Origin of the sequence: Streptomyces sp. NPDC050658 (assembly GCF_044457025.1) — a bacterium.
In the GTDB taxonomy this organism is placed as follows: Bacteria; Actinomycetota; Actinomycetes; order Streptomycetales; family Streptomycetaceae; genus Streptomyces.
In genome coordinates, this window is record NZ_JBITGM010000022.1 from 1 (window position 1) to 42,231 (window position 42,231).

36 protein-coding genes are annotated in these 42,231 nt (G+C 71.5%); 17 read left to right on the plus strand and 19 right to left on the minus strand.

What is annotated here, in order from left to right; all coding sequences use genetic code 11:
* The first annotated feature begins 533 nt into the window (after positions 1 to 533).
* Positions 534 to 1,544 carry a tryptophan--tRNA ligase gene (gene trpS, locus ACIBKX_RS40080; RefSeq protein ID WP_363277446.1) on the plus strand — a complete coding sequence of 337 codons (1,011 nt, stop codon included), beginning with the start codon at positions 534 to 536 and terminating at the stop codon, positions 1,542 to 1,544.
* 78 nt (positions 1,545 to 1,622) lie between these two features.
* Here the strand turns inward: trpS and proC are convergent, their stop codons facing one another.
* The 3 genes from proC to ACIBKX_RS40095 all read right to left on the minus strand — a co-directional run bounded on the left by proC (position 1,623) and on the right by ACIBKX_RS40095 (position 4,110).
* Complete coding sequence (gene proC, locus ACIBKX_RS40085; RefSeq protein ID WP_363277447.1) at positions 1,623 to 2,435, minus strand: pyrroline-5-carboxylate reductase; 813 nt, start codon at positions 2,433 to 2,435, stop codon at positions 1,623 to 1,625.
* Between the two features lie 104 nt (positions 2,436 to 2,539).
* Entirely contained in the window at positions 2,540 to 3,277 is a 738-nt protein-coding gene (locus ACIBKX_RS40090; protein ID WP_363277448.1) for an ABC transporter permease, read from the minus strand.
* Positions 3,274 to 4,110, minus strand: a complete 837-nt coding sequence (locus ACIBKX_RS40095) for an ABC transporter ATP-binding protein (RefSeq protein WP_363277450.1) — start codon at positions 4,108 to 4,110, stop codon at positions 3,274 to 3,276. The genes ACIBKX_RS40090 and ACIBKX_RS40095 overlap by 4 nt, the downstream gene beginning before the upstream one ends.
* Before the next feature lie 356 nt (positions 4,111 to 4,466).
* Here ACIBKX_RS40095 and ACIBKX_RS40100 point away from each other — a divergent pair, with 356 nt between their 5' ends.
* Complete coding sequence (locus ACIBKX_RS40100; RefSeq protein ID WP_363277451.1) at positions 4,467 to 6,068, plus strand: SulP family inorganic anion transporter; 1,602 nt, start codon at positions 4,467 to 4,469, stop codon at positions 6,066 to 6,068.
* Here the strand turns inward: ACIBKX_RS40100 and ACIBKX_RS40105 are convergent.
* Together ACIBKX_RS40105 and ACIBKX_RS40110 are read right to left on the minus strand one after the other, a co-directional pair.
* Positions 6,026 to 6,793, minus strand: coding sequence for a class I SAM-dependent methyltransferase (locus ACIBKX_RS40105; RefSeq protein ID WP_363277452.1), 768 nt, complete (start codon positions 6,791 to 6,793; stop codon positions 6,026 to 6,028). The two genes, ACIBKX_RS40100 and ACIBKX_RS40105, sit on opposite strands and share 43 nt — an antisense overlap.
* 34 nt (positions 6,794 to 6,827) lie before the next feature.
* The gene (locus ACIBKX_RS40110; RefSeq protein ID WP_363277453.1) at positions 6,828 to 7,343 is read right to left on the minus strand and encodes an EamA/RhaT family transporter; all 516 of its coding nucleotides are present in this window, start codon (positions 7,341 to 7,343) and stop codon (positions 6,828 to 6,830) included.
* A 155-nt stretch (positions 7,344 to 7,498) separates the two neighbouring features.
* On the opposite strand from ACIBKX_RS40110, the gene ACIBKX_RS40115 reads away from it, so the two are divergent.
* Positions 7,499 to 9,736 carry a serine/threonine-protein kinase gene (locus ACIBKX_RS40115; protein ID WP_363277454.1) on the plus strand — a complete coding sequence of 746 codons (2,238 nt, stop codon included), beginning with the start codon at positions 7,499 to 7,501 and terminating at the stop codon, positions 9,734 to 9,736.
* A 38-nt stretch (positions 9,737 to 9,774) separates the two neighbouring features.
* Here the strand turns inward: ACIBKX_RS40115 and ACIBKX_RS40120 are convergent, their stop codons facing one another.
* The 5 genes from ACIBKX_RS40120 to ACIBKX_RS40140 all read right to left on the minus strand — a co-directional run bounded on the left by ACIBKX_RS40120 (position 9,775) and on the right by ACIBKX_RS40140 (position 14,698).
* Positions 9,775 to 10,062 (minus strand): SH3 domain-containing protein, encoded by a 288-nt coding sequence (locus tag ACIBKX_RS40120; RefSeq protein ID WP_363277455.1) that lies wholly within the window; start codon positions 10,060 to 10,062, stop codon positions 9,775 to 9,777.
* Between the two features lie 123 nt (positions 10,063 to 10,185).
* Positions 10,186 to 12,039 (minus strand): dihydroxy-acid dehydratase, encoded by a 1,854-nt coding sequence (gene ilvD, locus ACIBKX_RS40125; RefSeq protein WP_363277456.1) that lies wholly within the window; start codon positions 12,037 to 12,039, stop codon positions 10,186 to 10,188.
* Positions 12,040 to 12,230: 191 nt separating this feature from the next.
* Positions 12,231 to 12,857, minus strand: coding sequence for a TetR family transcriptional regulator (locus ACIBKX_RS40130; RefSeq protein WP_363277457.1), 627 nt, complete (start codon positions 12,855 to 12,857; stop codon positions 12,231 to 12,233).
* Entirely contained in the window at positions 12,854 to 13,678 is an 825-nt protein-coding gene (locus tag ACIBKX_RS40135; RefSeq protein ID WP_363277459.1) for a sugar phosphate isomerase/epimerase, read from the minus strand. The genes ACIBKX_RS40130 and ACIBKX_RS40135 overlap by 4 nt, the downstream gene beginning before the upstream one ends.
* 69 nt (positions 13,679 to 13,747) lie before the next feature.
* Positions 13,748 to 14,698: a Ppx/GppA phosphatase family protein gene (locus ACIBKX_RS40140; RefSeq protein WP_363277460.1), complete on the minus strand. Its 951-nt coding sequence runs from the start codon at positions 14,696 to 14,698 to the stop codon at positions 13,748 to 13,750.
* Between the two features lie 71 nt (positions 14,699 to 14,769).
* On the opposite strand from ACIBKX_RS40140, the gene ACIBKX_RS40145 reads away from it, so the two are divergent.
* Entirely contained in the window at positions 14,770 to 15,603 is an 834-nt protein-coding gene (locus tag ACIBKX_RS40145; protein WP_363277461.1) for a hypothetical protein, read from the plus strand.
* A 15-nt stretch (positions 15,604 to 15,618) separates the two neighbouring features.
* Here the strand turns inward: ACIBKX_RS40145 and ACIBKX_RS40150 are convergent, their stop codons facing one another.
* The 3 genes from ACIBKX_RS40150 to ACIBKX_RS40160 form a co-directional block, all read right to left on the minus strand.
* Positions 15,619 to 17,322: a hypothetical protein gene (locus tag ACIBKX_RS40150; RefSeq protein ID WP_363277462.1), complete on the minus strand. Its 1,704-nt coding sequence runs from the start codon at positions 17,320 to 17,322 to the stop codon at positions 15,619 to 15,621.
* Between the two features lie 62 nt (positions 17,323 to 17,384).
* Positions 17,385 to 19,139 (minus strand): ABC transporter ATP-binding protein, encoded by a 1,755-nt coding sequence (locus ACIBKX_RS40155; RefSeq protein ID WP_363277463.1) that lies wholly within the window; start codon positions 19,137 to 19,139, stop codon positions 17,385 to 17,387.
* Positions 19,136 to 21,022, minus strand: coding sequence for an ABC transporter ATP-binding protein (locus ACIBKX_RS40160; protein WP_399377309.1), 1,887 nt, complete (start codon positions 21,020 to 21,022; stop codon positions 19,136 to 19,138). The genes ACIBKX_RS40155 and ACIBKX_RS40160 overlap by 4 nt, the downstream gene beginning before the upstream one ends.
* A gap of 21 nt (positions 21,023 to 21,043) precedes the next feature.
* Here ACIBKX_RS40160 and ACIBKX_RS40165 point away from each other — a divergent pair, with 21 nt between their 5' ends.
* The 3 genes from ACIBKX_RS40165 (at position 21,044) to disA (ending at position 24,415) form a co-directional block, all read left to right on the plus strand.
* A complete protein-coding gene (locus tag ACIBKX_RS40165; RefSeq protein WP_363277465.1) occupies positions 21,044 to 21,715 on the plus strand; it encodes a TetR/AcrR family transcriptional regulator in 672 nt (223 codons plus the stop codon).
* An 85-nt stretch (positions 21,716 to 21,800) separates the two neighbouring features.
* Positions 21,801 to 23,210 carry a DNA repair protein RadA gene (gene radA / locus ACIBKX_RS40170; protein ID WP_363277467.1) on the plus strand — a complete coding sequence of 470 codons (1,410 nt, stop codon included), beginning with the start codon at positions 21,801 to 21,803 and terminating at the stop codon, positions 23,208 to 23,210.
* Between the two features lie 80 nt (positions 23,211 to 23,290).
* Positions 23,291 to 24,415: a DNA integrity scanning diadenylate cyclase DisA gene (disA, locus tag ACIBKX_RS40175; protein WP_363277468.1), complete on the plus strand. Its 1,125-nt coding sequence runs from the start codon at positions 23,291 to 23,293 to the stop codon at positions 24,413 to 24,415.
* Positions 24,416 to 24,495: 80 nt separating this feature from the next.
* On the opposite strand, the gene ACIBKX_RS40180 is transcribed toward disA, so the two are convergent.
* Positions 24,496 to 25,305, minus strand: coding sequence for a hypothetical protein (locus ACIBKX_RS40180; RefSeq protein ID WP_363277470.1), 810 nt, complete (start codon positions 25,303 to 25,305; stop codon positions 24,496 to 24,498).
* 207 nt (positions 25,306 to 25,512) lie between these two features.
* Here ACIBKX_RS40180 and ACIBKX_RS40185 point away from each other — a divergent pair, with 207 nt between their 5' ends.
* The gene (locus tag ACIBKX_RS40185) at positions 25,513 to 26,160 is read left to right on the plus strand and encodes a phosphatase PAP2 family protein (RefSeq protein WP_363277471.1); all 648 of its coding nucleotides are present in this window, start codon (positions 25,513 to 25,515) and stop codon (positions 26,158 to 26,160) included.
* Between the two features lie 26 nt (positions 26,161 to 26,186).
* Here the strand turns inward: ACIBKX_RS40185 and ACIBKX_RS40190 are convergent, their stop codons facing one another.
* Both ACIBKX_RS40190 and ACIBKX_RS40195 read right to left on the minus strand, forming a co-directional pair.
* The gene (locus ACIBKX_RS40190) at positions 26,187 to 26,840 is read right to left on the minus strand and encodes a response regulator transcription factor (protein ID WP_363277489.1); all 654 of its coding nucleotides are present in this window, start codon (positions 26,838 to 26,840) and stop codon (positions 26,187 to 26,189) included.
* On the minus strand, positions 26,837 to 28,426 hold the full coding sequence (locus ACIBKX_RS40195) for a histidine kinase (protein ID WP_363277473.1): 1,590 nt from the start codon (positions 28,424 to 28,426) through the stop codon (positions 26,837 to 26,839). The genes ACIBKX_RS40190 and ACIBKX_RS40195 overlap by 4 nt, the downstream gene beginning before the upstream one ends.
* A 235-nt stretch (positions 28,427 to 28,661) precedes the next feature.
* On the opposite strand from ACIBKX_RS40195, the gene ACIBKX_RS40200 reads away from it, so the two are divergent.
* The 5 genes from ACIBKX_RS40200 to cseC all read left to right on the plus strand — a co-directional run bounded on the left by ACIBKX_RS40200 (position 28,662) and on the right by cseC (position 33,148).
* Positions 28,662 to 29,585 carry an A/G-specific adenine glycosylase gene (locus tag ACIBKX_RS40200; RefSeq protein ID WP_363277474.1) on the plus strand — a complete coding sequence of 308 codons (924 nt, stop codon included), beginning with the start codon at positions 28,662 to 28,664 and terminating at the stop codon, positions 29,583 to 29,585.
* Positions 29,586 to 29,763: 178 nt separating this feature from the next.
* Entirely contained in the window at positions 29,764 to 30,312 is a 549-nt protein-coding gene (locus ACIBKX_RS40205; protein WP_363277475.1) for a SigE family RNA polymerase sigma factor, read from the plus strand.
* A 20-nt stretch (positions 30,313 to 30,332) separates the two neighbouring features.
* Complete coding sequence (locus ACIBKX_RS40210; RefSeq protein WP_363277476.1) at positions 30,333 to 30,953, plus strand: hypothetical protein; 621 nt, start codon at positions 30,333 to 30,335, stop codon at positions 30,951 to 30,953.
* A gap of 9 nt (positions 30,954 to 30,962) precedes the next feature.
* Positions 30,963 to 31,676 carry a two-component system response regulator CseB gene (cseB, locus tag ACIBKX_RS40215; protein ID WP_363277477.1) on the plus strand — a complete coding sequence of 238 codons (714 nt, stop codon included), beginning with the start codon at positions 30,963 to 30,965 and terminating at the stop codon, positions 31,674 to 31,676.
* Between the two features lie 110 nt (positions 31,677 to 31,786).
* Positions 31,787 to 33,148, plus strand: a complete 1,362-nt coding sequence (cseC, locus tag ACIBKX_RS40220; RefSeq protein WP_363277479.1) for a two-component system sensor histidine kinase CseC — start codon at positions 31,787 to 31,789, stop codon at positions 33,146 to 33,148.
* Positions 33,149 to 33,293: 145 nt separating this feature from the next.
* On the opposite strand, the gene ACIBKX_RS40225 is transcribed toward cseC, so the two are convergent.
* Positions 33,294 to 34,889, minus strand: coding sequence for an MDR family MFS transporter (locus ACIBKX_RS40225; protein WP_363277480.1), 1,596 nt, complete (start codon positions 34,887 to 34,889; stop codon positions 33,294 to 33,296).
* 202 nt (positions 34,890 to 35,091) lie between these two features.
* Here ACIBKX_RS40225 and ACIBKX_RS40230 point away from each other — a divergent pair, with 202 nt between their 5' ends.
* Positions 35,092 to 35,673: a helix-turn-helix domain-containing protein gene (locus ACIBKX_RS40230; RefSeq protein WP_363277481.1), complete on the plus strand. Its 582-nt coding sequence runs from the start codon at positions 35,092 to 35,094 to the stop codon at positions 35,671 to 35,673.
* A gap of 22 nt (positions 35,674 to 35,695) precedes the next feature.
* On the opposite strand, the gene ACIBKX_RS40235 is transcribed toward ACIBKX_RS40230, so the two are convergent.
* The gene (locus tag ACIBKX_RS40235; protein WP_363277482.1) at positions 35,696 to 36,385 is read right to left on the minus strand and encodes a M23 family metallopeptidase; all 690 of its coding nucleotides are present in this window, start codon (positions 36,383 to 36,385) and stop codon (positions 35,696 to 35,698) included.
* Positions 36,386 to 36,929: 544 nt separating this feature from the next.
* Between ACIBKX_RS40235 and ACIBKX_RS40240 the strand changes: the two genes are divergently transcribed.
* The gene (locus ACIBKX_RS40240) at positions 36,930 to 40,001 is read left to right on the plus strand and encodes an NACHT domain-containing protein (RefSeq protein ID WP_363277483.1); all 3,072 of its coding nucleotides are present in this window, start codon (positions 36,930 to 36,932) and stop codon (positions 39,999 to 40,001) included.
* On the opposite strand, the gene ACIBKX_RS40245 is transcribed toward ACIBKX_RS40240, so the two are convergent.
* Positions 39,991 to 40,407, minus strand: coding sequence for an ATP-binding protein (locus ACIBKX_RS40245; RefSeq protein WP_363277484.1), 417 nt, complete (start codon positions 40,405 to 40,407; stop codon positions 39,991 to 39,993). The two genes, ACIBKX_RS40240 and ACIBKX_RS40245, sit on opposite strands and share 11 nt — an antisense overlap.
* A 327-nt stretch (positions 40,408 to 40,734) precedes the next feature.
* Between ACIBKX_RS40245 and ACIBKX_RS40250 the strand changes: the two genes are divergently transcribed.
* On the plus strand, positions 40,735 to 41,631 hold the full coding sequence (locus tag ACIBKX_RS40250; RefSeq protein ID WP_363277486.1) for a helix-turn-helix transcriptional regulator: 897 nt from the start codon (positions 40,735 to 40,737) through the stop codon (positions 41,629 to 41,631).
* Positions 41,624 to 41,818: a DUF397 domain-containing protein gene (locus ACIBKX_RS40255; RefSeq protein WP_363277488.1), complete on the plus strand. Its 195-nt coding sequence runs from the start codon at positions 41,624 to 41,626 to the stop codon at positions 41,816 to 41,818. The genes ACIBKX_RS40250 and ACIBKX_RS40255 overlap by 8 nt, the downstream gene beginning before the upstream one ends.
* The last annotated feature ends 413 nt before the right edge of the window (positions 41,819 to 42,231 follow it).

Sequence of the window (42,231 nt, forward strand, 5' to 3'; positions counted from 1 at the left end):
TTTCCCTTTCCGGCGGTTCCGACTCTATCAGATCCTTTCGGGCCTGATTCCCAGTCAGAGTGGGTTGTCCTCGCGGCTGTTGGGCCGTTCCGACGAGTGAGACTTTAGCGGATTCCTGGCTCCCGAGCTAATCGGGGGCGTCCTTTCGAACGCGGATTCCTCATTTCGCAAACACACATGAAAACGAACAGCAGACGGCTCACTGAAGAGACACGACGTCGATCGCTTGAATGGTTCTTGCGGAATGGCTGCCCGGGGACCGACCAAGTGGTCGACGCTCACGTCGGGCAACTCGGAGAACACTACGTATCGGCTCTGGGCGTGTCAACCCTGGGCCGCGACCCCACCCAGGGGCTACGGTAGGAGGCGTGACTACACATGCGTACACCCAGCTGTGGTGGGCCGCCTGAGGGCGGCCGTACATACGCATGTACTTCAACGGCCGCCGCCTCGGCGGCCGTTCGTGTTTCTCCCCCTGGAGGACCCGGAGCCCGGTCGTCGGGCCGGCGGTTCTGACCAGGAGGTAGAGAGAGATGACGCGGATCTTCAGTGGGATCAAGCCGACCGGGCATCTGACCCTGGGGAACTACCTGGGTGCCGTACGGCAGTGGGCAGAGGTCGACCAGCACCGGGCGGAGTCGCTGTTCAGCATCGTCGACCTGCATGCCCTGACCGTGGAGCACGATCCCGGCCGGGTGCGCAGGCTCAGTCGGCAGGCGGCGACGCTGCTGCTCGCGTCGGGGATCGATCCTGGGCGCGCCACCGTGTTCGTACAGAGTCATGTGGACGAGCACGCCCGGCTCTCCTATGTACTGGAGTGCGTCGCGACCGACGGCGAGATGCGGCGGATGATCCAGTACAAGGAGAAGTCCGCGCAGGAGCGGGCCCGCGGCGGGAGTGTGCGGCTGTCGCTGCTCACCTATCCCGTGCTGATGGCCGCGGACATCCTGGCGTACGGGGCGGACGAGGTGCCGGTCGGGGACGACCAGACGCAGCACGTCGAGCTGACGCGCGATCTGGCGGTGCGGTTCAACCAGCGGTACGGGGCGACGTTCGTGGTGCCGCGGGCGACGAATCCGAAGGTGGCGGCGCGGGTCATGGACCTGCAGGACCCGACGTCGAAGATGGGGAAGTCCCATGACTCGGGTGCCGGGATCATCTATCTGCTCGACGAGCCGGACGTGATCCGGAAGAAGGTGCTGCGCGCCGTCACCGACAGCGGGAGCGAGGTCGAGTACGACCGGGAGGCCAAGCCGGGGGTCTCGAATCTGCTGGAGATCCTCGCGTCTTGCGAGGGTGGGAACCCAGAAGCCTTGAGCGGTGTATATGAGTCGTACGGCGCTTTGAAGAAGGACACCGCCGAAGCCGTGGTGGAGCTGCTCAGGCCCGTGCAGGAGAGGCACAAGGAGCTGGTTGCGGACCCCGCGTATGTAGAGGAGGTGTTGCGGCAGGGGGCCGAGCGCGCCAGGGGGATGTCCAAGCCGACCGTGGACACCGCCTATCGCGCGATCGGTCTGCTGCCATCGGTGAACGAGTCCCGGTAGGAGCGTGGGCAGGCAGGCGCGTGCAGATGCGTGCGTTCGAGGTGTCGCCGGGGGCGTGTGGCCCCCGGCGGGGCGTCGTCAGGTGTTGTTGCCGGAGGCCAGTTCGCGGCTGCGGTCGCGGGCTGCTTCCAGGGCGGCGATGAGGGCGGCGCGTACTCCGTGGTTCTCGAGTTCGCGGATGGCGTTGATGGTGGTGCCGGCGGGGGAGGTGACGTTCTCGCGGAGCTTGACCGGGTGTTCGCCGCTGTCGCGGAGCATCACGGCGGCGCCGATCGCGGCCTGGACGATCAGGTCGTGGGCCTTGTCGCGGGGCAGGCCGAGGAGGATGCCGGCGTCGGTCATGGCCTCGACGAGGTAGTAGAAGTACGCCGGTCCTGAGCCGGAGAGGGCCGTGCAGGCGTCCTGCTGGGTCTCGGGGACGCGGAGGGTCTTGCCGACGGCGCCGAAGATCTCCTCGGTGTGGGCGAGGTGGGCGGCGGTGGCGTGGCTGCCCGCGGAGATGACGGACATGCCTTCGTCGACGAGGACGGGGGTGTTGGGCATGACGCGGACGACGGGGGTGTTGTCGGCGAGGCGTTCTTGGATGAAGGAGGTGGGGATACCTGCGGCGGCGCTGATGACCAGGCGGTCGGGGGCTACGTGCGGGGCGAGTTCGTCGAGGAGCTTGCCCATGTCCTGGGGCTTGACGGCGAGGATGAGGGTGTCGGCCTGCTTGGCGGCCTCGGCGTTGCTGACGGGTTCGACGCCGTAGCGGGTGCGGAGTTCCGCTGCGCGCTCGGCTCGGCGGGTGGTGACCAGGAGGTCGGCGGGGGCCCAGCCGGCCCGGATCATGCCGCTGAGGAGGGCTTCGCCGATCTTGCCGGTGCCGAGGACTGCGACGGGCTGGGGCATGTGTGGGTCACCCTCCAGGTGCGGGTCAGCGTTCGGTCAGCGGTACCGGCGGTCGGGCGGAGTGCCGGTGCGGCTGGGTGGGGTCATCCTCGCATTGGGGCGGGTCAGGCGGTGCGGCGGCGGAGGGTGGCGGCGCCCAGGGCGAGGACGAGTACGGCGCAGCCCGCGACGATGACGGCGTCGCGGACGAAGTCGCCGGTGACGGAGGGGTGGCGGAGGACTTCGTTCATGCCGTCGACGGCGTACGACATGGGGAGGACGTTGGAGACGGCTTCCAGGGCGGGCTGCATCTCGTCGCGCGGGGTGAACAGTCCGCAGAGGAGGAGTTGGGGGAAGATCACGGCCGGCATGAACTGGACGGCCTGGTACTCGGAGGCGGCGAAGGCCGAGACGAAGAGGCCGAGGGCTGTGCCGAGGAGGGCGTCGAGGAGGGCGACGAGGAGCAGCAGCCAGGCGGAGCCGGCGACGTCCAGGCCGAGGGCCCAGAGGGAGAGGCCGGTGGCGAGGGCGGACTGGATGACGGCGAGGGTGCCGAAGGCGAGGGCGTAGCCGGCGATGAGGTCGCCCTTGGCGAGGGGCATCGCGAGGAGGCGTTCGAGGGTGCCTGAGGTGCGTTCGCGGAGGGTGGCGATGGAGGTGACCAGGAACATCGTGATGAGGGGGAAGATGCCGAGGAGTGAGGCGCCGATGGAGTCGAAGGTCTGCGGGCTTCCGTCGAAGACGTAGCGCAGGAGCAGCAGCATCACGCAGGGGACCAGGAGCATCAGGCCGATGGTGCGGGGGTCGTGCAGGAGCTGGCGCAGGACGCGGGCCGCGGTGGCGAGGGTGCGGTAGGTGTTCATCGGGGGCTCCGGGTGCTGTCGCTGGTGCGGTCGGTGTCGCTGGTGCCGCCGGTGCTGTCGCTGCTGGTGGGGGATTCGTTGCGGGCTGCGTTGGCCTTGTCCACCAGGTGGAGGAAGGCTGCTTCGACCGTGTCGCAGCCGGTGCGGGTGCGCAGGGCTTCGGGGGTGTCGTCGGCGAGGAGTTCGCCTTCGCGGAGCAGGAGGAGGCGGTGGCAGCGTTCGGCCTCGTCCATGACGTGTGAGGAGACGAGGATCGTGGCGCCGCGGTCGGCGGCGATGGAGTGGAAGAGGTTCCACAGGTCGCGGCGGAGTACGGGGTCGAGGCCGACGGTGGGCTCGTCCAGGACGAGGAGTTCGGGGGTGCCGAGCAGGGCGACGGCGAGGGAGACGCGGCTGCGCTGGCCGCCGGAGAGGTTTCCGGCGAGGGAGTCGGCGTGCGAGGTGAGGTCGACGTCGGCGATGGCGGCGGTGACGTCGCGGTGGCGGCGGTCGGCGGCGGGGCCGGGGCCCGGGTCGAGGATGGCGGCGAAGTACTCGAGGTTCTGCCGGATGGTCAGGTCGTCGTAGACGGAGGGGTTCTGGGTGACGTAGCCGATGCGGGAGCGGAGTTCGCGGGAGCCCGCGGGGCGGTCCAGGACGTTCAGGGTGCCGGTGACCTTGGCCTGGGTGCCGACCACCGCGCGCATGAGGGTGGACTTGCCGCAGCCGGAGGGGCCCAGGAGGCCGGTGATCTGACCTGGGGGGACGGAGAAGGTCAGGGAGCGGAGGACTTGGCGGGGGCCTCGTACTACGGAGAGGTCCTTCGCCTCGATGGTCGGCTGGATATTCATCATGTGATGATTATTGCGCGCCGGGCGCCGGGGGCGTCAAGGCTTGGCTTCCGCTTCGTGGCGTGGCGTGGCGTGGCGCGGGACGGGTGCCGGGCGAGTACCGGCCAGGTGCGGGCCGGGTGCCCCGCGGTCCGGATTCCAAAGGGGGGGCGCTCGCGGCTTTCGGGCGGTGGGGGTGTGCTCCTGTGCTTCCGGGTTCACCTGGTGCTCACAGGGAATCCCGGAATGCCCCAACTGGCGTACGTGACAATGGGATTCAGGTCCAGGAACCCCCCTCGCCCGGGCCCGCCCACGCATCTCCCGTGTCCGTCCGTGCGTACGTACGCAGTCGGAGGTGCCGTCCCTTGTCCGTCCCTCGGATGTCCAAAGCGTTGTCCGTCCCTCGGTTCTCCCAAGGGTTCTCCCAGCTCTCGAAAGGGTTCTCCGCGGCTCGGAGTGATCTTGGTGCTTCTCTGGTCGTCTTTCTGGTCGCTCTGCCGCTCTGTGCCGGTGTCGCCGTCGCCTCCGGTGTGCCCGCCGAGCTGGGGCTGATCACCGGGATCGTCGGCGGGCTCGTCGTCGGGTGCATGCCCGGCAGCAGTCTGCAGGTCAGCGGGCCTGCCGCCGGGCTGACCGTGCTCGTGTACGAGGCCGTGCGGGCCTATGGGATCGGTGCGCTCGGGGTGCTCGTGCTCGGGGCGGGGCTGCTGCAGATCGGGCTGGGGGTGCTGCGGCTCGGGCGTTGGTTCCGGGCCGTGTCCTTGGCGGTGGTGCAGGGGATGCTCGCGGGGATCGGGCTCGTGCTGATCGCCGGGCAGCTGTATGCGATGGGGGACGCGGCGGCGCCCGCGGGCGCGGTCGCCAAGCTGGGCGGGCTCTTCCGTCTGGCCGGTCTCGCCGACCCCGCGGCCCTCGCGATCGGCGGCGGGACCGTGCTGGTCCTGGTGGTCTGGCCCCGGTGGCGGCGGGCCGCGCGGCTGGTGCCGGCGCCGCTGCTCGCGGTGGGGCTCGCGGCCGCGGTGACCGCGCTGCTGGGGCTGCCGGTGCGGCGGGTCGAGGTGCACGGTCTTGTCGAGGCGGTGCGGCCGCCGGGGGCTGCGGAGTTCGGGCGGCTCACGGAAGTGGGCGTGGTCGGTACCGTGCTGGCCTTCGCGTTGATCGCGTCCGCGGAGTCGCTGTTCAGTGCGGCGGCGGTGGACCGGCTGCACCAGGGGCGGCGTACCGACTACGACAAGGAACTCATCGCGCAGGGCACGGGCAACGCCGTCTGTGGGGTGCTGGGTGCGCTGCCGATGACCGCGGTGATCGTACGCAGCGCGGCGAATGTGCGGGCGGGGGCTCGGACCAAGGCGTCGCGGGTGCTGCACGGGGTGTGGCTGCTGCTGTTCGCGGCGGTGCTGCCGGCCGCGCTCGGGCTCATTCCGGTGGCGGCGCTGGCGGGGCTGCTGGTGCATGCGGGCTGCAAGCTCGTGCCTGTACGGGAGTTGAGGCCGTTGTGGCGGGAGCATCGGGGGGAGGCGGTGGTGCTCGGGGTGACGGCCGTGGCGATCGTGGCGACGGATCTCTTCGAGGGGGTGCTGGTGGGGCTCGCACTGGCCGTGGCGAAGACGGCGTGGGACATCAGCCATGTGCAGGTGGAGACGGAGGACCGGGGCACGGCGGGGCTCGTCGTGCGGGTCACCGGCAACGCGACGTTCCTGCGGCTGCCGAAGCTGCTCGACGCGCTGGAGGCGCTGCCGGGCGATCGGGCGGTGCGGCTGGAGCTTGCGGGGCTGCGGCATGTGGATCACGCGTGTGCGGCGGCGCTGGAGGGGTGGGCGGAGGGGCGGCGGTCGCGGTCACCCGCGCCGCCGGCCGGTGCGGCTCAAGGACCCGCGGCTCACGGACCCGCAGCTCACGGACCCGCAGCTCACGGACCCGCAGCTCACGAGTCTGCGGCTCAAGGGCCCGGGCGGGTCGCCACCAGTAGGTCGACGACGTAACCCTCCTCGACGAACCCGTCGGGGAAGACGGTCAGGAGCCGCGTGCGCTCCTCGGCGAAGAACGCGGTCGCGCGTTCCTCGCCGAGCACGAGGAACGCCGAGTGTGTGCCGAGCCCGGCGAGGTGCGTGTCGACGGAGACCCGGCGGGTCCAGCGGACCCGCTCCGCGCGGAAGTCCAGTGCGGACGTCAGCTCGCTGGTGCGGGTCCGGTCGGCGGTGTGCCGCGCGCCGTCGTCGAAGCCGAGGCAGCGGCTGATCCGCTCCCCCTGCTCGGCGAGCCACGGCAGCGTCGTGTCCGGGATGTTCCACCACAGGGCGAGGGCGCCGCCGGGACGCAGCACACGGACGGCCTCCGGTACGGAGCGGGTCTGGTCCGGCCAGTGCCAGGCCTGGGCGTACGTGATGAAGTCGGCGGAGGCGTCCGCGAACGGCAGGGCGTCGCCGTCGCCCCGCACCAGCGGCACCTCGGGCAGGGCCCGGCGGAACTCGCGGGCCATGCCCTGCCCCGGCTCCACCGCGACGACGTGCGCGCCGCGGTCGACGAGGAGGGCGGTCGCTATGCCGGTGCCCGCGCCGACGTCGATCACGTCGGCTCCGGCAAGGGGCCGGCCCGCCAGCGTTTCGGCGGCGTCGAAGAGGGCGGCGGGGTAGGAGGGCCGGTGCGCCGCGTACTGGGCGGCGGCCGTGTTGAAGGAGTGGGCTCGGCGCGAAGCGGGTGCGGTCATGTTCCGCATCCTTCCCCCGCGCCCCCGCGCCGCGTCAGGCCTTGCGCTCCTTGCGTCCCTTCCGGGACGGGTTGCCCGTGCGGCGGGACGTGCGCTTGGCGTACTGGGCCTGGGCCGTCTCGTACTCCTCGCGGTGCAGCTTCTCGCCCGGGGCCTCGGTGAGGGAGCGGAAGAAGTAGGCCAGGAGCGAGCCGACGAAGCCGATGGTCATCAGGCCGCGCATCGACGACTGCGCGGCGGGGTCGTGGCGCCGTGTGAACCCCTCCCACGTACGGCGGAAGGCGATGGCGCCGCAGATCGCGAACATGATGACGACCAGGAAGTTCACGAACGAACCGACGTCCGCGATCGCCATGCCGTCGTACGCGAACCGCAGCACGAAGCAGCCGGCCGCCGCCCCGAGCAGCGAGCCGGCCGCGACTCCGGCGCGCCGCAGGGCGTAGCCGTCGTCGTGGGCGACCCAGCTCGTGCCGAAGAAGCGGAGGGGCTCGGGCTGCGGGCCGGGGGCGGTGCCGGCCGCCGGGCGGGAGGTCTCGGAATCTGCGCTCACCCGTCGAGTATCGCGCGGCGGCGTGCCGCGGCCCCCGGCCGGTGCGTGCCGGGCGCGCCCTATTCGTCCCCCGCCTTGCCCTGCCGTACGGACCGGCCGCTAGTTTGTGCGGCAGAACACGTACGGGACGCACGGGGGACGGGAGGTCGGGGAGAGTGTCGCTGCGCGGAGGTGACCCGGCTGAGATCGGCGGATATCCGCTCGAGGCGCGGCTCGGTTCGGGCGGCATGGGCACGGTCTTTCTGGCGCGTACGGCTTCGGGGCGGCCCATCGCGATCAAGCTGATCCATCAGCAGTTCGCGGGGGACGAGGAGTTCCGCATCCGTTTCCGGCAGGAGGTCGCGGCGGCGCGGCGGGTGAGCGGCGCGTTCACCGCGGCCGTGGTGGACGCGGATCCGGAGGCCGAGCACCCGTGGATGGCGACGGCGTACATCGAGGGGCACACGCTCGCCCAGCGCATCGCCAAGCGGGGCCCGCTGTCCGGCGCGGAGCTGCGCACGCTCGCCATCGGTCTGACGGAGGCGCTGCGGGACATCCACCGTGCGGGCGTCGTGCACCGTGACCTGAAGCCGTCGAACGTCGTGCTGTCGTCCGAGGGGCCGCGGGTCATCGACTTCGGCATCTCGCGGGCGGCGGACCAGCAGACGCTGACGATGACGGGGCGGGTGATCGGCACGCCGCCCTTCATGTCGCCGGAGCAGTTGCAGGCGCCGCGTGGGGTCGGGCCGCGGTCGGATGTCTTCTCTCTGGGTACGTTGCTGGTGTACGCGGCGACAGGGCAGGGGCCCTTCGACGCGGACAGCCCGTACATGACGGCGTACCAGGTCGTGCACGAACCCCCGTCGCTCGGCGCGGTCCCCGCGGCGCTGCGGGCGGTCGTGGAGCCGTGCCTCGACAAGGACCCCGATGCGCGCCCCTCGGCGGACGAGCTCCTGGAGCGGCTGCGGGACCTACCAGTCGAGATGGGCGCGACGGTCGGCGCGAGCGGCAGTCGTACGCGGGACACCGATACTCAGCACCACCGGTCGGGGGACGGGGAGGACACCGGCACTTCAGACGCTCCGGACGACCCCGCCAAGCCGGAGGGCACCCTCATCGGCCGTCATCTGCGCCGCCGTTGGCGCCCGGTGCTCGCCACCGCCCTCGCGGTGGCCGCCATCGGGGGCGGCGTCGCGTGGCTGCAGCTGGACGGGGCGTCCGATACCCCGAGCGATGGTGGAAAGGGCCGCGAGGAACACACCGTCAGCGCCGCCGACGCACCCCTGCCCGAAGGCTTCCGGCCCTGGCGCACCACCGTGCCCAACGGCAAGAACCCCCCGGACGAGTTGCGCTGCGTACCCCGCGGCGACGCGCTGTTCTGCGGCGGCGGAGGTGTCGTCGCGTCCCGGCTGCGGATCTCCGACGGCAAGGAGATCTGGAAGGTCAAGAGCGACGGGGTACCGGTCGAGGGCATGCACATCGTGGGCGCCACGCGCGACACGGTGCTCGCCTACCGCCCGCCGACCGACGCGGGCGGGGCGACCAGCGCGCCGACAAAGGTGGTCGCCCTCGACGCCGAGACCAGCAAGGAGCTGTGGTCCACCGGAACCGGCGCGCAGTCGACGGCGCTGCTCGGCCGGACGCAGGACGCCGTGCTCTTCGGCTCCAGCGTCCTGACCGTCGACCTGGACCGCACCCGCATCGAGGCCCGCGAGGCCCGCGGCGGGGGCCGGCTCTGGTCGACGCCGATGCCCGCGGGCGCGGAATGCGTCCCGTACGGCGCGGGCGAGCGGCTGTACGCGGTGTGCGCGCCGCGCGCCGAGATCGAGAGCCTGGAGCTGGAGCACCCCGTGGTGCACACCATCGACCCCGAGTCGGGGGCGCTGGGCAAGGGCGTCGCGGTGCGGGGTCCCGTGCAGCCGGTGGGGGGCGACGAGCGGGGGCTCGTGCTCCTTCATCAGCGCATGAAGGGGCCGGAGTTCCTCGGGTACGACCAGGTGGTGCGGGTCGACGCGGGGAGCCGTGATGTCGCGTACCGGCCCCTGAAGAGCACGTACGGGGCGACGCCCGGGATGGTCGACGGGACCGTCTACTTCGCCGGGCCGACCGGTCTGATCAGCGCTGTCGATCCCGCGACGGGGCGCCAGAAGTGGTCACGGCAGACGAGCGTGGAGAGCGCATCGGGGCCGGTCGCCGGGGACGGCGCGCTGTACTTCAGCTCGGCCAGCGGCCGTGTCGTCGCGCTGACGCCCGGGGGCAGGACGCTGTGGAGCGGGGATCCGCGGGCCGAGGGGCTCGGCGGTGGGGTGAACTCCAGTCCACGCGTGGTGGTTTCGGGGCGGGTGGTCGTGGTGGCCACCGCCGGGAACACGGTGTTCTCGTTCGACGCGAAGAAGCCGCCTCGGTCAGGGTGAGTCCCCCGGCCTCGGCGGCTTCCGATGTGCGGGCTTGCTCAGCAGCGCGGCGCCACGTACCCGTCGCTGCCCGTGCGGACGTACGTGTCCGAGATGTAGCGGCCGCTGCCGATGCGGTCCCAGATGCTGGAGGTGCCGGTCGGGCCCGTGACGGTCTCGCCGGGGCGCTGGCAGTACAGCGTGACGCGGGAGCCGCCCTCCAGGCGGCCGACCTTCGGGTACGAAGTGCTGGGGCCCGAGCGGACGTTGACGTCCGCAGCCACCGGGTACGACTTGGCTGCCGCGGCCTCGGCGGCCAGTTCAGGCGTGATGACGTTCTCGCTCATGCTTCTGCTCCCCCGTGAAGCAGGGGCCGCTTTGGGCGGCCCCTGGCTTGTTCGTCGTGTATGTAGACGCTTGGGGGTGGTGGGACGGTTGCAGCGCGGCGTCAGCCCAGCTTCGACGGGGCGTCAGCCCAGCTTCGACACGTCCCGCACCGCGCCCTTGTCCGCGCTCGTTGCCATCGCCGCGTACGCCCGCAGCGCCGCCGAGACCTTGCGGTCGCGGGACTTGGGGGCGTAGACGCCGTTCAGGGACTCGCGGCGGCGGGTCAGCTCCGCGTCGGGGACGAGGAGTTCGATCGAGCGGTTCGGGATGTCGATGCGGATGCGGTCGCCGTCCTCGACCAGGGCGATCGTGCCGCCGGACGCCGCCTCGGGCGACGCGTGGCCGATCGAGAGGCCCGACGTGCCGCCGGAGAAGCGGCCGTCCGTGACCAGCGCGCAGGTCTTGCCGAGGCCCCGGCCCTTCAGGAAGGAGGTGGGGTGGAGCATTTCCTGCATGCCGGGGCCGCCCTTGGGGCCCTCGTAGCGGATGACGACCACGTCGCCGTCCTTCACCTGCTTGTTGAGGATCTTCTCGACGGCCTCTTCCTGCGATTCGCAGACCACGGCCGGGCCCTCGAACGTCCAGATCGACTCGTCGACGCCGGCCGTCTTCACGACGACGCCGTCCTCGGCCAGGTTGCCCTTGAGGACCGCGAGCCCGCCGTCCTTCGAGTACGCGTGGGCCACGTCGCGGATGCAGCCGCCAGCGGCGTCCGTGTCCAGGGTGTCCCAGCGCTCCGACTGCGAGAAGGCCTGCGCGGAGGGCTTGCAGCCCGGCGCCGCGTGCCACAGCTCGACGGCCTCGTCCGAGGGCGAACCGCCGCGCACGTCCCAGGCGTCCAGCCACTCCTTGACGGACGCGGAGTGGACCGTGTTCACGTCCTCGTGGAGCATGCCGCCCCGGTACAGCTCGCCGAGCAGCGCGGGGATGCCGCCCGCGCGGTGCACGTCCTCCATGTAGTACGTGCCGCCGGGCGCCACGTTCGGGGCGACCTTGGCCAGGCAGGGCACGCGCCGCGAGACGGCGTCCATGTCGGCCAGGGTGTAGTCGAGCCCGGCCTCCTGGGCGGCGGCCAGCAGGTGCAGGATCGTGTTCGTGGAGCCGCCCATGGAGATGTCGAGCGCCATGGCGTTGTCGAAGGCGGCACGGGTGGCGATGGAGCGCGGCAGGACCGACGCGTCGTCGTCGCCGTAGTAGCGGTGGGTGATCTCGACGACCGTCCGGCCGGCACGCTCGTACAGCGCCTTGCGGGCGGTGTGCGTGGCGAGCACCGAGCCGTTGCCGGGGAGCGAGAGGCCGATGGCCTCGGTCAGGCAGTTCATGGAGTTGGCGGTGAACATGCCGGAGCAGCTGCCGCAGGTCGGGCAGGCGTTCTCCTCGATACGGAGGATGTCCTCGTCCGAGATGTTCTCGTTCACCGCGTCGCTGATCGCGTTGACCAGGTCCAGTTTGCGGACCGTGCCGTCGACCAGCGTGGCCTTGCCGGCCTCCATGGGGCCGCCGGAGACGAAGACCGTCGGGATGTTGAGCCGCAGGGCCGCGTTCAGCATGCCGGGGGTGATCTTGTCGCAGTTGGAGATGCAGATCAGGGCGTCGGCGCAGTGCGCCTCCACCATGTACTCCACGGAGTCCGCGATCAGGTCGCGGGAGGGCAGCGAGTACAGCATTCCGCCGTGGCCCATCGCGATGCCGTCGTCCACCGCGATGGTGTTGAACTCGCGGGGGATGCCGCCGGCGGCCTTGACCGCCTCGGAGACGATGCGGCCGACCGGCTGCAGGTGGGTGTGGCCGGGCACGAACTCCGTGAAGGAGTTGGCCACGGCGATGATCGGCTTCCGCCCGATGTCGGCACCCGGTACACCGGAGGCGCGCATAAGGGCGCGGGCGCCCGCCATGTTGCGGCCGTGGGTGACTGTGCGGGACCTGAGCTCGGGCATCGTCGCTCGCTCCTTCAGGATCTACGGAGTGACTTCAGGGGTCTGGGGAGACTTCACGGAGAAAAGAGAAGTCTCGACTGTTGTCGAGCGTACGCCGCCGCTCCACGATCTGGACAGGCTGTCCGGATTGCGGGACGGCCGTCTCGGTGAGCGGCCTGCGCAGGTACTCCCGGAAGCCTCACAGGGGCCGCTCAAGGCCCGGTCAGATGCCCCTGGACCACCGGTGCGATGCGCGCGATGATCACTTCCGGGTCCGCCGACGCCAGCGGCTCCACCTGGACGACGTACCGGAGCATCGCGGTCCCCACGAGCTGCGCGGCCGCGAGTTCCGCCCGCAGTTCCGCGTCCGGCTGGTCGACGCGGCGCGCCATCCTGCCGAGCAGCTGCGCCATGATCAGGCGGCGGAAGACGGCCGCCGCCGTCTCGTTGTTCACCGCGGACCGCACGATCGCGAGCAGCGGCGTACGGGTCGCGGGGTTCTCCCAGATGCCGAAGATGAAGCGGGTGAGGCGCTCGCCGACCCCGTCGAGCGGGCCCTCGATCGCCTGGGGCGCGTCGAGCGCCGGCGCGAAGGCGACCTCGATCGCCGAGGCGAAGACCTGCTCCTTCGTGCCGAAGTAGTGGTGCACCAGCGCCGAGTCCACCCCGGCGGCCTTCGCGATGCCGCGTACGGACGTCTTCTCGTACCCGCGCTCGGAGAACTCGGTGCGGGCCGCCTCCAGGATGCGGTCCCGTGTCGCCGGGCCCTGTGCCGACTCCGTACGCGAAGGGCGTCCCCTGCGGCGCGGTGCCGTGCCGCCCTGTGCCGCCGGCGTCACGAGCGGGGCACCTTCACCGCGGACGCCAGATGCAGCCGCGTATAGGCGAGGGCCTCGGCGAGATCGGCCTCACGTTCGGCGCTGGACATCGCGCGCCGCGTATTGACCTCGATGACGACGTGCCCGTCGAAGCCGGTCGTCGCGAGGCGTTCGAGCAGTTCGGCGCAGGGCTGGGTGCCGCGGCCCGGCACCAGGTGCTCGTCCTTGGCGGAGCCCTTGCCGTCGGCGAGGTGGACGTGGCCGAGGCGGTCGCCCATGCGGTCGATCATCTGCATCGCGTCCGTGCGGGCGGTCGCGGTGTGGCTGAGGTCGACCGTGAAGTGGCGGTAGTCGTCCTTGGTGACGTCCCAGTCGGGGGCGTACGCGAGCATCTCGCGGTCGCGGTAGCGCCAGGGGTACATGTTCTCCACGGCGAACCGGACGTCCGTCTCGTCGGCCATCCGCCAGATGCCCTCGACGAAGGCGTTGGCGTACTGCCGCTGCCAGCGGAAGGGCGGGTGCACGACGACGGTGGACGCGCCGAGCTTCTCAGCGGCGGCCTGGGCCCGCTGGAGCTTGACCCAGGGGTCGGTGGACCAGACCCGCTGGGTGATCAGCAGACAGGGGGCGTGTACGGCGAGGATCGGGATGCGGTGGTAGTCGCTCAGGCGGCGCAGGGCCTCGATGTCCTGGCTGACCGGGTCGGTCCAGACCATGACCTCGACGCCGTCGTAGCCCAGGCGTGCCGCTATCTCGAAGGCCGTCGCCGTCGACTCCGGATAGACCGAGGCCGTCGACAGGGCGACCTTCGCATCCGGGATGCGCACCACTGGTTCTGCCACGAGGGACAGCGTACGGGCCCCGCAACGGCGCCGGGGAGGTGGTCCCGGGCCACCCGCCCGTGGGTCATGTCACCGGGGAGTGATCGCCTCCGGTGTCGGCAGGTGGTCGAGGCGGCGCAGGATGACGCCCTCGCGCAGCGCCCACGGGCAGATCTCCAGGGTCTCCACCCCGAAGAGGTCCATCGCGCCCTCCGCGACGAGCGCGCCCGCAAGCAGCTGGCCCGCCCGGCCCTCGGAGACGCCGGGCAGCTCGGCTCGTTCCGCGGCGGTCATCGCGGCGAGCTGCGGGACCCAGTCCTCCAGGGACTTCCGCTTCAGTTCGCGTTGTACGTAGAGGCCCTCGGCCGAGCGTGCGGCGCCGGCCAGCCTGGCGAGCTGCTTGAACGTCTTCGACGTCGCCACGACATGGTCGGGGTTGCCGAAGCGGCTGAACTCGCCGACCGTGCGGGCGATCTGGGCGCGGGCGTGCCGGCGCAGCGCCTTCACGTCCGCCGGGTCCGGCGGGTCCTGGGTCAGCCAGGCGGAGGTGAGACGACCCGCGCCGAGCGGCAGGCTGACCGCGGCGTCCGGTTCCTCGTCGATTCCGTACGCGATCTCCAGGGATCCGCCGCCGATGTCGATGACCAGGAGCTTTCCCGCCGACCAGCCGAACCAGCGGCGGGCCGCGAGGAAGGTGAGGCGAGCCTCCTCGGCGCCGGTGAGGACCTGGAGGTCGACGCCGGTCTCCTCCTTCACGCGGGCCAGGACCTGGTCCGCGTTGCTGGCCTCGCGGACCGCTGAGGTCGCGAAGGGCAGCAGGTCCTCGACGCCCTTGTCCTCGGCCGCCTCCAGGGCGTCACGGACGGTGGCGACCAGGCGGTCGACGCCTTCCGGGCCGATGGCGCCCGCCTCGTCGAGGAGCTGGGCCAGGCGCAGGTCCGCCTTGTGCGAGTGCGCGGGCAGCGGTCGGGCACCGGGGTGGGCGTCCACCACCAGCAGATGCACCGTGTTCGAACCTACGTCGAGGACACCGAGTCTCATATACGGAACGCTACTGCGCGCACGGCGGTCGCTGGTCCTCGGACCGGGTACGGCGCGCATACCCTGGAGTCGTGCCAAAGACGAAAAAGGCGAAGACCGACAAAACGAAGTCGAAGTCGAAGAAGAAGTCGGGGAAGCCGGAGAAGGCGGTGTCGCCGGACGAGAAGGGGATTGACTTCGCCCGCGCCTGGGTGGAGTTCCCGGACCCGGCGGACGACGAGCAGGTCTTCCGCTGCGATCTGACATGGCTGACCTCTCGGTGGAGCTGCATCTTCGGCAGCGGCTGCCAGGGCATCCAGGCGGGGCGCGCGGACGACGGCTGCTGCACGCTGGGGGCGCATTTCTCGGACGAGGACGACGAGAAGCGGGTCGCCGGGTTCGTGGACCGGCTGACGCCGGAGATCTGGCAGCACCACGACGTCGGTACGCAGACGGGGTGGGTGTCGACGGACGAGGACGGCGAGCGGCAGACCCGTCCGTACAACGGGTCGTGCATCTTCCAGAACCGGCCCGGCTTCGCCGGGGGCGCGGGGTGTTCGCTGCACATCCTCGCCCTCAAGGAGGGGCGCGAGCCGCTGGAGACCAAGCCTGACGTGTGCTGGCAGCTGCCGGTGCGGCGGACGTACGAGTGGATCGACCGGCCGGACGACACACGGATCCTCCAGGTGTCGATCGGTGAGTACGACCGTCGGGGCTGGGGCCCCGGTGGGCACGATCTGCACTGGTGGTGCACCTCCGCGACGTCCGCGCACGGTGCCGGGGATCCGGTGTACGTGTCGTACGGCCCCGAACTGACCGAGCTGATGGGCAAGGCGGGCTACGACCGCCTCGTGGAACTCTGCGAGGAGCGCCTGGCGTCGCAGCTGCCACTGCTGGCCCCGCATCCGGCGGATCCGGTGAAGTAGCGGCCGGCGGACCCGCTAGCTGCCGCTCGGGCTCGGTTCTCCCGTGCTGTCCGTCGGCGTCGGGGTCGGGTCCGGCTCCGAGGGGGTCGGGGTGGGTGTCGGCGTCGGGTCCGAGGGGGTCGGCGTGGGCGTCGGTGTCGGGTCCGGAGGCGTAGGCGTCGGGTCCGTCGGTGTCGGGCGCGGGACCGGAGTCGTCGGGCCCGTCGCGCCGCCGTAGCCGTCGATCGAGATGATCGCCCCCGCCGGGGCGATGGAGACCCGCGCGCTCCAGTGCCCCGCGGGCTCGCGGCTGTGGTCGACGTACACCCGGATCGTGGACGTCTCCCCCGGCTCAAGCGTTCCCGACGAGCGGCTCAGGTAGAGCCAGGAGGCGCCCGCGCTCGCCGACCAGTGGACCGGCTTGCCGCCCGATGCCGTGAGGGTGATCAGTGTCGTGCCGCCGCTCGGCTGCGCCGACACCGTCAGGCGGCCGGGTCCCGTCGACGAGCGGGACGGGGGCGAGCCCGGGCTGATGACCTCCACGGAGACGTCCGGCGAGTGGCTGCCCGCGGTGAAGCGCGGGTCGGGCGGGGTGTGCGCGTTGCCCGCGTTCTCGTAGTCCTCGCGGCGGCGGTCGCCGTCCATGCTGCCGGGGCCGCCCGCCTCGGTGGCGCTCACCGACGTGCCGTCCGCGCCCTCCCCCGTCAGCGGCGCCCCGCGATAGGCCGCCCACAGCGCGAGCACCGGCGCCGCCACGACCGTCGCGACGACGGTCGTCGTCAGGGCCCGCGCCCGCATCCGGTCGCGGCGGGCCGCGTGGTCCTTGGGGTCCATGGGGAAGCCCCGCCGGTCGAAGCGCGGACCGCCGCCCCGCGCGCGCGGGACATGCGCCATCGCCACGTGCACGGCGGGCCGCGGCGCCTCGATGACCGGCAGCGCGGCGGGCGAGGCCGCCGTCCCCGGCCAGGCCCCGGAGCCCGCGCGCTCGGCGGTGATCCGGCAGCGCGGGCAGTCGTCGACGTGCCGGACGAGCTCACCGCGCAGGGCCGTGCCGAGCAGCAGCTGGTTGTCGCCGGTGAGGCGGGCGACGATCGGGCAGGTGCCGGTCTCCACGACGGCGAGGGCGGCCCGTGTGCGCTCCACCTCGCAGGCGGCGGAGGCGAGCAGATCGCGGGTCCTGCCGAGGTCGAGGCCGATGACGGCGGCGACCTCCTGGGGGGCGAGCTGATGGCGGACGGCCAGTTCGAGCGCCTCGCGCTGCTCCGGCGTGGTGCCCGCCGCCTCCGGCCAGGCCAGCCGGGCGAGTTCGCGGCGCCGGTGCCGGGCGGTCTCGTCCGGTACGTCGGTGGAGGCGTCGGCGTCGGCGGGCTTCGCGGCGTGCGCTCCGGAGGCGTGCGCTCCGGAGGCGTGCGCTCCTTGCCGCTTGCGCCGGGCGTCGGCGAGGGCCCGCAGGCAGACCCAGCGCGCGAGCGCGTACAGCCAGGGCCTGAGGTCGGACGCGGCGGCGGGGGCGCGCGAGCCGCGGCGCTCGGCGATGGCCAGGACATCGCCGAGCGCCGCGGTCGCGGTGTCGTGATCGCAGAGGACGGACAGGCAGTACGTGAACAGGCCGTCCAGGAAAGGTTCGTAGCGTGCGGGCGGCGTCTGCGGCACCGAGCGGGGCACCACGCGCTGGCGCGCGTCTCTGTGCGCCCGGTGTGCGCCGGTTGCTTGCGTGGGGGATTCCGGCCTGCTGCTCATCACCCGTGCGAAGTTAGGCGGATGATGCCGGGCCTCTCTCGCCTCTTGAGCACATTTAACCCTTACGGGTGAACAGATCCCTCAAAAGGGGACAGGAACCCATGATTCCGTGACCCGCCCCCGGTCGAGAGACTCCAGAAGTCGGCATAGCGGCCGCCCCGCTGCAGCAGCTCCTCGTGGCTGCCCTCCTCCACCACCCTGCCCCCGTCCAGGAAAGCGATGCGGTCCGCGCGCCGCACGGTCCGCATCCGGTGCGCCACCATCACCACCGTCCGGCCCGCCATCAGCCGCTCGACGCCCTCGTGGACGGCGGCCTCGTTCACCGGGTCGAGCGCGGAGGTCACCTCGTCGAGCAGCACGATGGGCGCGTCCTTCAGGAGGGCCCGCGCGATCGAGACCCGCTGGCGCTCGCCGCCGGAGAGCAGCGCGCCGCCCTCGCCGACATGGGCCGCCCAGCCGCCGGGCAGCCGCTCGATCACCTCGTCGAGGCGGGCCGCGCTAGCCGCCGCCCGGACCTCGGCCGCATCGGCGCCCGGACGTCCGAGGCGTACGTTCTCCTCGATCGTGCCGTCGAAGAGGTACACGTCCTGGAAGACGACGGCGATCCGCGCCATCAGCTCCTCGGTGCCGATGTCCCGTACGTCCACGCCGCCCACCCGCACCGCGCCCGCGTCCACGTCGTAGAAGCGGGCGAGCAGGTGCAGCAGGGTGCTCTTGCCCGCGCCGGACGGCCCGACCACGGCGAGCCGCTGCCCCTCGGGGACGGTGAGCGTGGCGCCGTCGATCACCGTGCGGTCCCCGTGCCGGAAGGCGACGGAATCGAAGGCGACGTCGTGGCCCGTCGGCCGGACCGGTTCGGCGGCCTCCGGCAGCGGTTCCGTGCGCAGCACCGTGTCGAGCCGCTCCAGCACGGAACGCGCGCCGCGGAGTTGGCCGCCGACGTCCGTCAGCGAGAGCACCGGGGCCGCGCAGCGGGCGGCGAGCACAAGGATCGTCAGGACCTCCGCCACGCCGATGTCGCCGCCGAGCGCGAGATACGCCCCGAGGACGAGCAGCACGGTGAACACGACCTGCACCGTGAGCGTCAGGCCCACCGCGCCGGGCAGCGCCGACAGCGTGGACCCGCGGGACGCGCGCCGGACCTCCCGCAGCGCGTCGTCGAGCAGCCGGAAGCGTTCGGCGCTCCGGCCGCCCGCGCGCAGCACCGGCTGGGCCCGGAGATATTCGATGACCCGCCCGGTGGCCTCGTGGTCGCGTTCGGCGGCCTCCGCGTCTGCGGCGGCCGTCGAGCGGGCCGTCCGGATCTGGATGACTGCCACGACCGGTACGGCGATCGAAGCGGCGAGTCCCAGCTGCCAGTTGAGGGCGGTCATCACGGCGAGGATCGTCAGGGGGGTCACCGCGGCGGAGACCAGCGGCGCGAGGAGATGCGCGATGGCGCCCATCGCCCGCAGGACGCCGCTGCCGGCCAGGACCGACACCTCGCCGACGCGTGCGGCACCGTACCAGCCGACGGGCAGCCGGGCGAGATGGTCGCCGATGCGGTGGTACATGCCGCGCAGCAGCGCGGCCCCGACGAGGAAGCCGGAGAGATCGCTGACGTAGCGCAGCACCGCGTACACCGCGATCGTGCCGCCGAACGCGGTCAGCCAGGGCCAGGCGTCCTCGGGGGCGGGGCCAAGGAGCGCCCGCAGCACGGGCACGAGGAACGCGTACGAAAGACCCTCGATCACGGCGGCCGTCGCCATCAGGGCGAGGGTGCGGCGCAGCGGCCGGGCGTACTCACGGCCCAGGACACGGAGGAGCGTCTGGATCATCGGGGTTCGTCTCCTCGTGCCGTACCGGCGTGGGCCGGTGCGTCGTGGACTTGTGCCGTGTCGGTGGACGCCGACGCGTGGGAGCGCCAGAACTCCGCGAACTTCCCGTCCCGCGCGAGGAGTTCGGCCGGGCTGCCGCGTTCGACGATCGCCCCGTCCGCCAGCATCACGACGGTGTCGGCGTCCGTGATCGTCTCCAGGCGGTGGGCGATGACCAGCACCGTCCGCTCGCCCTCCAGGCCGGCCAGGGCCCGGCGCACCGCCTGCTCGGTCTGCGGGTCGGCGAAGGCGGTCGCCTCGTCGAGCACGAGGACGGGGGTGTCGGCGAGCAGCGCGCGGGCGAGCGAGATCCGTTGCGCCTCGCCGCCGGAGAGTCCGGCGTCCTCGCCGATCACCGACTCGTATCCGCCCGGCAGTTCGAGGATCCGCTCGTGGATTCCGGCGAGGCGGGCGGCGCGCACCACGTCGTCGGGGGCGGCGTGCGGTACGGCGAGGGCGATGTTGTCGGCGACCGAGGCGCGCAGCAGCCGTACGTCCTGGAAGACGAAGGACACCGTCCGGTAGAGCTCCTGGCTGCCGAGTTCGCGCAGATCGACGCCGCCGAGGAGCACCGAGCCGTGCGTCGGGTCGAAGAACCGCGGCAACAGCTGGACCAGCGTGGACTTTCCGCCGCCGGAAGGGCCGACGAGCGCGGTGACCGTCCCCGGTTCGAGGACGAGGTCGATGCCGCGCAGCACCTCGCGCCCGGCGTCATACCCGAAGCGGACGTCCCGCAGCTCCACCCGGTGGCCGCGGGGTGCGACCGGGTGGGCGGGTTCCGGCAGGTACGGCACCGCGAGTACGTCCCTGATCCGGCCGACCGCGCGCCGCGCCGCCTGCATGTCGTCGAAGCCGTGGCCGAGCGCGGCGACCGGGGCGGTCAGACCGAGGCCGAGCAGCAGGAAGGGCAGCAGGTCGGCGGGGGCGAGGCCGCCATTGGTGATCAGGGCCGCACCGCCGGTCAGCACGACGAGCAGCACGAACGGCGGCGAGAGGACCAGCTGCATCCCCGCGGCGGTCCGGGAGATGCCGTGCACCCAGCGGCTGAAGGTGGAGACGAACTCGTCGGTGGCCGTGCGGAACCTGTGGTGGGCGCGCCCGGATCCGCCGAACGTCTTGACCACCGCGATGCCCTGCACGAACTCGACGACGGAGTCGGTGATCCGCCCCATCGCCGCGTCGAACTCCTCCTGTTCGCGCAGCCGGGCCGGGGTCATCATCAGCGGCACCAGCGCGATCGCGAGCACCACCGGTATCAGCGTGATGAGCGTGAGCCGCCAGTCGACGGTGAACAGGTAGACCAGCGAGGCGAGCGGCACGACGAACGCGGAGACGAGTTCGCCGGGGGTGTGCGCGATGAACGGATGCACGGCGCCCACGTCGTCGCCGACGACCTTGGCCAGCTCACCGGTCCGGCGCCGCGAGAACCAGCCGATCGGTACGCGTCCCAGGCGGGCGGCCAGTTGGCGGCGGAACGTCAGTTGCACCTTGCCGTCGAGCAGGTGGCCGATGCCGGACGAGGCGGCCGTGCACAGCAGTTGGACGAGGAGGCCCGCCGCGCCCGCGGCGACCACGGACCAGACGTGGCCGTCGTCGGCCGGGCCCGGCGCCGGCAGGGTGCGGCCCAGCTCGACGACCGCGAGGAGCGGTGCGAGGCCCGCGAGGGCGCCGACGACCTGGAGGGCGACCACGGCGGCGAAGCCGGGGAGGTGGGGGCGTAACAGCCCGGCCATGGTGGGTGGATCCGATGGTGGAGGCGATGGTGGACGCGACGGTGGAGGCGACTTTCGGAACATGTTCCGAAAGTAACACCGAGGCGAGCCGTCGCGCACCCGGTCGGACATACGGCCCGGCATGATGGGCCCATGCCCCGAACCTCCGCACCACAGGGCCGCACCGGCCGGCCGCCCGTGACCTCCCGCGCGCAGATCCTGGCGGCCGCCCGCCGGATCATCGACCGGGACGGCTGGGAGAAGCTGACCATCCGCCGGCTGGCCGCCGAGATGGGCATCGGGGCGACGACGCTGTACCACCACATCCAGGACAAAGAGGATCTGATGGTCCAGCTGCTCGGCGACCACATCGGCCGGATGGAACGCCCCCGGATGCCCGGCGATCCGCGGGACCGGATCGTCGTGGCGGCCACCGCGATGCACGACGCGCTCACGGCCTGGCCCTGGGCGGCGGAGGTCATCGCCGCCGACGGCTTCGTCGCGCTGCTCGGCGAGGACGCCATGTGGATGGTCGAGGAGATCGTGGCCGGGGCCGACGCCCGCGGTTGCACGCCCGAGCAGGCCGTCGACGTCTTCCGCAGCATCTGGTTCTACACCGTGGGCGAGATCCTCGTCCGCGCCCGCTCCCCGTACCGCAGGGCGGACGGCACCCTGCCCGAGTACCGGACCACCTTCGACGCGTCGAAGGTGCCGTACCTCGCCGCCATCGGCTTCGACCGCTGGGCCGCGCAGGCCGCGCGGGACACGTATCCGGAGGGCCTGCGCACCTTCGTCGACGGGCTGCTGGCGCGGGCCGGTTCGTAGCGTCGCAGCAGGGCCGGGCGGGGCGGGGCCCCGGGAACGTACGGCGTTGTCGGCGTTGTCAGTGGCGACCGCTACGGTTCCGTCCATGGCTGCCCGTACGAAATCCGCCAAGGACCGGCCGTCCTACCGCTGCACCGAGTGCGGCTGGCAGACGGCCAAGTGGCTCGGCCGCTGCCCCGAATGCCAGGCATGGGGGACGGTCGAGGAGTACGGCGCGCCCGCCGTCCGCACCACGGCCCCCGGCCGCGTCACCTCCTCCGCCCTGCCCATCGCCCAGGTCGACGGCCGCCAGGCCACGGCCCGCTCCACCGGCGTACCGGAACTGGACCGCGTCCTCGGCGGCGGTCTCGTCCCCGGCGCCGTGGCGCTGCTCGCGGGCGAGCCGGGCGTCGGCAAGTCGACGCTGCTCCTGGACGTCGCGGCGAAGGCGGCGAGCGACGAGCACCGCACGCTGTATGTCACGGGCGAGGAGTCGGCGAGCCAGGTCCGCCTGCGCGCCGACCGCATCAAGGCCATCGACGACCACCTCTACCTGGCGGCGGAGACCGATCTCGCCGCTGTGCTCGGCCACTTGGACGCGGTGAAGCCGTCCCTCCTGATCCTCGACTCGGTCCAGACGGTCGCGTCCCCGGAGATCGACGGGGCGCCGGGCGGCATGGCCCAGGTCCGCGAGGTGGCGGGCGCGCTGATCCGCGCCTCCAAGGAGCGCGGCATGTCGACACTCCTGGTCGGCCACGTCACCAAGGACGGCGCCATCGCGGGACCGCGCCTCCTGGAGCACCTCGTGGACGTCGTGCTCCACTTCGAGGGCGACCGGCACGCCCGCCTCCGTCTCGTCCGCGGCGTGAAGAACAGGTACGGCACGACGGACGAGGTCGGCTGCTTCGAGCTGCACGACGAGGGCATCACCGGCCTCGCCGACCCCAGCGGCCTCTTCCTCACCCGCCGCGCGGAGGCCGTCCCCGGCACGTGCCTGACCGTCACCCTGGAGGGCCGCCGCCCCCTGGTCGCCGAGGTCCAGGCGCTCACGGTCGACTCGCAGATTCCCTCGCCCCGGCGCACCACGTCCGGCCTGGAGACCTCCCGCGTCCAGATGATGCTGGCCGTCCTGGAGCAGCGCGGCCGGATTTCCGCCCTCGGCAAGCGCGACATCTACAGCGCGACGGTGGGCGGAGTGAAGCTCTCCGAGCCCGCCGCGGACCTCGCCATCGCCCTCGCCCTGGCCAGCGCGGCGAGCGACACCCCGCTGCCGAAGAATCTCGTCGCGATCGGCGAGGTGGGCCTCGCGGGCGAGGTCAGACGGGTCACGGGCGTGCAGCGCAGGCTCGCCGAGGCGCACCGTCTGGGCTTCACGCACGCCCTCGTGCCGGCCGATCCCGGCAAGGTCCCGGCCGGTATGAAGGTCACCGAAGTCGCCGACATGGGGGACGCCCTGCGTGTCCTTCCGAGGTCGCGTCGCAGAGAGGCCCCACGGGAGGAGGAAGAGCGCCGGTAGACTTTGCCCTGGTCTCGCCCATCCGTACGAAGCAGTCGTACGGGACCGGGGCTTGGACAACCCGCGACCCGAGGAGTGCAGTGGCAGCCAACGACCGGGCGTCAGCTCCCGGCAAGCCCGGCGGAAGCTCCGGTGCAGATGGGCTGATGCGCGCCTCCCTGAGCGCGGTCGCGCCGGGCACAGGCCTGCGCGACGGCCTCGAGCGGATCCTCCGCGGCAACACCGGAGGGCTCATCGTCCTCGGCTGGGACAAGACGGTCGAATCGATGTGTACGGGCGGCTTCATCCTGGACGTCGAGTTCACGGCGACGCGCCTGCGCGAGCTCTGCAAGCTCGACGGCGGCATCGTCATCGACAAGGACGTCACCAAGATCCTGCGGGCGGGCGTGCAGCTCGTCCCCGACCCGACGATCCCCACCGAGGAGACGGGCACGCGGCACCGCACGGCGGACCGCGTCTCGAAGCAGGTGGGCTTCCCCGTCGTCTCCGTCTCCCAGTCCATGCGTCTGATCGCGCTGTACGTGGACGGACAGCGCCGCGTCCTTGAGGACTCGGCGGCGATCCTGTCCCGGGCGAACCAGGCCCTGGCGACCCTGGAGCGGTACAAGCTCCGCCTCGACGAGGTCGCGGGCACGCTCTCCGCCCTGGAGATCGAGGACCTGGTGACGGTCCGCGATGTCACGGCGGTCGCGCAGCGCCTGGAGATGGTGCGCCGTATCGCCACGGAGATCGCCGAGTACGTGGTGGAGCTGGGCACGGACGGGCGCCTTCTCGCCCTCCAGCTGGACGAGTTGATCGCGGGCGTCGAGCCGGAGCGCGAGCTGGTCGTCCGGGACTACGTCCCCGAGCCCACCGCGAAGCGGTCCCGCACGGTCGACGAGGCGCTCTTCGAGCTGGACGCCCTGTCGCACGCGGAGCTGCTTGAACTGCCGATCGTGGCGCGGGCGTTGGGGTACACCGGGTCCCCCGAGGCGCTGGACTCCGCGGTTTCGCCGCGGGGCTTCCGCCTTCTCGCGAAGGTGCCTCGCCTGCCGGGGGCGATCATCGACCGCCTGGTCGAGCACTTCGGCGGGCTGCAGAAGCTGCTCGCTGCGAGCGTCGATGATCTGCAGACCGTGGACGGGGTGGGGGAGGCTCGGGCGCGGAGTGTCCGCGAGGGCCTTTCGCGGCTCGCGGAGTCGTCGATCCTGGAGCGGTACGTCTAGGGCCCAGCCGGGAGTGAGATGTCTGCGGGCCGGCGGGGGCTGGTCGCGCGGCTCCCCGCGCCCCTACAGGGGCGCGGGCATCAGCTGTCCTCAAGCATGAACGACGCCTGCGCCGAGCCCAGGCCCGGGGACTTCGCCTCGATCAAGTACGTGCCCGGGGCCGCGCTCCCCGCCGAAGGAGTCGCGCAGCGCGGCTCGCTGGCCCGGCGGTCCCACTCGACCGTGTGCGTGACGCGGCCGTCGCCCGGCACGCGCAGCAACAGGCTGCCGCCGCCCGCGGGGCAGTCCTTTGAGGACCAGATCTCCTTGTCGCCCTTGGCCTGAGTGATCGTCAGGACCGTTTCCTTGCCGCCGAGATCGACCTTGCAGGCCTTCCCGGCGGTGTTCTGGGCGATGAGCTCGAACTTCGGCTTCTCGCCGATCTCGTACGTGTTCTGCACGCTGCGCAGCTTCAACTTCACCGCGCCGCTGGTGCAGTTGGGCAGGCTGGACCCGGCGGGAAGCTGACCGCCCGCGCCGCCGCCACCCTTGGCGCCGTCGTCGGAACCGCTGCCGTCACCGCCGCCGCCCGCGGAGTCCCCGGAGCCGGAGCCCGAGCCGTCGCCGTCGCCTGAGCCGCCCGAACCGCCGGAGCCCTCGTCGTCCGACTCGTCGCGCCCGCCGGGGTGTTCGCTGATGGCGGGCCCCGAACCGGAGGGGCCGGGCGTGATGGACGTGGCGGGCCCGGAACCCGACGGCCCGTCAGCGGTGTTCTTGCCGCCACCGCCGCCCATCGTCAGCACCCACACGACGAGGAGTGCCAGCAGCCCGACGACGGACAGCAGAACGGCCCTCCGACGCCAGTAGATGGTGGAGGGAAGCGGCCCGACCGGATTGCGCAGAGATCCCACGCCCAAACCTTACGAGAGATCCGCGGCTTCTCCTGCCCCACCCGCCGCCCCGGACGACAAAGTTTGCGGATCATCATCTCGGAATGAGCCACTCCGGTTACCCCGCCGGGTGACCCGCCGGTGCCGCACCCCTGTCTGTCGTCAGGGGTGGTCACCGGTCGATCGCCGGATGTGACGATTCGGGCCCACTCCGTACCGTCCGTAATCATGGACACCATGACCGACGATCTCTACCGCGACATCACCGACTTCGCCCATGACACCCCCGGCTGGGTGCAGCACACCGCCGAGGTGTGGACGGAGCTCGGACTGCTGCTCTTCGGCGTGCTCTTCATAGTCGCCTGGTGGCGGACCCGGCGCGACGAGCCGCGCGCCCTCGCGATAGCGGTGCTCGCGCCGCTGGCCACGGCGGTGGCGTATGTGTGCAGCGAGTTGATCAAGTCCGGGATCGACGAGGAGCGCCCCTGCCGGGCGGTCTCCGGCGCGCTCGCGCCACTCGTCGACTGCCCGCCGTACGGCGACTGGTCCTTCCCGAGCAACCACTCGACGATCGCGGGCGCCGCGGCCGTCGGCCTCGCCATCGCCTGGCCGCGCATCGCGGCACTGACGCTGCCGATGGCGGTGCTGATGGCCTTCTCGCGGGTCTTCGTGGGCGTGCACTATCCGCATGACGTGGCGGTCGGCCTGCTGCTGGGAGCGGCGCTCGCCTTTGTGCTGATCCGGCTGACGACCCGTCCCGTGACACGTGTCGTCGAGACGATGCGGGGGTCTTCGACGGGGGTGGTCCGCTGGTTCGCGGGGCCGGGCCCGGCGACGTACGCGACACCGCGCGTCCCGGCATCGCACCGCCGCTGACAGAAAACCGCCGAACGGGCCGCCGGCTACCCGCCCACAAGGCCCGCCTCGTACGCGACGATCGCCGCCTGGACGCGGTTCTTGACCCCGAGCCGGTCGAGGACCGCGCTCACATAGGCCTTGACGGTGCCTTCGACGAGATGGAGCCGGGCGGCGATCTCCGGGTTGGACAGGCCCTCCCCCACCAGACCGAGCACTTCCCGCTCGCGTGGGGTGAGGGCCTCCGTGCGGGCGCGGGCGGCGGCGCCGCGGCCGACGCGCCGGGCTCCGTAGCCGTCGATGACATGCCGGGCCACCTTCGGCGAGAGGAAGGCCGCGCCGCCCGCCACCGCGCGTACGCCCGCGATGAGTTCGTGCGGGTCGCCGGATTTGAGCAGGAACCCCGTGGCTCCGCCGGCCAGGGCCCGTGCGATGTACGCGTCCTCGGAGAAGGTGGTCAGCATCGCGACGGCGGTGTCCGGCACCGTCCGCACGATCTCCTCCGCCGCGGCGAGCCCGTCGAGCCCCGGCATCCGGATGTCGAGCACGGCGACATCGGGCCGGTGGGCCTGGGCGAGCGAGACGGCCTCGCGTCCGTCGCCCGCCTCCGCGACCACCTCGATGTCCTCGCCGGCGCCGAGGATCGCGCGGACGCCCGCGCGGATCATCGCCTCGTCGTCGGCCAGCAGTACGCGGATCACCGCACCCATTCCTTCTCCTCTTCCTTCTCCTCTTCCTCCTCTTCCGACGCCTTCCGCGCGCCGCCGGCCCTGGGGATCACACTCTTCTCCACGAGAACCCCGCCGTCGAAACAGACCCTGAAGTGCTCGACGGTGACGAAGAGTTCACCGCCTGCCCGGTAGTAGCGGCAGTCGGCGCCCGCCGGTGGCGGGGTCGGGGCGCGCTCGGAGGGCGGATCGGAGGCGACACGGTCGGGCAGCAGCCGCTCGGCCGTCTGCTGCGGCTGGCCGATCCGGAGCCGGGCGAAGTCGGCCGGTTCGAGGACCGCGTTCGAGCGGGAGTACACGTACCAGGCGAAGGCGCCGCCGACGAGCAGGACGCCGGTGGCGACGGCGGCTCCGAAGCCGAGGAGTGTGCGTCGTCGCGCGTACGAGATGACGGAGCCGCGCGGGGTGGCGGCGGGGGCGGGTTCGCCGCCGCGTGCCGGGAGCCGGGCGACGACCCGGAAGCCGTCGCCGTGCGGTCCGGCGTCGAGGGTGCCGCCGAGGTCGGCGGCCCTGGCCCGAAGCCCGAGCAGGCCTGAGCCGCCGCCTGACGCGGGGGCGGGCTGCTGGGCGGGGCCGTTGGTGACGGTGACGGTGATGCCTGCCGCGTCGGTCGCGGTCTCCACGGTCACCTCGGCGCCGGGGGCGTGCCGGGCGGCGTTGGTGAGGGCTTCCTGGACGACGCGGTGGACGGTGCGGCCGGACTCCGTCCCGGTCAACTCGGCGGTCGTCGCGTCACCCCCCGCGATGTAGTGGACCGGCAGGCCCGATCCGGCGGCGCGCTCGACGAGTTCGGCGACGGTCTCGCCCGCCGGGGCGAGGGGCGCGGTCTCGTCGCCCGCCTCCCTGAGCAGCCCGATGATCTCGTGCAGCCGGTCGGTGGCGTCCGACGCGGCGGCACGGAGGTCGGCGGCGGCTGCGCGGTGCCGGTCGGGGAGGTCGGCGGCGACCTGGAGGGCGCCGGCCCGCACCGCGATGAGGCTCAGCTCGTGGCCGAGGGAGTCGTGCATGTCCTGGGCGATCCTGGTCCGTTCGCGCAGCCGCGCGCGGTCGGCGACGATGCGCTGCTCTCGCTCCAGCTGTCCGGCGCGGGCCCAACCCGCGGCGGCGAGTTCGCGCCCCTGCCGCCAGTAGCGCCCCGCGAGCCACGGGAACACGGCCCCGAAGAGCAGGGTCCCCATCAGCACGAGCCACTCCACGACGGGGTCGACTCCACGTACGAGGATCTTGGCGCTGCCGAGTACGGCGATGGCCCCGAAGGCGAGGAGTGCGGGGCGCGTGTAGGGGGCCCTGCGGCCCATGAGGAGGGCGAAGAGGGCGAGGGCGGGGCCGTAGGAGAGGGTGAAGAGGGAGGGGGCGCTGATGAGCCCCAGGGCGGCGGCGACCCCGAAGGCGCCCAGGGGACGCCTTCTCCACAACACGACCGCGCCCCCGAGTGCGGCCAGCCCGGCCAACTCCGCCCACGCGCCGCGCGGCTCATTGAGCCCGACCCGGTCAACACCGACCGCGGGCAGGGCAACCCCCACCCACATCCCCAGGTCCACCCACCACCATCGCCTCACCCCCTCGACGCTACGTCCCTCCCACACTCCTTCGCCCCTGCCGATAGTCATGTCCCCGCCTGCCCTCACCCCCGGCTGAATCGCTGGACCGGCGTCAGGCTGTGCCCACCCGTTCCGCCCCGCGGAACGCCTGCCCAGAGCGAGGGGGGCAGGAATGCGGCAGGAGAGGCGGATCGCCGGACTCACCTTGAGGTTGGCCCGAGCCCCGTCGCCCCCATGGCAGGATCGTCCTGCCATGACTGCGCCCATGAAGCCCATGCCGAACGCCCCCGAGCGAGAGCCCGCCGGCGAGGCCCTGCACGCCCCCGTCATCGCCTGGTTCGACGCCCATGCGCGCGACCTGCCGTGGCGGCACCCCGATGCGGGGCCCTGGGGCGTGATGGTCAGTGAGTTCATGCTGCAGCAGACGCCGGTCAACCGCGTGCTGCCCGTGTACGAGCAGTGGCTCGCCCGCTGGCCCCGCCCCGCGGACCTCGCCAAGGAGGCGCCGGGCGAGGCCGTCCGCGCCTGGGGACGGCTCGGCTACCCCCGCCGCGCGCTCCGGCTGCACGGCGCCGCCGTCGCCATAACGGAGCGGCACGGCGGCGACGTACCGACGAGGCACGCCCAGCTGCTCGCGCTGCCCGGCATCGGCGAGTACACGGCCGCCGCGGTGGCGTCGTTCGCGTACGGGCAACGGCACGCCGTGCTCGACACGAACGTGCGCCGCGTCTTCGCGCGCGCCGTGACCGGCGTCCAGTACCCGCCCAACGCCACCACCGCAGCCGAGCGCAAGCTCGCCCGCGCCCTGCTCCCCGAGGACGAGCGCACCGCGTCCCGCTGGGCCGCCGCCTCCATGGAGCTCGGCGCCCTCGTCTGCACGGCGAAGAGCGAGGACTGCGCGCGGTGCCCGATCTCCGGTCAGTGCGCCTGGCGCGCCGCTGGCAAGCCCCCGCACGAGGGCCCGGCCCGCAAGGGCCAGACCTACGCCGGTACGGACCGCCAGGTGCGGGGCAAGCTGCTCGCCGTACTCCGCGAGGCCGTCGCGCCCGTGCCGCAGGCCGCCCTGGACCGGGTGTGGGACGAGCCCGTGCAGCGGGCCCGCGCGCTGGACGGCCTGGTCTCCGACGGCTTGGTGGAACCGCTCCAGGGCGGCTTCTACCGGCTCCCCCTCACCTGAGAAACCGGGCAAACACCCCGCCTGACGCCTTCGGTTTACGCCCCGCCTACTTCTGTTACACAACCGACGGAAGGCCGTGCGCCCTCCGCTGGCTGCTCCGCACAGCCTCGTGACAAGCCCTCCGTAGCTTCATTCCCGTACCGCACAAGCGGTGGTCGGTGAACGGAGGCGGTCAGGTATGGCGCACGGCGAGGTGCTCGAGTTCGAAGAGTACGTCCGCACTCGGCAGGACGCCCTGCTGCGCAGTGCCCGGCGCCTGGTGCCCGACCCCGTCGACGCCCAGGACCTGCTGCAGACCGCCCTCGTGCGGACGTACGGCCGCTGGGACGGCATAGCCGACAAGCGGCTCGCGGACGCCTATCTGCGCCGTGTCATGATCAACACGCGTACGGAGTGGTGGCGGGCCCGCAAGCTCGAAGAGGTGCCCACCGAGCAGCTGCCCGACGCGAGCGTGGAAGACTCCACCGAACAGCACGCGGACCGCGCCCTGCTCATGGACATCATGAAGGTCCTGGCACCCAAGCAGCGCAGCGTCGTCGTGCTGCGACACTGGGAGCAGATGTCCACAGAGGAGACGGCCGCGGCACTCGGCATGTCGGCAGGAACGGTCAAGAGCACGCTGCACCGGGCGCTCGCCCGGCTCCGCCAGGAGCTGGAGAGCCGGGACCGCGAGGAGCCCGCGGGCGGCGCGCTCGAACGTGAGGAGCGGGAGCGTTGCGCGGCCTAAGCACCCGGGCCAGAAGGACGATGCGGGCGGGGAGCACGGCGGCGGCCGGGCTCGCCGCCATCGGCCTTTTGCTCACCAGCTGCGCCACCGGCGGTTCCGGCGCCCGCGACGAGGGCCCGGCGGGCCGCGGCGACGCCGTGGTGTCGCCCGCGCCGTCCACGGCCCCGTCATCGACGTCCTCCGCGCCCGCGCCGCCCGCCGATGTCGACGCGGTGAAACTGGTCAAGGAAGACCCGAAGGTCAGCCAGTCCGTCAAGCGCGACCTGAAGCCCTGCGTGGCCGACGAGTACCCGGTCGACGTGTCCTACGGCAACCTGACCGGAGGATCTTCCTCCGACATCGTCGTGAACATCATGACCTGCGGCGATGCCGTCGGCACGAGCAGCTACGTCTATCGCGCCGAGGGCAAGAAGTACCAGAATGTCTTCCAGGACGAGGAGCCTCCCGTCTACGCGGAGATCGACCGGGGCGACCTGGTGGTCACCAAGCAGGTGTACGAGAAGGGCGACCCGGTGGCGTACCCGTCCGGCGAGGAAGTCGTCACGTACCGCTGGACCACGGACCGCTTCACGGAGACGGACCGCACCCGCAATCACTACAGCAGCGCGGTGGGCGACGCCCCCGCACCCGCGGAGAACTGAGAGCACCCGATGGCAGAGCACACGCATGTCCTGTTCGTGGAGGACGACGACGTCATCCGCGAGGCGACGCAGCTCGCGCTGGAGCGGGACGGCTTCGTGGTCACCGCGATGCCCGACGGTCTGCGCGGCCTGGAGGCGTTTCGCGCGAACCGCCCCGACATCGCGCTGCTCGACGTGATGGTGCCGGGGCTCGACGGCGTCTCGCTGTGCCGCCGGATCCGCGACGAGTCCACCGTCCCGGTGATCATGCTCTCCGCGCGTGCCGACTCCATCGACGTCGTGCTCGGCCTGGAGGCCGGCGCCGACGACTACGTGACCAAGCCGTTCGACGGTGCCGTGCTCGTCGCCAGGATCCGCGCCGTGCTGCGCCGCTTCGGGCACGCGAGCGGCTCCGAGTCGGCCTCTTCCGCCGCCGGCGGGGACGGTTCCCCGGACGGCGGCGTACTGCACTTCGGTGACCTGGAGATCGACACGGAGGGCATGGAGGTCCGCAGGGGCGGCGCCCCGGTGGGGCTGACGCCGACCGAGATGCGGCTGCTCCTCGAGTTCTCCTCCGCGCCCGGCACGGTCCTCTCCCGCGACAAGCTCCTTGAGCGGGTGTGGGACTACGGCTGGGGCGGCGACACCCGCGTCGTCGACGTCCACGTACAGCGACTGCGTACGAAGGTGGGGCAGGACCGCATCGAGACGGTCCGCGGCTTCGGCTACAAGCTCAAGGCGTGAGCCGGCGGCGTGACGGATGACGTGACGGATTTCGACGGCTGCCCGGCAGGGCACGGCAACTGCCCGGCGGGGCACAGCAACTGCCCGGCGGGGCACAGCAGGAGACGCATATGAACAGGGGCCCGGCGGCGGTGCCGCGTGCCCGCCTCCGCGGCGTGCTCGGCTCCCGGCTGCGCACCGGCGTGCGCTGGAAGATCAGCGCGGCGATCGCGCTGGTCGGCGCGTTGGTCGCGGTGGCGCTGAGTCTCGTCGTGCACAACGCGGCGCGCGTCTCGATGCTGGACAACGCGCGCGATTTCCAGGACAAGCAACTCGCCTATCTGCAGCGAGGGTACGAGAACTCGGCGGGGCGCGCGGCCGGTCTGGAGATCGACGACCCGGATCTGCCCGAGGAGCTCAGGGAGAAGGTCGTCGCCGGGCGGCGCGCGACCTATGTGCAGGAGCGGTCGGACGGGGTGCCGGACATCTGGGCGGCCGTGCCGCTCGCCGACGGCCGCATCCTGTCGCTGCACACCCGCTTCACGGACCGGAACACCACGGTCATGCGGGACCTGGACCAGGCCCTGGTCATCGGCTCGATCTCGGTCGTCTTCGGCGGCTGCGCGCTCGGCGTGCTGATCGGCGGCCAGCTCTCGCGCCGCCTGCGCAAGGCGGCGGCCGCGGCCCAGGAGGTCGCCCAGGGCCAGACGGACGTCTCCGTACGTGAAGCCATCGGTGGGGTCGTCCGCGACGAGACCGACGATCTGGCGCGCTCGGTGGACGCGATGGCGGACGCGCTGAAGCAGCGCCTGGAGGCCGAGCGGCGGGTGACGGCGGACATCGCGCACGAGCTGCGTACGCCGGTGACGGGTCTGCTCACGGCGGCCGAACTGCTGCCGCCGGGCCGCCCGACGGAACTGGTGCGGGACCGCGCCCAGGCGATGCGCACGCTCGTCGAGGACGTACTCGAAGTGGCCCGTCTGGACAGCGCGGCCGAGCGGGCCGAGCTGCAGGACATCATGCTGGGCGAGTTCGTGACCCGGCGGATCGCGGTCCTGAACGCGGACGTGAAGGTGACGGTGGTGCACGAGTCGGAGGTCACCACCGACCCGCGCCGCCTGGAGCGCATCCTGGGCAACCTCCTCGCCAACGCCGCCAAGCACGGCAAACCGCCGGTCGAGGTCAGCGTCGAGGGCCGCGTGGTGCGGGTCCGCGACCACGGCCCCGGTTTCCCGGCGGGCCTCCTCGCCGAAGGCCCCAGCCGCTTCCGCACGGGCAGCACGGACCGCGCGGGCGTGGGCCACGGCCTGGGCCTGACGATCGCGGCGGGCCAGGCGAGGGTGCTCGGCGCCCGCCTCACCTTCCGCAACGTCACCCCGGCGGGCGCGGGCCCGGACGACCCGGCGGAGGGCGCGGTAGCAGTCCTCTGGCTCCCGGAACACGCCCCGACGAACACGGGCAGCTTCCCGATCTTGCAGCTGCCGGAGAAGTAGGCGCCCGAAGGGGCGCGGGGCTGTGACATACGCGGCTCCGCCGCGTGGGCGCGACAAGCCCCCACCCACCCGCAGACAGACAGACACACGGCAACGGCCCCCGGCGCAGAAGCACCGGGGGCCGTTTCAACAGCCGGACCGCAGGTCAGACAACCTCGGCAATCTCAGACCGAGGCTTCACCTCAGCAGCATCATCAGCCCCCGCAGGCCCCGCGTCCTTCGGCCCAGCCCCCCGCAGGGGAACCTCCTTGACGAACAGCGCGGCGATCAACGCGACGACACCAACCGCCGCCCCCAGCAGAAAGGCGGAGTGCGTCCCCGCGGACACCGCGTGCTGATACGCGTCCCGCACGGCCTCCGGCAGCTTCGCCAGGGACGCCGCGTCCAGCTGCGCGGACTTCTCGGTGACGTTGCCCCCCATGGACCCGGCACGCTCGGCCATCACGTCCTGCACCCGGTTGTTGAACAGCGCGCCCATGATCGCGACGCCGAACGAGGAACCCAACGTACGGAAGAGCGTGGTCGAGGAGGAGCCGACGCCCATGTCCTTCATCTCGACGCTGTTCTGCGCCACCAGCATGGTGATCTGCATCAGGCAGCCCATGCCCGCGCCGAGTACGGCCATGTAGAGCCCGGAGGTGAACCGCGAGGTCTCCGTGTCCATCTGCGCGAGCAGGAACAGACCGACCACCATCAGCGCACCGCCGACGATCGGGAAGACCTTGTACCGCCCGGTGTTGGTGGTGACCCGCCCCGCGATCAGCGAGACGACCATCATCGCGCCGAGCATCGGAAGCAGCAGCAGACCGGAGTTGGTGGCCGAGGCCCCCTGCACGGACTGCTGGTAAAGCGGCAGGAAGAGCACCGCGCCGAACATCACGAAGCCGGTGATGAAGCCGATGACGGACATCAGCGTGAAGTTGCGGCTCTTGAAGATGTGCAGCGGCATGATCGGCTCGGCCGCCTTCGTCTGGACGAAGAGGAAGCCGACGATCGAGGCGACGCCGATGCCGATCAGCTCCATGATCACGGCGGAGTCCCAGGCGTACTCCGTGCCGCCCCAGGTGGTGACGAGGACGATGGAGGTGATGCCGACGGTCAGCAGGGCCGCGCCCAGATAGTCGATCCGCACCTTGGACCGCTTCTTCGGCAGGTGCAGTACGGCGGTGACGGCGGCCAGCGCTATGACGCCGAGCGGCAGGTTGATGTAGAAGGACCAGCGCCAGCCCCAGTGGTCGGTGATGGTGCCGCCGACCAGCGGTCCGCCGATCATGGCGAGCGCCATCACGCCGGCCATCATGCCCTGGTACTTGCCGCGCTCCCGCGGCGGCACGAGGTCACCGATGATCGCCATGACGCCGACCATCAGACCGCCGGCGCCGAGGCCCTGGAGGGCGCGGAAGCCGATGAGCTGCCCCATGTCCTGGGCCATGCCGCTGGTCGCGGAGCCGATCAGGAAGATCACGATGGAGGTCAGGAAGGCGCCCTTGCGCCCGTACATGTCGCCGAGCTTGCCCCAGATCGGGGTGGAGGCGGCGGTGGCGAGGGTGTACGCGGTGACGACCCACGACAGATGCTCCAGGCCGCCGAGCTCGCCCACGATGGTCGGCATCGCGGTGCCGACGATCATGTTGTCGAGCATCGCGAGGAGCATGGTCACCATCAGCGCCAGCATGACCACGCGCACACTGCGCGGCCGTGGCTCCTCCTTGGCCGCCGGCTGCTTCTCGAGTTCCGCCATGATCCCCACTCCCCGGTTCCCCGACTACGTACTGCTGCTGCTTCGGCTTCTGCCGTTGCTACTTACTTGCCGCCCGGCAAGTTGACTACACTGAGGGAAGGTAGACCCCCAACTAGCCGGGCGTCAAGTAAGTTAAGTCGCGTCCGAGGATTCGCCGAGCCGAGTCCGAGGATTCGAGCCGAGGGAGCCGAGGAGCACCACGATGGACACGCGCACGGGCAAGCAGCAGCGCCGCGGGAACACCCGTCAGCGCATCCAGGACGTGGCCCTCGAACTCTTCGCCGAGCAGGGGTACGAGAAGACGTCACTGCGCGAGATCTCGGAGCGCCTGGACGTCACCAAGGCGGCGCTCTACTACCACTTCAAGACCAAGGAAGACATCCTCACCAGCATCTTCGACGACCTGACGCGGCCCATCGACGAGCTGGTGGCCTGGGGCAAGGAACAGCCCCGCACCCTGGAGATCAAGCGGGAGATCCTGACCCGCTACAGCGAGATCCTCACCGACGCGGCGCCGCTCTTCCGCTTCATGCAGGAGAACCAGGCGACGATGCGGGACCTGAAGACGGGCGAGACCTTCAAGGACCGCATGCTCAGCCTGCTCGACATCCTCAGGGAGCCGGACTCGCCGATGACGACGCAGGTGCGCTGCTTCAGCGCGCTGTTCACGATGCACGGCGGGATGTTCGTGCTCAAGGACGCCGAAGGCGACCCCGAGGAGAAGCGCAAGGCCATCCTCGAGGTCGCCATCGATCTGGTGACACAGGCGCACGAAGGCGCCTAGGGTCTGTCCGGCGGATCTGTCGTCAGACAGTGACGCCGTTGGAGCGCAGGAACGCGACCGGGTCGACCGCCGAGCCGTAGTTCGGGGTCGTACGGATCTCGAAGTGCAGGTGCGGGCCGCTGGAGTTGCCGGTGTTGCCGGAGGCGGCGATGTGCTGCCCGGTGGCGACGGCCTGGCCGACGCGCACGTCGATCCGGGACAGGTGCGCGTACTGCGAGAAGGTGCCGTTGTCGTGCTTGATCACGATGGCGTTGCCGTAGGCGGGGCCGTCACCGGCGCCGTTGCCGCCGGCCTTGACGACGGTGCCGGCGTGCACGGCCTCGACGTTCGTGCCGATCGGCACGGCGAAGTCCTGGCCGGAGTGCTTGTGGGACCACATGCTGCCGCCGAGCCCGAAGGAGGCGGAGAGCGTGTACTTCTCAACCGGGTCCTGCCAGGAGGCGGCCTTCTTGGCGGCGGCCTGCTTGGCCTGCGCGGCCTTCTGCGCCGCGGACTGCTTGGCGTGCTCGGCGGCCTTGGCCTGAGCGGTGGCCTGCGCGGCGATGGAGCCGGCGGAGATGCCGGGCAGCGCACCCGCGTTGTCGGCGGCGGCCGCGACACCGGATCCGAGAACTGCCGATGCTCCGAGCCCAAGGGCCGCGACGGTGACGACGGCCGTCCGCGTACGGAGCATGGACAGGCCGGAATGGTGGGTCTTGGCGCGCTTCGACATGGCGGATTTCCTCCGGGATGGGGGAGCGTGTGCGGGGCTTGGTGCGGCTACGCGGCCGGGATGGCTGCGTGGCCCGTGCGGCTGCCCGGCCGGTGCGGCCGGGTGCCTGTTGCGACCCGCGGGACATAGAGCGACCCGGCACACGCTTCGCTGCGCACCGCCGGGGCCATCCCTTGGTAACCCGCACCCCACCCCTCGCTCAAACCCCCCATCTACTACGAAAAGCAGTAGCTCCGCCCCACCCTTTCCTCCCGCCCTCACCCCCCAAATCCGACAATTCCCCCTTCAGCTACTTGCCAGAAATAATCGCCCAAGCCGGGTTTAACCCCACACGACGGAGCCCCCTCCGGCCCGCCCGCACCCGCATCGAAGGCTCCGCACCCCGAGGCGCCGAAAGTCCCGGAGGTTGCGGACCGAAGGTCCCACCACCCCTTCCCGGCAGCTCCACTATTCCGCCTAGTACCGGACATAACGCCTGTGCGTCATGTCACCGGCGGCCAAGATCGACCGCCCCGCGAATGTGACGGGCACTACGCTGCGGCGCATGGATCCGGCGGTCATAGGCACCCGACTCGTGTCGAGCGCGGTAGCCCCTCTGATCAAGAAACTCTTCGTACGAGAGGGCCCGGGCGCGGGCCTGGTGGACCGCCCCGTACGCCTCAGTGGCCTGGTGTCCTTCAGGGGCGAGAAACGGACGCTGACCAGGCAGGACCTGGCCGGGCTTGCGGCGGAACTGGTCCGCCACGCGTTACGCGCCGGCGAGCGCCCCGTGACCGCCGACGAACAGCAGGCGGTGACGGACGCACTGACCCGCACCCTGCACGCGCTCGGCGATCTGTCGCTGACCGACGTGGAGGCGGTGGAACTGGGGCACGAGGCGCTGGCCGTACGACTGCGGCGCGCGGCGCCCGCCCCGGAACGCGAGCTCTCGTCCGACGCGACGTACTTCTACGAGCGCCTGCTGGAATCGACCTGCCTGCACGTCCTGCACTTCTTCACCCAGCGCTCGGCCTTCGTGGCGGCGACGCTGGTGGCGCAGAGCCGCCGCCAGAGCGAGCTGATAGCGAAGACGGACGAACTGATCGCCCGCAACCCGCTCCCCGGCGCGCAGGACGTGGCCTTCGAGCAGCGCTATCTCTCGTACGTCGCGAAGAAGCACGGCAAGCTGACGATCTTCGGCATCGACCTGGCGAACTCGCCGGGGAAGTGGCCGTTGGACGCGGCGTACATGTCGTTGGAGGCGACGGCCCCCGCGCGGGTGGCCACGATGCGCTACCTGGAGGGAACGGAGTACTACGCGGACGAGGTGGAGCTGGTCGAGAGCGCGCCCTCGATCCCCGCGGACCAGGCCCTCACCGCCCATGACCGCGTCCTGCTGCGCGGCGAGGCGGGCTCCGGCAAGACGACCCTGGTCCAGTGGCTGGCGGTGAGCGCCGCACGCCATGCCGCGGGCGAGGACCGCGTCCCCTACGTACTCCCCCTGCGCACCCTCACCCGCCACGGCGAGCGCCTGCCCGCCCCCGCGGACTTCCTGACGGCGGCGGCCTCCCCCCTGGCCGGCACCCAGCCCGCCGGCTGGGAGCCCCGGGTGCTTGCGGCGGGCCGGGCGCTGATCCTGGTGGACGGCATCGACGAGATACCGGAGTCGGAGCGCTCCCGCACGCGGGAGTGGCTGACAGACCTGATCGACGCATACCCGGGCAACCGCTGGCTGGTGACGTCACGCCCGTCCGCCGTACGCGAGGACTGGCTGGCGGAGCAGGGTTTCACGGAGCTGACCCTGTCGGCGATGAGCCGCTCGGACGTGGCGGCGTTCATCCACCGCTGGCACGAGGCGGCGTGCACGGGTGCGCCGGAGGAGGACGAGGCGCTCGTCGCGTACGAGGACCAACTCCTGACGGCGGTCCGCTCGAAGCCGGATCTCGGCCGGCTCGCGACCAACCCGCTGATGTGCGGACTGATCTGCGCCCTGCACAGGGACAGGCGGGGCTTCCTCCCGCTGGGCCGCAAGGACCTCTACTCGGCGGCGCTCTCCATGCTCCTGATCCGCAGGGACCGCGAGCGCCATATGGACGTACCGGAACTGAGGGAGGAGTCCCAGCTCCAACTCCTCCAGCGGCTCGCCTACTGGCTGATCCGCAACGGCCGTACGGAGATGGACCGTTCACGGGCGGAGTCGATCATCGCGGACGCGCTGCCGGCGGTCCCGGAGGTGGCGGCGCTGGGCGACGCACAGGCGGTGTACGCCCATTTCCTCCACCGCAGCGGCCTCCTGCGCACCCCGTCCCCCGGCACGGTCGACTTCATCCACCGCACGTTCCAGGACTTTCTGGGGGCGCGGGCGGCCGTGGACGAGGGCGACTTCGGGGTGCTGGCGCAGCACGCGGCGGACGACCAGTGGGAGGACGTCATCCGCATGGCGGTGGCGCAGGCGCGGCCGCGGGAACGGGCGGAGATCTTCCGGGAGTTGACCGGACGCGCGGACGCAGCCGCGGACGACCGGTCCCGGAAGCGGATCCATCTGCTGGCCGCGGCCTGCCTGGAGCATGCCGCGGAGCTGGCTCCCGAGGTGCGGGAGGAGGTGGAGCGCCGGATGGCGGCGCTCATCCCGCCGCGCGGCAACCAGGAGGCCCGCGAGCTTGGCGAGGTCGGAGCCATGGTGCTCGACCTGCTGCCGGGCCCGGACGGCTTGAGCGACGAGGACGCGAGGCGCGTGGCGGTCACCGCGACGCACATCCGCTCGGACGCCGCGCTCCCCTTCCTCGCCCGTTTCGCACGGCACCCTTCCGTGGCCGTACGAAGCCAGCTCATGTGGGGCTGGAACCGCTTCGAATGCCGCGCCTACGCGGAGCAGATCATCCGCCGACTCGACGACGGGGCAACGCACTTCACACTCCGCAGCGACGAGCAGGTAGCGGAGTTGGAAAGGCTGGAGATACGCCCGAAGCTCCTGGACATCCGCGGCGAGGTCTCGCCCGAGGCCGCGTCCCGCGTGCTGCTGACCACGACCCCTGAATTCCTGATGCTGGGGATCTCACCCGCCCGCCTCTCCGACGAGGCCCTCGGCACGCTGCACGGCGTGAAGGATCTGCGTCTCTGGGAGATCGCCGAGCCGTACAACCTCTCCGACCTCCCCTCCGGGATGCCGCTGCGCACCCTCGGGATCCTCGATTCGGACGAGTACGTCGCCGACCTGCGCCGCATGGCGAGATGGGCCGAGCTGGAATGGGTGATGCTCACCACCGAGCGCGGCAAGAGCACCGTGGAGCTCTGGGAAACCCTCCCCCACCTCCCTCGCCTCACCAGCCTGACCCTGCCGTCCGACAGCCTCCTCGACGCACCACCCGAGCTGACGCTCCCCAAGGTCACCCAGCTGATCCTGAACCTCCAGGGCGACTGGGACACCGCCGTGACCCGCCTCGCGACCCTCTTCCCAGGCGTCACGCACCTGTTTCTGGGCGCGGTTCTCCCCGACCGGGAACGGATCGACGTCACGCCACTGCCGGCACTTCTCCCTGCCCTGACCCGCCTACAGGCCCCAAGGCCCCGCGTATCAGGCCTGGACGCCTTCCCGGCACACATCGAGGTGGACGCCTACACCCCCGTCACCGATTGAGCTGAAACCACACTCCTTTCCCGCCCCCGGTCGGCGTCACCCCACAGACGTCCGACAAGGCGGTCACGAGGAACAGCCCGCGCCCGCCCTCGTCCTCGGCGGGCACCCTGCGGGGCGACGGCAGTCGAGGACTCCCGTCGTAGACGGCAACGCGTACGCGCGTGTCCACGACGGCCGCTCTCAGATGCACGTCACCTTGGGCGTGCCGATGGACGTTGGTCACCAGCTCCGAGGTGCAGAGCGCGGCGGCTTCGGCGAGGTGCCCGAGCCCGAGGGTCTCCAGGGTTCCGCGCACGAAGTCACGGCAGATCTTGGGGGAACTGGCGTTGGAGGGGGTGAACAGGGTGTAGGTCTGCGGAGGTTGAGATTCGGCCTCCGCTGCGAGGTGATGCACGGGTACGCCCATAAGACGCCTCCATGGCGCGCGTAGGGGTTCGCTGTGACAGCGGCGGTGACGATGGACGCCCCGCCGACCTGCGCGCCCGGCCGCAGTGGCCTACCGCCCCTCGCGGGCAAGTCCCCGTCCGGCACGGGGACTTGGATCGGGCGGTGCGCTTCTGCGGCTGGGCAGGGGTGTACTGCGTCGACAGCGAGGCTTCCTTCATCTCTGCGTGAGCGTCGCTGTACGTAACGTAGCGATTGGGTACTCAGATCTGCAACCCGATCCTCCCGATTGATGGACCTGGCGCGCGCAGTAGCGGCAAACTGTGGCCCAACCACCAGGAAGGCCCGCATGGCGCTGCGTACGCACATCACGGAACGACAGAGGCGACTCGGCTCCGAACTGCGCGGACTGCGCGAGGCCGCAGGCCTTTCGGTCAACGCGGCCAGCGCGCAGATCGGCATGGGGGCAGCACACCTCAGTCACGTAGAAGCCGCCCGCACGGCCATCGCAGCCGAGCGCCTGACCGCACTACTGTCCGCCTATGGCGTCAAATCTGAGCCCTACGTCGAAGCGCTTGCCGGCATGGCCGACAGCGACGGCAAAGGCTGGTGGTCCGAGTACCGCCGCACATTCCCACAACGCACCTTGGACTTGGCCGAGTTGGAGTCAGGCGCCGCGCACGTCCGCAATTACGAAACCTTGGTCCTGCCGGGGCTCCTCCAGACGGAGGCGTACATGCGCGCCCTCTTCCAAAGCTCCCGCCCGGCGGCACAGCCGACCGAGATCGAGAACCTGGTTAGGTTCCGGCTGGCACGCCAGCAGGCCGTGCTCGGATCTTCGGGCCCTCAGCTGCAGGTGGTCGTCCACGAAGCTGCCATCCGATTGGTCGTCGGCGACGCTCGAATCATGCGCGAGCAACTGACGCATCTCCTGCGTACGTCCGCCCTGCCCAACGTGACGCTCCAAGTTCTCCCGTTCGAGGCGGGACCAGGCACCTGGCTCAGCGCCCCCTTCCTGGAAGTCGAGCCCGCCGTCGCGCGACTGGGCACGGTGCTCCTGGAACACCCCGCAGCACGCGTGGTCCTGGACGACGAGGAGAGCCTGGCCCGCTACCGGGCAACCTTCACCGACCTGTGCCACAACGCGCTCCCACCGGTCATGCCCAACGAGGCCCGCGAGCACCGCGACTCCAGCGGGCTGATCCAGCATCTGCTCTACACCCACCAGGGAAGACACCGTGACTGAACTCGTCTGGCAGAAGTCCACCTTCAGCGAGGGTGGCGGAGACAACTGCGTCTACGTCGCCACAACCGGCAACGCCACCACAACAACAATCCACCTCCGCGAAAGCGACGCCCCAACCACGACCCTCACCACAACACCCGCCACCTTCGCCGCACTGATACGTACCCTCAGGAAGACATCCCACTAGCCGACCCACACAACGCCCTGCGGGGTCGGGCGCCCAGCGCGCACGAACTGTAGGGGCGGGAGCTTGGGGTGGCCCGGTGTCGTTGATGGTGGCCGGGGCCGGGCTCACGGGGAGGACCGGTCGGGCGGTTCGGTCTTCCTGCCGGGTGCGGACTGGTTCGGTGTAGCTCGCCCACTGGGTGAAGTCGGGGCCCGACAGGCCGGCTCCGCTCCGGCGCCTGGGCCGGGTCGTTGTTCCGTCTGCGGACTAGTTCGTTTGGGGCTCGGTCGCTGGGTGGGGCTGGGTAGGGGCGGCTGCTTGGGGTGGCCCGGTGTCGTTGATGGTGGCCGGGGCCGCCCGGCTTCTGCGGAGTGTGGCGGTTCCGGCGCCCCTGTAAAGGGCGCTCCCTTCGGTCGCGTCGGCTTCGCCGATTC

What these genes read in the sequence shown, in the direction of transcription:
- trpS (WP_363277446.1), top strand. Translation starts at nt 534, where the DNA reads ATGACGCGGATCTTCAGTGGGATCAAGCCGACCGGGCATCTGACCCTG.
- proC (WP_363277447.1), bottom strand. Translation starts at nt 2,435, where the DNA reads ATGCCCCAGCCCGTCGCAGTCCTCGGCACCGGCAAGATCGGCGAAGCC.
- ACIBKX_RS40090 (WP_363277448.1), bottom strand. Translation starts at nt 3,277, where the DNA reads ATGAACACCTACCGCACCCTCGCCACCGCGGCCCGCGTCCTGCGCCAG.
- ACIBKX_RS40095 (WP_363277450.1), bottom strand. Translation starts at nt 4,110, where the DNA reads ATGATGAATATCCAGCCGACCATCGAGGCGAAGGACCTCTCCGTAGTA.
- ACIBKX_RS40100 (WP_363277451.1), top strand. Translation starts at nt 4,467, where the DNA reads ATGTCCAAAGCGTTGTCCGTCCCTCGGTTCTCCCAAGGGTTCTCCCAG.
- ACIBKX_RS40105 (WP_363277452.1), bottom strand. Translation starts at nt 6,793, where the DNA reads ATGACCGCACCCGCTTCGCGCCGAGCCCACTCCTTCAACACGGCCGCC.
- ACIBKX_RS40120 (WP_363277455.1), bottom strand. Translation starts at nt 10,062, where the DNA reads ATGAGCGAGAACGTCATCACGCCTGAACTGGCCGCCGAGGCCGCGGCA.
- ilvD (WP_363277456.1), bottom strand. Translation starts at nt 12,039, where the DNA reads ATGCCCGAGCTCAGGTCCCGCACAGTCACCCACGGCCGCAACATGGCG.
- ACIBKX_RS40140 (WP_363277460.1), bottom strand. Translation starts at nt 14,698, where the DNA reads ATGAGACTCGGTGTCCTCGACGTAGGTTCGAACACGGTGCATCTGCTG.
- ACIBKX_RS40150 (WP_363277462.1), bottom strand. Translation starts at nt 17,322, where the DNA reads ATGAGCAGCAGGCCGGAATCCCCCACGCAAGCAACCGGCGCACACCGG.
- ACIBKX_RS40155 (WP_363277463.1), bottom strand. Translation starts at nt 19,139, where the DNA reads ATGATCCAGACGCTCCTCCGTGTCCTGGGCCGTGAGTACGCCCGGCCG.
- ACIBKX_RS40160 (WP_399377309.1), bottom strand. Translation starts at nt 21,022, where the DNA reads ATGTCCGACCGGGTGCGCGACGGCTCGCCTCGGTGTTACTTTCGGAAC.
- ACIBKX_RS40165 (WP_363277465.1), top strand. Translation starts at nt 21,044, where the DNA reads ATGCCCCGAACCTCCGCACCACAGGGCCGCACCGGCCGGCCGCCCGTG.
- radA (WP_363277467.1), top strand. Translation starts at nt 21,801, where the DNA reads ATGGCTGCCCGTACGAAATCCGCCAAGGACCGGCCGTCCTACCGCTGC.
- ACIBKX_RS40185 (WP_363277471.1), top strand. Translation starts at nt 25,513, where the DNA reads ATGGACACCATGACCGACGATCTCTACCGCGACATCACCGACTTCGCC.
- ACIBKX_RS40200 (WP_363277474.1), top strand. Translation starts at nt 28,662, where the DNA reads ATGACTGCGCCCATGAAGCCCATGCCGAACGCCCCCGAGCGAGAGCCC.
- ACIBKX_RS40205 (WP_363277475.1), top strand. Translation starts at nt 29,764, where the DNA reads ATGGCGCACGGCGAGGTGCTCGAGTTCGAAGAGTACGTCCGCACTCGG.
- ACIBKX_RS40210 (WP_363277476.1), top strand. Translation starts at nt 30,333, where the DNA reads ATGCGGGCGGGGAGCACGGCGGCGGCCGGGCTCGCCGCCATCGGCCTT.
- cseB (WP_363277477.1), top strand. Translation starts at nt 30,963, where the DNA reads ATGGCAGAGCACACGCATGTCCTGTTCGTGGAGGACGACGACGTCATC.
- cseC (WP_363277479.1), top strand. Translation starts at nt 31,787, where the DNA reads ATGAACAGGGGCCCGGCGGCGGTGCCGCGTGCCCGCCTCCGCGGCGTG.
- ACIBKX_RS40225 (WP_363277480.1), bottom strand. Translation starts at nt 34,889, where the DNA reads ATGGCGGAACTCGAGAAGCAGCCGGCGGCCAAGGAGGAGCCACGGCCG.
- ACIBKX_RS40230 (WP_363277481.1), top strand. Translation starts at nt 35,092, where the DNA reads ATGGACACGCGCACGGGCAAGCAGCAGCGCCGCGGGAACACCCGTCAG.
- ACIBKX_RS40235 (WP_363277482.1), bottom strand. Translation starts at nt 36,385, where the DNA reads ATGTCGAAGCGCGCCAAGACCCACCATTCCGGCCTGTCCATGCTCCGT.
- ACIBKX_RS40240 (WP_363277483.1), top strand. Translation starts at nt 36,930, where the DNA reads ATGGATCCGGCGGTCATAGGCACCCGACTCGTGTCGAGCGCGGTAGCC.
- ACIBKX_RS40245 (WP_363277484.1), bottom strand. Translation starts at nt 40,407, where the DNA reads ATGGGCGTACCCGTGCATCACCTCGCAGCGGAGGCCGAATCTCAACCT.
- ACIBKX_RS40250 (WP_363277486.1), top strand. Translation starts at nt 40,735, where the DNA reads ATGGCGCTGCGTACGCACATCACGGAACGACAGAGGCGACTCGGCTCC.